Origin of the sequence: Priestia sp. YIM B13551, from assembly GCF_042787905.1 — a bacterium.
Lineage (GTDB): Bacteria > Bacillota > Bacilli > Bacillales > Bacillaceae_H > Priestia.
In genome coordinates, this window is sequence record NZ_JBHZOX010000003.1 from 230686 (window position 1) to 288356 (window position 57671).

Annotated in this window: 59 protein-coding genes and 1 pseudogene (2 of these 60 only partly in view); 40 read left to right on the forward strand and 20 right to left on the reverse strand. The window is 38.1% G+C overall.

Features of this window, described 5'->3' with window-relative positions; genetic code table 11:
* The 3 genes from ACFX4N_RS18190 to gdh form a co-directional block, all read left to right on the forward strand.
* Positions 1-84 carry the 3' end of a response regulator gene (locus tag ACFX4N_RS18190; protein ID WP_013055544.1) on the forward strand. Its footprint begins 603 nt before the window's first position, so only the last 84 of its 687 coding nucleotides appear in the window; the start codon falls outside the window, past its left edge; the stop codon is at positions 82-84.
* 219 nt (positions 85-303) lie between these two features.
* Positions 304-1164 carry a RhaT/GlcU family sugar-proton symporter gene (locus tag ACFX4N_RS18195; protein ID WP_028407570.1) on the forward strand — a complete coding sequence of 287 codons (861 nt, stop codon included), beginning with the start codon at positions 304-306 and terminating at the stop codon, positions 1162-1164.
* A gap of 17 nt (positions 1165-1181) precedes the next feature.
* Positions 1182-1967, forward strand: a complete 786-nt coding sequence (gdh, locus tag ACFX4N_RS18200) for a glucose 1-dehydrogenase (protein ID WP_013055546.1) — start codon at positions 1182-1184, stop codon at positions 1965-1967.
* 32 nt (positions 1968-1999) lie between these two features.
* Here gdh and ACFX4N_RS18205 read toward each other — a convergent pair whose 3' ends face one another.
* From ACFX4N_RS18205 to ACFX4N_RS18230, 6 genes are all read right to left on the reverse strand, one after another.
* Positions 2000-2578, reverse strand: coding sequence for a ferric reductase-like transmembrane domain-containing protein (locus ACFX4N_RS18205; protein ID WP_057274362.1), 579 nt, complete (start codon positions 2576-2578; stop codon positions 2000-2002).
* Positions 2553-3476 (reverse strand): FAD:protein FMN transferase, encoded by a 924-nt coding sequence (locus ACFX4N_RS18210; protein WP_063670599.1) that lies wholly within the window; start codon positions 3474-3476, stop codon positions 2553-2555. Before ACFX4N_RS18210 ends, ACFX4N_RS18205 begins: the two co-directional genes overlap by 26 nt.
* A gap of 12 nt (positions 3477-3488) precedes the next feature.
* Entirely contained in the window at positions 3489-3914 is a 426-nt protein-coding gene (locus ACFX4N_RS18215) for a hypothetical protein (protein ID WP_192100523.1), read from the reverse strand.
* A gap of 213 nt (positions 3915-4127) precedes the next feature.
* Positions 4128-5138 carry a CobW family GTP-binding protein gene (locus ACFX4N_RS18220; RefSeq protein WP_098448932.1) on the reverse strand — a complete coding sequence of 337 codons (1011 nt, stop codon included), beginning with the start codon at positions 5136-5138 and terminating at the stop codon, positions 4128-4130.
* Positions 5135-5473: a hypothetical protein gene (locus ACFX4N_RS18225; protein WP_098448933.1), complete on the reverse strand. Its 339-nt coding sequence runs from the start codon at positions 5471-5473 to the stop codon at positions 5135-5137. The genes ACFX4N_RS18220 and ACFX4N_RS18225 overlap by 4 nt, the downstream gene beginning before the upstream one ends.
* A gap of 55 nt (positions 5474-5528) precedes the next feature.
* Complete coding sequence (locus ACFX4N_RS18230; protein WP_098448934.1) at positions 5529-6434, reverse strand: polysaccharide deacetylase family protein; 906 nt, start codon at positions 6432-6434, stop codon at positions 5529-5531.
* Between the two features lie 236 nt (positions 6435-6670).
* Here ACFX4N_RS18230 and ACFX4N_RS18235 point away from each other — a divergent pair, with 236 nt between their 5' ends.
* The 5 genes from ACFX4N_RS18235 (at position 6671) to ACFX4N_RS18255 (ending at position 12779) form a co-directional block, all read left to right on the forward strand.
* Entirely contained in the window at positions 6671-8368 is a 1698-nt protein-coding gene (locus tag ACFX4N_RS18235; protein ID WP_244659719.1) for a sigma-54 interaction domain-containing protein, read from the forward strand.
* Positions 8369-8583: 215 nt separating this feature from the next.
* Positions 8584-9699 carry a zinc-binding dehydrogenase gene (locus ACFX4N_RS18240; protein ID WP_199866475.1) on the forward strand — a complete coding sequence of 372 codons (1116 nt, stop codon included), beginning with the start codon at positions 8584-8586 and terminating at the stop codon, positions 9697-9699.
* Between the two features lie 19 nt (positions 9700-9718).
* Entirely contained in the window at positions 9719-10519 is an 801-nt protein-coding gene (locus ACFX4N_RS18245) for a carbon-nitrogen hydrolase family protein (RefSeq protein WP_098448935.1), read from the forward strand.
* A gap of 44 nt (positions 10520-10563) precedes the next feature.
* A complete protein-coding gene (locus ACFX4N_RS18250) occupies positions 10564-12030 on the forward strand; it encodes an NCS1 family transporter (protein ID WP_034269556.1) in 1467 nt (488 codons plus the stop codon).
* Positions 12027-12779 carry an SDR family NAD(P)-dependent oxidoreductase gene (locus tag ACFX4N_RS18255; protein WP_098448936.1) on the forward strand — a complete coding sequence of 251 codons (753 nt, stop codon included), beginning with the start codon at positions 12027-12029 and terminating at the stop codon, positions 12777-12779. The genes ACFX4N_RS18250 and ACFX4N_RS18255 overlap by 4 nt, the downstream gene beginning before the upstream one ends.
* Before the next feature lie 39 nt (positions 12780-12818).
* On the opposite strand, the gene ACFX4N_RS18260 is transcribed toward ACFX4N_RS18255, so the two are convergent.
* From ACFX4N_RS18260 to ACFX4N_RS18270, 3 genes are all read right to left on the reverse strand, one after another.
* Positions 12819-13286: a DUF2178 domain-containing protein gene (locus ACFX4N_RS18260; RefSeq protein WP_223268937.1), complete on the reverse strand. Its 468-nt coding sequence runs from the start codon at positions 13284-13286 to the stop codon at positions 12819-12821.
* A complete protein-coding gene (locus ACFX4N_RS18265) occupies positions 13279-13497 on the reverse strand; it encodes a helix-turn-helix transcriptional regulator (protein ID WP_013055551.1) in 219 nt (72 codons plus the stop codon). The genes ACFX4N_RS18260 and ACFX4N_RS18265 overlap by 8 nt, the downstream gene beginning before the upstream one ends.
* A 148-nt stretch (positions 13498-13645) precedes the next feature.
* Positions 13646-13828 carry a YolD-like family protein gene (locus ACFX4N_RS18270; RefSeq protein WP_013081871.1) on the reverse strand — a complete coding sequence of 61 codons (183 nt, stop codon included), beginning with the start codon at positions 13826-13828 and terminating at the stop codon, positions 13646-13648.
* Between the two features lie 394 nt (positions 13829-14222).
* Here ACFX4N_RS18270 and ltaS point away from each other — a divergent pair, with 394 nt between their 5' ends.
* Complete coding sequence (gene ltaS, locus ACFX4N_RS18275) at positions 14223-16151, forward strand: lipoteichoic acid synthase (protein WP_057274364.1); 1929 nt, start codon at positions 14223-14225, stop codon at positions 16149-16151.
* A 76-nt stretch (positions 16152-16227) separates the two neighbouring features.
* On the opposite strand, the gene ACFX4N_RS18280 is transcribed toward ltaS, so the two are convergent.
* Positions 16228-16428: a YolD-like family protein gene (locus tag ACFX4N_RS18280; RefSeq protein ID WP_074893948.1), complete on the reverse strand. Its 201-nt coding sequence runs from the start codon at positions 16426-16428 to the stop codon at positions 16228-16230.
* Positions 16429-16657: 229 nt separating this feature from the next.
* Complete coding sequence (locus ACFX4N_RS18285) at positions 16658-17128, reverse strand: GNAT family N-acetyltransferase (protein WP_013055553.1); 471 nt, start codon at positions 17126-17128, stop codon at positions 16658-16660.
* A 111-nt stretch (positions 17129-17239) separates the two neighbouring features.
* Here ACFX4N_RS18285 and pdxR point away from each other — a divergent pair, with 111 nt between their 5' ends.
* From pdxR to ACFX4N_RS18340, 11 genes are all read left to right on the forward strand, one after another.
* Positions 17240-18637 (forward strand): MocR-like pyridoxine biosynthesis transcription factor PdxR, encoded by a 1398-nt coding sequence (pdxR, locus tag ACFX4N_RS18290; protein ID WP_013055554.1) that lies wholly within the window; start codon positions 17240-17242, stop codon positions 18635-18637.
* 134 nt (positions 18638-18771) lie between these two features.
* Positions 18772-19707, forward strand: a complete 936-nt coding sequence (gene mmuM / locus ACFX4N_RS18295; protein WP_013055555.1) for a homocysteine S-methyltransferase — start codon at positions 18772-18774, stop codon at positions 19705-19707.
* Between the two features lie 134 nt (positions 19708-19841).
* Positions 19842-19997 carry a hypothetical protein gene (locus ACFX4N_RS18300; RefSeq protein ID WP_172966935.1) on the forward strand — a complete coding sequence of 52 codons (156 nt, stop codon included), beginning with the start codon at positions 19842-19844 and terminating at the stop codon, positions 19995-19997.
* A gap of 45 nt (positions 19998-20042) precedes the next feature.
* Positions 20043-20675: a fumarylacetoacetate hydrolase family protein gene (locus ACFX4N_RS18305; protein ID WP_035439371.1), complete on the forward strand. Its 633-nt coding sequence runs from the start codon at positions 20043-20045 to the stop codon at positions 20673-20675.
* Between the two features lie 178 nt (positions 20676-20853).
* Positions 20854-21249 carry a hypothetical protein gene (locus ACFX4N_RS18310; RefSeq protein ID WP_192100736.1) on the forward strand — a complete coding sequence of 132 codons (396 nt, stop codon included), beginning with the start codon at positions 20854-20856 and terminating at the stop codon, positions 21247-21249.
* 402 nt (positions 21250-21651) lie between these two features.
* The gene (locus tag ACFX4N_RS18315) at positions 21652-22215 is read left to right on the forward strand and encodes an ImmA/IrrE family metallo-endopeptidase (RefSeq protein ID WP_013055557.1); all 564 of its coding nucleotides are present in this window, start codon (positions 21652-21654) and stop codon (positions 22213-22215) included.
* Between the two features lie 328 nt (positions 22216-22543).
* Positions 22544-23848: a CitMHS family transporter gene (locus tag ACFX4N_RS18320; protein WP_013055558.1), complete on the forward strand. Its 1305-nt coding sequence runs from the start codon at positions 22544-22546 to the stop codon at positions 23846-23848.
* A gap of 153 nt (positions 23849-24001) precedes the next feature.
* Positions 24002-25591 carry an ATP-binding protein gene (locus ACFX4N_RS18325; RefSeq protein WP_057274368.1) on the forward strand — a complete coding sequence of 530 codons (1590 nt, stop codon included), beginning with the start codon at positions 24002-24004 and terminating at the stop codon, positions 25589-25591.
* Positions 25592-25618: 27 nt separating this feature from the next.
* The gene (locus ACFX4N_RS18330; RefSeq protein WP_063670607.1) at positions 25619-26290 is read left to right on the forward strand and encodes a response regulator; all 672 of its coding nucleotides are present in this window, start codon (positions 25619-25621) and stop codon (positions 26288-26290) included.
* Between the two features lie 24 nt (positions 26291-26314).
* A complete protein-coding gene (locus ACFX4N_RS18335) occupies positions 26315-27283 on the forward strand; it encodes a tripartite tricarboxylate transporter substrate binding protein (protein WP_013055561.1) in 969 nt (322 codons plus the stop codon).
* 134 nt (positions 27284-27417) lie between these two features.
* Positions 27418-27597, forward strand: coding sequence for a hypothetical protein (locus ACFX4N_RS18340; RefSeq protein WP_013055562.1), 180 nt, complete (start codon positions 27418-27420; stop codon positions 27595-27597).
* Between the two features lie 31 nt (positions 27598-27628).
* On the opposite strand, the gene ACFX4N_RS18345 is transcribed toward ACFX4N_RS18340, so the two are convergent.
* Positions 27629-28501: a LysR family transcriptional regulator gene (locus ACFX4N_RS18345; RefSeq protein WP_013055563.1), complete on the reverse strand. Its 873-nt coding sequence runs from the start codon at positions 28499-28501 to the stop codon at positions 27629-27631.
* Between the two features lie 140 nt (positions 28502-28641).
* Here ACFX4N_RS18345 and ACFX4N_RS18350 point away from each other — a divergent pair, with 140 nt between their 5' ends.
* A complete protein-coding gene (locus tag ACFX4N_RS18350) occupies positions 28642-29760 on the forward strand; it encodes an AbrB family transcriptional regulator (protein ID WP_013055564.1) in 1119 nt (372 codons plus the stop codon).
* A gap of 65 nt (positions 29761-29825) precedes the next feature.
* On the forward strand, positions 29826-30599 hold the full coding sequence (locus tag ACFX4N_RS18355) for a class I SAM-dependent methyltransferase (RefSeq protein WP_013055565.1): 774 nt from the start codon (positions 29826-29828) through the stop codon (positions 30597-30599).
* A 37-nt stretch (positions 30600-30636) separates the two neighbouring features.
* Here ACFX4N_RS18355 and ACFX4N_RS18360 read toward each other — a convergent pair whose 3' ends face one another.
* From ACFX4N_RS18360 to ACFX4N_RS18370, 3 genes are read right to left on the reverse strand one after another with little or no spacing between them, the layout of a single operon-like run.
* Positions 30637-31482, reverse strand: a complete 846-nt coding sequence (locus ACFX4N_RS18360) for an ABC transporter permease (protein ID WP_013055566.1) — start codon at positions 31480-31482, stop codon at positions 30637-30639.
* Complete coding sequence (proV, locus tag ACFX4N_RS18365) at positions 31475-32680, reverse strand: glycine betaine/L-proline ABC transporter ATP-binding protein ProV (protein ID WP_013055567.1); 1206 nt, start codon at positions 32678-32680, stop codon at positions 31475-31477. Before proV ends, ACFX4N_RS18360 begins: the two co-directional genes overlap by 8 nt.
* A gap of 35 nt (positions 32681-32715) precedes the next feature.
* The gene (locus ACFX4N_RS18370) at positions 32716-33579 is read right to left on the reverse strand and encodes a glycine betaine ABC transporter substrate-binding protein (RefSeq protein WP_013055568.1); all 864 of its coding nucleotides are present in this window, start codon (positions 33577-33579) and stop codon (positions 32716-32718) included.
* A gap of 596 nt (positions 33580-34175) precedes the next feature.
* Between ACFX4N_RS18370 and ACFX4N_RS18375 the strand changes: the two genes are divergently transcribed.
* The 6 genes from ACFX4N_RS18375 (at position 34176) to ACFX4N_RS18400 (ending at position 41320) form a co-directional block, all read left to right on the forward strand.
* Positions 34176-34763, forward strand: a complete 588-nt coding sequence (locus tag ACFX4N_RS18375) for a TetR/AcrR family transcriptional regulator (RefSeq protein ID WP_013055569.1) — start codon at positions 34176-34178, stop codon at positions 34761-34763.
* Positions 34764-34898: 135 nt separating this feature from the next.
* A complete protein-coding gene (locus ACFX4N_RS18380) occupies positions 34899-36386 on the forward strand; it encodes an aldehyde dehydrogenase family protein (protein WP_013055570.1) in 1488 nt (495 codons plus the stop codon).
* A 25-nt stretch (positions 36387-36411) separates the two neighbouring features.
* Positions 36412-37788 carry a putrescine aminotransferase gene (locus ACFX4N_RS18385; RefSeq protein WP_013055571.1) on the forward strand — a complete coding sequence of 459 codons (1377 nt, stop codon included), beginning with the start codon at positions 36412-36414 and terminating at the stop codon, positions 37786-37788.
* Between the two features lie 122 nt (positions 37789-37910).
* Entirely contained in the window at positions 37911-38867 is a 957-nt protein-coding gene (gene speB, locus ACFX4N_RS18390; protein ID WP_029324846.1) for an agmatinase, read from the forward strand.
* 300 nt (positions 38868-39167) lie between these two features.
* A complete protein-coding gene (locus tag ACFX4N_RS18395) occupies positions 39168-40547 on the forward strand; it encodes an APC family permease (protein ID WP_192100524.1) in 1380 nt (459 codons plus the stop codon).
* A gap of 116 nt (positions 40548-40663) precedes the next feature.
* A complete protein-coding gene (locus ACFX4N_RS18400; protein ID WP_029324848.1) occupies positions 40664-41320 on the forward strand; it encodes an HAD family hydrolase in 657 nt (218 codons plus the stop codon).
* Between the two features lie 44 nt (positions 41321-41364).
* Here the strand turns inward: ACFX4N_RS18400 and ACFX4N_RS18405 are convergent, their stop codons facing one another.
* Genes ACFX4N_RS18405 through ACFX4N_RS18415 form a run of 3 tightly spaced genes read right to left on the reverse strand, consistent with a single transcriptional unit; the run spans position 41365 to position 43968 of the window.
* Positions 41365-42213 carry a MetQ/NlpA family ABC transporter substrate-binding protein gene (locus ACFX4N_RS18405; protein ID WP_192100525.1) on the reverse strand — a complete coding sequence of 283 codons (849 nt, stop codon included), beginning with the start codon at positions 42211-42213 and terminating at the stop codon, positions 41365-41367.
* A 33-nt stretch (positions 42214-42246) separates the two neighbouring features.
* Positions 42247-42897 carry a methionine ABC transporter permease gene (locus ACFX4N_RS18410; protein WP_057274372.1) on the reverse strand — a complete coding sequence of 217 codons (651 nt, stop codon included), beginning with the start codon at positions 42895-42897 and terminating at the stop codon, positions 42247-42249.
* 21 nt (positions 42898-42918) lie between these two features.
* On the reverse strand, positions 42919-43968 hold the full coding sequence (locus ACFX4N_RS18415; RefSeq protein WP_057274373.1) for a methionine ABC transporter ATP-binding protein: 1050 nt from the start codon (positions 43966-43968) through the stop codon (positions 42919-42921).
* A gap of 251 nt (positions 43969-44219) precedes the next feature.
* On the opposite strand from ACFX4N_RS18415, the gene ACFX4N_RS18420 reads away from it, so the two are divergent.
* The 7 genes from ACFX4N_RS18420 (at position 44220) to ACFX4N_RS18450 (ending at position 52655) form a co-directional block, all read left to right on the forward strand.
* On the forward strand, positions 44220-45605 hold the full coding sequence (locus ACFX4N_RS18420) for an LLM class flavin-dependent oxidoreductase (RefSeq protein ID WP_192100526.1): 1386 nt from the start codon (positions 44220-44222) through the stop codon (positions 45603-45605).
* Positions 45602-46783, forward strand: a complete 1182-nt coding sequence (locus ACFX4N_RS18425; protein WP_013055579.1) for an acyl-CoA dehydrogenase family protein — start codon at positions 45602-45604, stop codon at positions 46781-46783. Before ACFX4N_RS18420 ends, ACFX4N_RS18425 begins: the two co-directional genes overlap by 4 nt.
* Before the next feature lie 107 nt (positions 46784-46890).
* Complete coding sequence (gene ssuD, locus ACFX4N_RS18430) at positions 46891-48024, forward strand: FMNH2-dependent alkanesulfonate monooxygenase (protein ID WP_013055580.1); 1134 nt, start codon at positions 46891-46893, stop codon at positions 48022-48024.
* 15 nt (positions 48025-48039) lie between these two features.
* Positions 48040-49230: an acyl-CoA dehydrogenase family protein gene (locus ACFX4N_RS18435; protein ID WP_057274375.1), complete on the forward strand. Its 1191-nt coding sequence runs from the start codon at positions 48040-48042 to the stop codon at positions 49228-49230.
* A 344-nt stretch (positions 49231-49574) separates the two neighbouring features.
* Positions 49575-50519, forward strand: coding sequence for an ABC transporter substrate-binding protein (locus ACFX4N_RS18440; RefSeq protein ID WP_057274376.1), 945 nt, complete (start codon positions 49575-49577; stop codon positions 50517-50519).
* Positions 50520-50598: 79 nt separating this feature from the next.
* Positions 50599-51633: a FecCD family ABC transporter permease gene (locus ACFX4N_RS18445; RefSeq protein WP_057274377.1), complete on the forward strand. Its 1035-nt coding sequence runs from the start codon at positions 50599-50601 to the stop codon at positions 51631-51633.
* 5 nt (positions 51634-51638) lie between these two features.
* The gene (locus ACFX4N_RS18450; protein WP_013055584.1) at positions 51639-52655 is read left to right on the forward strand and encodes a FecCD family ABC transporter permease; all 1017 of its coding nucleotides are present in this window, start codon (positions 51639-51641) and stop codon (positions 52653-52655) included.
* A gap of 176 nt (positions 52656-52831) precedes the next feature.
* Here the strand turns inward: ACFX4N_RS18450 and ACFX4N_RS18455 are convergent, their stop codons facing one another.
* Complete coding sequence (locus ACFX4N_RS18455) at positions 52832-53326, reverse strand: DUF3231 family protein (protein WP_244659721.1); 495 nt, start codon at positions 53324-53326, stop codon at positions 52832-52834.
* Complete coding sequence (locus ACFX4N_RS18460; protein ID WP_244659722.1) at positions 53310-53834, reverse strand: DUF3231 family protein; 525 nt, start codon at positions 53832-53834, stop codon at positions 53310-53312. Before ACFX4N_RS18460 ends, ACFX4N_RS18455 begins: the two co-directional genes overlap by 17 nt.
* 249 nt (positions 53835-54083) lie before the next feature.
* On the opposite strand from ACFX4N_RS18460, the gene nei reads away from it, so the two are divergent.
* The 5 genes and pseudogenes from nei to ACFX4N_RS18485 all read left to right on the forward strand — a co-directional run.
* Positions 54084-54902 (forward strand): endonuclease VIII, encoded by an 819-nt coding sequence (gene nei, locus ACFX4N_RS18465; protein ID WP_057274378.1) that lies wholly within the window; start codon positions 54084-54086, stop codon positions 54900-54902.
* A 104-nt stretch (positions 54903-55006) separates the two neighbouring features.
* Complete coding sequence (locus tag ACFX4N_RS18470) at positions 55007-55384, forward strand: FAS1-like dehydratase domain-containing protein (RefSeq protein WP_013055587.1); 378 nt, start codon at positions 55007-55009, stop codon at positions 55382-55384.
* Positions 55385-55662: 278 nt separating this feature from the next.
* Positions 55663-56064, forward strand: a pseudogene (locus ACFX4N_RS18475) (N-acetylmuramic acid 6-phosphate etherase); the annotation flags it as partial.
* Between the two features lie 12 nt (positions 56065-56076).
* Positions 56077-56931, forward strand: coding sequence for a MurR/RpiR family transcriptional regulator (locus ACFX4N_RS18480; protein WP_192100527.1), 855 nt, complete (start codon positions 56077-56079; stop codon positions 56929-56931).
* 88 nt (positions 56932-57019) lie between these two features.
* Positions 57020-57671 carry the 5' portion of a PTS transporter subunit EIIC gene (locus tag ACFX4N_RS18485; RefSeq protein ID WP_013055590.1) on the forward strand. It continues 710 nt past the right edge of the window, so only the first 652 of its 1362 coding nucleotides appear in the window; the start codon lies at positions 57020-57022; its stop codon lies off the right edge, out of view.

Here is a 57671-nt window from a genome sequence, read left to right on the forward strand (position 1 = left end):
GAACAGGAAAACGAGCTGAAATTATCAGTTGAATACGGCAGAGTAGGGAGACCTATTAATCGCTATATGTTAAAAATAAATTAAATGATACAAAACAGCTTTTATTTGAAAAAGCTGTTTTTTTGCGTTAGAAAGTATATCTTTTTCTCTCCTAGAACAAATTAAGGTATACAGTTTTCGATATCCAAAGAATATTTCGTGCGGTCATTAATTCATAAAATGTCCCTGAAAAAGGATTAATGGCGGAAAATTTGGGGAATATGCACTTTGACATTTAATTTTAGCACAGGAAGGTTTTGAAACATGGACATATTTTTAGCTGTCTTACCAGCCATATTTTGGGGAAGCATTGTGCTTTTCAATGTGAAACTAGGCGGAGGACCTTATAGTCAAACGCTTGGAACCACATTGGGAGCTTTGATTTTCTCCATCGGTATTTATATTTTTGTACACCCTACGCTTACACCTTTAATCTTTGGGGTTGGAGTTGTATCGGGGCTATTTTGGGCAGTTGGACAAAGTAATCAGCTGAAAAGTATTGATTTAATTGGAGTTTCTAAAACGATGCCTATTTCAACTGGGCTTCAGTTAGTTTCCACTTCATTATTTGGAGTAATTGTGTTTCACGAGTGGTCTACAAAAACTTCAATCATTCTTGGTGTGCTCGCTCTTATCTTTATTATTGTAGGGATTGTTTTAGCATCACTTCAAAGCAAAGAAGAGAAAGAGGCTGAAGAAGGAAAAGGAAACTTCAAAAAAGGAATTGTTATTTTATTAATTTCAACCGTTGGTTATTTAGTTTATGTTGTAGTAGCCCGTCTATTTAATGTAGACGGATGGTCGGCTTTATTACCTCAAGCAATTGGTATGGTTATTGGAGGAGTATTGCTGACGTTTAAGCATAAGCCATTTAATAAATATGCAATTCGCAACATTATCCCAGGTCTTATTTGGGCCGCTGGTAATATGTTTTTATTCATCTCACAACCTAAAGTAGGCGTAGCGACAAGCTTTTCGCTTTCTCAAATGGGAATCGTCATTTCAACATTAGGCGGGATCATCATTTTGGGTGAGAAGAAAACGAAGCGTCAGCTAGTTGGGATTATTATCGGGATTATACTGATCATCATAGCAGGAGTCATGTTAGGACTCGCCAAAAGCTAACTAGGAGGTTATTAACAATGTATAAAGATTTAGAAGGAAAAGTAGTTGTCATAACAGGTTCATCTACCGGTTTAGGAAAAGCAATGGCGATTCGTTTTGCGACAGAAAAAGCTAAAGTAGTTGTGAATTATCGTTCGAAAGAAGAAGAAGCTAACAGCGTTTTAGAAGAAATTAAAAAAGTCGGCGGAGAGGCAATTGCGGTTAAAGGTGACGTAACAGTTGAGTCTGACGTGATCAATTTAGTTCAATCTGCTATTAAAGAATTTGGAAAGTTAGACGTTATGATTAATAACGCAGGAATGGAAAATCCGGTTTCATCTCATGAAATGTCTTTAAGCGATTGGAATAAAGTAATTGATACGAACTTAACGGGAGCATTTTTAGGCAGCCGTGAAGCGATTAAATATTTTGTGGAAAATGATATTAAGGGAACAGTTATTAACATGTCGAGTGTTCACGAGAAAATTCCTTGGCCATTATTTGTTCATTACGCAGCAAGTAAAGGCGGAATGAAGCTCATGACCGAAACACTTGCATTAGAATACGCTCCAAAAGGTATTCGTGTAAATAACATTGGACCGGGAGCGATTAATACACCGATTAACGCTGAGAAATTTGCTGATCCTGAGCAGCGTGCAGATGTAGAAAGCATGATTCCAATGGGTTACATTGGAGAGCCGGAAGAAATTGCAGCGGTTGCTGCATGGCTAGCTTCTTCAGAGGCAAGTTATGTAACAGGGATTACGCTCTTTGCTGACGGCGGTATGACACAGTACCCATCATTCCAAGCAGGACGAGGATAAGAAAAAACGCACTCTATAATAGAGTGCGTTTTTTAGTTTTCCTGAGCTTTTTTTTGGTTCTTAGGAGCTGACTGGTGTTGAATTCGTAAAAAAAGCAAAATCAAAACGATGCAGCCAGTGATGCTGTACATCCCAAGAATAAGCGGCTGCTGTGTATCTGTTCCAGAAGTAATGCCGTGATACAGTGCGAGCAAATAGCCTGGAAAAGCAAGAAAATGAATGGCTTTCCAAGTTTTTCTCCCCAGCTGTTTTATAAAATCGGATGTAATAATCAGTACGAATAAAATGTAGAGTGAAATAGTACCAAGACCTGTGCTAATTGGTTTGTAATCGGAAGTGAATGGAATTAAAATATCAGAAAGTGGAAAGTGAATCGATTGATCAAATGATAAAACAAGTCCGTGAATCATGCCAAATAATAACCCGAACCACCCTGATGATTGATGAACCAGCAAGAACTGTTTTTTTCGTTTTGGTTTAAAAAACGAAAAGCTGTGAGAAATGCCAGCGGCAACCGATACAAACATTAGTAAATAAGAAGTTAAGCCGGCTGCCCGAATGGTATTCCAAACGGGAAAGTGGGCACTAAATTGCGCGAGGAGAGTAGCCATAGTGGTATACCTGACCTTTCGCATTTTTTTCGATTAACACCTTGCCTTCTTTTGTAACCGCAATTACCTCTAAAGAAGGGTGATGCATTTTAGCTAATCTTAATCCGGCGTCCCATCCGAGAATAAGCATGCATTTTGCATAGACTTCAGAAACGGTCAAGTCTTCTGAAACAACCGTTGCTTGCAGAAGCTCTGATGAACTAGGCTTGCTGATTCTGCCGTCAATAATATGATGGTGAGTGTGTCCGTTTACTTTCCACAATCGCCTGCCCACACTGCTTGTGGCAATGCCACTGTTGCTCTTTACTTTAATGCTCATGAGATTTTTTGATAAATCAAATGGATGAGAGAGCGCGATAGACCAGTGCTTGCTAGCAGGCCCCCACGTTACAATATCACCGCCTCCGTCGATTGCCCCAAGTGAAGTTCCTTTTTTCTTTAATTGATTCGCCATTTGCTGAATGCTCCAACCTTTTGCGATTCCGCCTAAATCCAGACCGACATTAGAAGCAAGCTGAATACTTCTCATTCCTTTATGAATCATAATAGGGTTAACAGCATCAAAAGCTGCTACTTCTTGAGGAAGCTGATTGTTAGGCAGTTGTTCAAAACTTTGGTCATATCCTAGAGTTTGAATAGAATGATACAGAAATGGGTTGAAAATTCCGTTTGTCTCATTGTAATAGTAAGAGGCTGTTTTTACAGCTTCATACAACATTTTTGACGGTAAAAATAATCTTCCGTTCAGCGAATTAAGCTGTGAAAGCTCGCTTGTTGGAAGAAAGCGGCTTAGCGTTTCTTCTACAAGATAACACCAGCTCTCCACTTTTTGGCTGACAGGTGTTTCAAGCTGGTATACGTTAAATGTAGTATTCATTGCTTTAAATGAGTAGCTCATTACATCACATCCTTAAGAAGGTCTTGACTGCATAGAAGAATCATCGTTATTGCCCCAATTATCCTGACCATTTGTGGAATCATTGTTTGACCACTGATCTTGCTGGCTACTCGAATCGTCGTCATTCCCCCATCGGTCCTCTTGACTGTTTGAATTATCATCCGACCATTGATCGCCCTGTTCATTAGAGTTATCATTTGACCATTGATCTTGCCCGTTGGTTCCGTTTTCTGTATTGGAGTTTGATCCTGAATCTGGAAATAGGTCCGTCTCATCTTCCGTTTGAGTTTGAGATGAATTATTGGCTGATGTATCGTTATTTAGTGCTGTAGCTGTTGAATTTGTTTGATCATATTTTTGAGAAAGCCCTACAAATGTTGTAAATGCAGCAACGCTCGATAAACCAACCATCCATTTTGTCCATTTATTAGCTGCCATTGATATGCTCCTTTTATCTTTCATATTTTGCAACTGAACACTGAAGAAAAATTGCAGTGGAAGGTAACATTCATCGTTCAATTGTTATAGTTCAATATAGACAGAAAAAATGAAAAAATAGTGAAATAGACAGATGTTATTTAGATTTTGGGAAATTTTTATTAGAAGAATAGAAAGAAGCTTTATTCCATATAGGATAAAGCTTCTGAAAAATTAATAAATGGTAGTAAGTTCGCATGTGGTAGCAACGGTATGTAAGAACTGCTGAAATGTTTTTAACGATCGTTCGATTAAAGCTGTATCTATATCTCGCACAATAAAAATTAAGTAAGATTCTCGATTGTGTGATGGCCATTGCTTCAAATGCTGCGGAGGATGAATAATATGTTGAACGCCATTTAACACAACGGGTCCGTCTTCTCCAACGTCCAGCATGCCTTTTACCCTCATTACCTTTTCACCGTTCGCATGAAGTAACATGCTCAGCCATAGCCCGAATGCTGTCCAGTCCAGAGGCTGTGAAAACGAAAACGAAATAGAAGATACATTTGAATTGGGATGTGTAACAGGTGAAGGTAAAGAATGAATAACTTTTAAGCGATCTACATTAGATGCTTCTTGGATAATAAAAGGATCTACTTTTCCATATACAGCAGGTATGATTACACACGATGGATTTAGAGACTGAATATGTGTCAATATAGCATCGTGCTCTTCGGGTGAACAAATGTCTGTTTTGGTTAAAATAATTTTATCAGCAACGGTAATTTGTTTAATTATTTCTGGATTGTTCTGAAGCTGCAGCATACCATTTTTTGCATCTACTGTAGTGATCACACAATCAACTATGTACCGATGCTGTAAAAGAGGGTTGGTTAAAATCGTAAACAAAATAGGAGAAGGATCTGCCATTCCCGTGGTTTCGATCACGACACGCTCAAAAGGAGATTCTCCGCTTTCGTCTGCATACAACAGCTCTTTCAGCTCTTCTTCTAGATCGGCTCGCGAATTGCAGCATATGCAGCCTCCTTTAAGTAAAATAGTTCGTTCCTCAGCCTGACGCAAGAGGTGATGGTCGAGACCAATTTTTCCGTATTCGTTAACAATAACTGCTGTATTGTTATTAATAGAGGGTTCTTTTAAAATATGCTGCAACAAGGTTGTTTTACCGGATCCTAAGCATCCTGTTACAATTGTTATCGCTTTTTTTCCATGAGCTTTCATTGAGCGGAACTCCTTTCTGTTATTTTATCCAATAAACTTCCATCTAGTGGATCAATAGGGTATCCGATCATTGCTTCTACATGATGCCAAATTGTTCCGAGGTCATGAACAATTTCAGCATTGCCTTTTGCATCTCGTAAAATAAACTTGCTGCCGTTCCATTCCTCTAACGTCAGGCGATAATGGCTCAGAAGTTGATTACAAAGGTTAGCGCGGTGAAGGCGGCTGCGCTGTCTAATCCGCTGTTGATTTCCAACTGTTATTTCTGTATCTGTCGAATCTGTGTAATCGGTCCAATGGACTTGCATAATAAATTCGCCGCATAAGATGCACATGTTTATTCCTCCCTGTAAAGTAGGGGATCCGTTCAATATGAACGGATCCGGCTTTTTATAATTGTTTAGCTTCAACCGCTTTTTTGCGAGGGTTTCGTTTTGCGAAATCATCTGCAATTTCATCGAATGTCACCCATCTAACACCTTCATGAGAACTGATATGCTGAATTAAACGTTCATGCATTTTTAGCACCTGAGGACGTCCGCTCACATCAGGGTGGATAGTCATCGTGAAGACTCCATAGTCCATATTCTCATATACCCAATCAAACTGATCTCTCCACATTTCCTCTAAATCGCGCGGATTTACAAAGCCATGGCTGTTAGGTGACTTTTTAATAAACATCATTGGAGGAAGATCGTCTAAATACCAGTTAGCAGGAATCTCTATTAAATCCGTTTCTTCTCCTCTTATTAGCGGTTTCATCCATTCATTTGCTTTTTTTGCATAATCAATTTTTGTCCAGCTGTCACCAATTCTTACATAATAAGGAGAAAAGTCATTATGCATTAAGCTGTGGTCGTACTTAATGCCATGTTTGTCCAGCAGTTCATTTGTTACATTAGAAAATTCCCACCAAGGTGCTACATAGCCTGTCGGCTTTTTACCCGAAAGTTCTTCAATTAGTGTAATCGATTTTAATAAGACTTCTTCTTCTTGTTGAGGAGTCATTGCAATAGGATTTTCATGAGAATAGCCATGTGCTCCTACTTCATGTCCTCGTTTGACAACTTCTTTCATTTGTTCGGGAAACGTTTCGATAGAGTGACCCGGAATGAACCAAGTGGTTTTTAGCTGATACTTATCAAATAAATCCAATAATCGAGGTGCTCCCACTTCTCCTGCAAATAACCCACGAGATATATCATCTGGAGAATCTTCGCCTCCGTATGATCCCAACCAACCAGCGACAGCATCTACATCTACTCCATAAGCTACTAAAATTTCTTTTTTGCCCACAGTGAACCACTCCTTCTTCTTTATGATTTCTTATTAAGAGTTGTTGCAAAAAGTGTGCCAAGTATAAAAAAAGGAACAATCAGCGTTTTAATAAGAAGCTATGGTAGAAAAACAGGAGGAAATATGCGTAAAAGCATAAAAAATATGTTTTTTTGCATAGATTTCAGAAGATTCTTAATGATATGATATTATTTTTAAGAGTAATTGAAAAATCTGATGGTTGGGGTGAGTGTAATTTGTCGAATTCAAATCTTCATATGGTACAGCATACATCTATACGGGCAATAGAAGAGTTAATTGAGGAATTTCCCTTTTCTATTGTTATTTATCAAAAGGATTTACAAATTAGAATTGCAAATAAAAGTGCAGAGTCACTTCCAAATGTTTTCTATCAGAGTGAAGAGATAAAGCAACAAGTTCGAAGGTGCTTCAATCAAGAGAACAACGCCGAAGAACATATTCAAGTAATAGACGGTCACAAATATATACAATTTTTCTATATGAGCGAACTAGAGTTAGTTTCGGTCTTAATAATGGATGACTACATAACTGAATATGAAAAGTACAAATCGGAAAGTATGGACTTAAAAGCTATTTTTGAAACTTCTTATGACGTAATGTACGTGTCAGATGGCGAGGGAAATACGATTAGAGCAAGTTCAGCTTGTTTGGAACTATGGGGAAAAAAAGAGAACGAATTAATAGGAAGAAACGTTATTGATCTGGAGAAAGAAGGAATCTATACACCGTCTATTACACGATTAGTATTAGAACAAAGGAAAAAAGTTTCTGCTATTCAGACTACTAAAGAAGGCAGAAGGCTTATGGTTGTAGGAACGCCTATAAAGAATGAACAAGGAGAAGTTATCCGGGTTATTAATGCCTCAAGAGATATCACTGAAGTGAGTCAAATGCAGTCAGAAATCAGTGAGATGAAGCGGTTAATTGCAGGTTACAAACAAGAACTTATGGAACTGAAAAAAGATAAAACAGAAAAGGTAAAACTGATTTCTTACAGCAAAAAAATGGAGAAGACTCTAGAATTAGCTAGACGAGTTGCCAATGTAGATTCTACTGTGCTTATTCTAGGTGAATCAGGGGTTGGAAAAGAAATGGTCGCCAACCTCATTCATGAAACGAGTGATCGAAAAAACAGTCCATTTATAAAAGTCAACTGTGGAGCTATTCCTGAGAACTTGTTAGAATCAGAGCTTTTTGGCTACGAAGGAGGAGCTTTTACAGGAGCAAAAAAGGAAGGGAAAATGGGACTTTTCGAGTTAGCTAACAAAGGAACGTTATTTTTAGATGAAATTGCGGAGATGCCTCTAGCCCTTCAAGTGAAATTACTAAGAGTTCTTCAAGAACGAGAAGTGATGAGGGTGGGCGGAGTGAAGCCAGTTGCAGTTAATGTGCGAATCATTGCAGCTACCAATCGAAACTTGCATGAAGACGTTCAAAAAGGGAATTTTCGTGAAGATCTATACTACCGACTAAACGTTATACCACTGTCGATTTTACCGCTTCGCGAGCGCAGAGAAGATATTTTGCCTTTAGCCTCTTATTTTATTGAACAGTTTAATCAAAAATATTTAACGAAAAAGACGCTGTCAGCTGAAACGGCCGAAGCGTTTGAACTATATAACTGGCCAGGAAATGTAAGGGAGCTTCAAAATATTGTGGAAAGACTCATTGTGATCTCAGATGGAGATGAAATTCAGCATTTGCATTTGCCAGAAGAAATTACAAACTTATCATCTAATAGAGATAAGGTACAGGTGCTAGACATCCTTCCTCTAAAAGAATGCATGGAAATGGCTGAAAAACAGCTCTTGCGTCTAGCTAAACAAAAATATTCCTCTACAGTAAAAATTGCCGATGCACTGCAAGTAAATCAATCAACCATTAGTCGAAAGCTTCAAAAGTTAAACGAATAGTAAGGGTTCAAAAGAAGTCTATCTTTTCCTTTTAAGGAGGTAGACTTCTTTTTTATTATGCAACGCCGCATATATTGCAGAATTTTATATGTTCATCTGCATACAAAACAAGTTCTTAACGAATATAAAACAGCAACGCCGCTCTTTTTCTAAATTGGCATGCATCTTGCAATTAGGAAAATAAGCTAGCTAATTGATAAAGGAGAGGATAGGATATGGTTGCTATTAAAAAAGAAGTTGAAAAAGGTAAACAAGCTCCTGCTGGTTTTATGAAGGCAGTTGTTTATCAAGGTCATAAACAGGTTGGGCTTCAATACAAAGAAGTTCCAAAGGCAAAAGCGGGAGAAGTAGTCATTAAAACAACGTCTACTACTATTTGCGGAACAGATATTCATATTTTACACGACGAACATAAAGTAGAAAAAAATCGAACGTTAGGACATGAGCATGTAGGAGTTGTTCATGAGGTAGGGGAAGGAGTAACAGGAATAAAAGTAGGAGAACGCGTTATGTGCGGATCTTGTACACCTTGTGGTTCGTGTTATTATTGTCAAAAAAATTTATCTTCTCAGTGCATAGGGCCAGAAGGGGATTTTAAAACTCCAGGAGGATGGCGCTTAGGAAATACGATAGATGGAACGCATGCAGAGTATTTTAAGATGCCTTTTCCACAGTACAACTTAACTAAAATTCCGGATGAATTATCCGATGAAGATGTACTGCTGTTAACGGATATCGCTTCAACTGGAATTGCTGCAGCTGAAAACGCACAAATTCAAATAGGAGATATAGTGGCAGTCTTTGCGTGTGGCCCTGTAGGGCTTTGTGCCATTGCAGGGGCCAGATTAAAAGGAGCTAGCCTCATTATTGGAATAGATGGGAATTCCCAGCGCCTAGGCCTTGCTAAAAAGATGGGAGCAGACGTGACGTTAAACTTTAACGAAGTGAACGTAGTGGAAGAAATAATGAAGCTATCAGGAAATAAAGGAATAGAAGTTGCTATTGAAGCTCTAGGAAAAGAAGAAACGTTTCAACAGTGTTTAAAAGTAATTAGACGCGGAGGCTGTATTTCAAGCGTAGGCGTATATTCGGGGCATGTTGAGATTCCAATTGAACATTTTGCAAGCGGAATGGGAGATCACCGAATTGTAACAACTTTGTGTCCCGGCGGAAGAGAACGTATGCAGCAGCTTATGAGTCTAGTTATTCAAGAGCGTATTGATTTAAAGCCGATGATTACACATCGATTTACTATTGATGAAGCAATTGAAGCTTATAGATTATTTGAACATGCGGAAGATCAAATTATTAAACCGATTATTACGTTTTGAATGTAGGAGGAGTAATAAAATGAAACATCAAACATTTATCGCAGCAGCTGTTCAAATGAATTGTGAGCTTGGAAATGCAGGCATTAATTTAGAAAAAGCATATCATTTAATTGAACAAGCAGTTTTAAAAGGTGCTTCATTTATTGTATTGCCAGAACTATTTAATACAGGATATCGAGTAGAGGAAAAAGACTGGCAATATGCTGAGTATATTCCGGGTTATACGAGTGAATGGCTTGTTCAAACTGCACAGAAGTTCAATGTGACAATAGCCGGGTGCATTTTAGAAAAAGAGAGTGATTGTATATACGATACATGTCTAGTAGTAGACAGAGACGGAATTCAAGGAACATATAGAAAAATTTACTTATGGGATCAAGAAAAACAAAGGTTTCAAAAAGGGGACAGATATGAAGTCACTCAATTAGGTGAAGTAACATTGGGCATGCAAATATGCTATGAAGTAGGATTTCCAGAAGGTGCGCGCGTGCTCACGTTAAAAGGAGCAAACGTGTTGATTTATTCTTCTGCATTTGGCTCCTTAAGAAGGTATGCATGGGATATAGCGACTAAAGCAAGGGCTTTAGAGAACGGCTGCTTTGTTATTGCATCAAACCGTACGGGCACAGAAAAGAATGAAACAGTGTTTGGAGGAGGAAGTCGAATTATAAACCCTCAAGGAAAAGTGTTAACAGAAGCTACAAAAGAAGATGAAGTCATTGTGGCAGAAATTGATTTGGTACAAGTAGAAGAACAGAGGAAAGCAATTCCCTATCTTTTAGATTTACAGAATGACATGTATAAAGAACCGTCAAAGTAATGTCTGTAGAAAACTAACTATTTTATTAATAGGAGGAGTGCTAGTTGAAAAACTCATTGATTTCGAAAGATATTGTACCAACATTAGCAAAACAGCGTGTCATTTCAGGGTTTGGTTTCTTTAATATTTGGGTGGGGATGGCTGTTATTATTGCAACGTTTCAAATTGGTGCAAATGGAATTGACTCTATGTCTTTATGGAAGTTAGCAGGAGCAATCTTACTTGCTAATATTATCATTGCCATTATTGGAAGCTTAAGTGGGGATATTGGAGTAGAGCACGGTCTTTCATTTGCTGCTTATTTACGCGCTCCTTTTGGAATTAAAGGTGTTCATATTCCGGCAGTTAGTAAAGGGATTATCGCGTCAATCTGGTTTGGCATTCAAACCTACTTAGGAGCTACAGCAATCAATTACATTTTTCATAGTTTAACAGGATTTGATTCTTGGTTCTTTTGGTATGTAGCATTTGCTGTTGTACAAATTATTAACACGGCAATGGGAATCAAAGCGATTGATCGTTTTGCAGTTGTTGCTGCACCTTCTATTATTTTAATTTCAGTGTGGATTTTCTTTAAAGTGGCAGGAATGGCAGACGATAAAGGAATTGATGTGTACAGCTATGTCGGGACAAAAGATACCACCACTTGGTTTTTAGTGATGGCTGCTAATATGGGATTTTGGTCAGCACTCGCGGTAGATATTCCCAATATCACAAGGTATGTAAAAGCACCTAAAAATGAACGAAGCTGGCTGAAGCGAAACAAAAATAATTATATTCCGCATCTTACAGCTCTTCCTATCGTACAAACTTTTATGGGTGTAATTGGAGCCGTTAGTTTTCTCGGGACGGGTCTTTGGAATCCCATTGAAGTTATTCAACAAACTTCTACAGGATGGGTAATGGCTGTTGTGCTTATTATGGTGGTGTTAGCTCAGTGGTCTACTAACTCTGCTGCTAATCTTATCCCAGCTTCTTTAACATTTGTTAATGCAGGTTCTCGCTTTAAGGTGTCATACACAGTGGGCATTATTCTAGCTGGAGTGGTAGGAACACTGTTTCAGCCTTGGGCAATTTTAGATCAATTATTCATCTTTTTAGGGTATTACGGGGCTGTTTTATCTGCGCTTGCAGGAATTATGTTATGTGATTATTACATTATCAGAAGGCGCCGTTTGAATGTAGAAGAACTATATGCAGAGGAAGGTCAATATAAATTTGATGGTGGAGTAAACTGGGCGGGTATGATTTCATGGATCATAGCTGGAGGAGCGGCTATCTACTTTTTAGATTATATGTATATTGTTGGTTTTCCACTAGGAATAGCTTGTTACTTTGTGTTAATGAAAGCATGGTATTTAAAACGTCACCCTCAAAAAGAAATTGATAGTCGTTTCTCTGATGACTATTTAGGTACAACAGTAGGAAGAGATTGGCATATTGAAGTGCCGGAAGAAGCGATCCAGCCTTCTTTAAATGAAGTTGGAGTAAAGAAAGGGGATTTAGCATGAAGCTGGAAGGGAAAACAGCAATCATTACGGGAAGCGCAAGAGGAATTGGAAAAGGTATTGCCCTTGCTTATGCCAAAGAAGGAGCAAACTTAGTGTTAAACGTCTATGGCGTAGAGCAACAAGAAATCGAAGAGCTCAGTAGGGACGTAAGTTCTTATGGCGGACAAGTTGTCATTATTGAAGGAGATATTACAAAGAAAGAGATCGTTGAAGAAATGGTTCAAACAGCTCTTTCACGTTTTCAGACCATTGATATTTTAGTAAATAATGCAGGGATTTTAACTCAAAGTCTATTGAAAGATATGGAAGAAGCTCAGTGGGACCAAATGATAAATATTGATTTAAAATCAGTATTTCTAACCACAAGAGCAGTTGTTCCGTATATGATAGCGCAAAAATCAGGAAGAATTATTAATATCGCGTCTCAAATTGGTCAAAAAGGTGGCGTAGAATTAAGCCACTATGCTGCTGCGAAAGCAGGAGTGATTGCTTTTACAAAGTCCATTGCGCTCGAACTTGGAAAATATAATATTACAGCTAATTGTATAGCACCTGGACCAATACAAACACAGCTCGTAGACGATATTAATGAAGAGTGGAAATTGCAAAAGCAAAAGGAATTAGCTGTTCCTCGATTTGGCACAGTGGAAGAAGTGGCGCCAACAGCTGTTTTGTTAGCGAGTTCTCCAGATGGAAATATCTATACAGGACAAACGTTGGGACCAAATAGTGGAGATGTTATGCTGTAATAAAAAAATGGTGCTGTCGCTACAGCACCATTTTTTTAATCAGCGATAAATCTTACTAATTGATACGTAATAAACCGTTAACTGCACAAGAGAAAGAAGCAAAAGAACGGCAATGGGATAGAAGCTAAAAGAATTAGGCAACAGCGGATAAAAAGCTATTAATATAGCACCTATAGGAATAGAAAATAGGAGAAAAACAAAGGCTTTTTTACAAGCTTCTGCTGTTATCATCTTTTCACGTTCATCTTCTTCTGCAAATTCAAAAGGAAATAATAAAGGCGAAACGTTCTTCGTCTTTTTACGCGCGCGGTAGTAAAAAAATGAGACAATTAAAAGGACAATTAAAGAAGCAAAAGAGCCTATAGACATAGTAATTTCCCACGGGGGTTCAGGGTCGGTCATAACTTCACTAAATTGAATATTTAGGCTTAAAAAATCATATAAAAACCACCCTACGCATAACAGAGACACTACATTCAATAAATAAGATTTAATAACATTACTCAATATTTTTCTCCTCCTTTTGAAGTCTAAAAACATCTTCCATTTTTAATTGAAAGACATCACAAATTGTTAAACCAAGTAGTAGGGAGGGAACGTAATTTCCCTTTTCAATAGCTGCAATGGTTTGGCGAGTGGCTCCAACTTTTTCAGCTAAATCTCCTTGTGTATATCCATGTTTAGCTCTAAGCTCTTTTACGTGATTAATAAGAGTCAATATGATCACCCGCTGCCTTTTTAATAAATTTGTTAAGTTGATTTAACATTATGTAAAGTTAATTTAACACCAATGGGATGATTTTTCAATAAGTAATGGATAAAAAATACAAAAAAGATCCTAGAAGAATTCTTCAGGATCTTTTTTGTTAATAAATTTCTTTAATGCCAGACAAACGAATGGAAAAAATGTTTTGTTTTTCATCTCGTAGGGAGAGGGTTTGGTCGGTTAGGTTTAAATTTTGGATTTTTCCTTTGAAGGTTTGAAGCAGGCCATTTTCGTAATAATTCACGGTTACATGTTTGTTTTTCTTTAGCGCTTTTAAAATCATTTATTCATCTCCTTTCATGTGTGCATCTGTTATGAAAAGAAAGCTGTGGCTTAAGCATAGGAATTTGGAGAATGCTCAAGGCAGAATTATTATTATACAGCAAGATGAGAATAGTTTGTAGATAAATTGTGAAAAAATGCACAAGTTTGCAGTACGGGTGTTGCAACAGAATACAGTATATGAGGGGAGAAGGGGTTTTATGATAAAAAAAGGTGATTTTAGTTTATTTATTTGTGGGTATTAGGTAAACTAGTAGATGAATTTAAAGAATCTATCTATAGTTGTGAAGGCTAGGATTTCATTTAATTTTCATTTTCTATGAGTATAATGATAAAGGTTTTCTATATGTTCTTTGTGAATCTACTCATAAACTAATCGAGAAAGGAAAATCAAAATGAAGCGAATCGTTTCTAAGCCGCTGCACTATTTCATATTAGCCGCTGTTTTAATGTGGATAAAGTCGTACGTGGCTTATAAAACTGAATTTAACTTAGGCGTAAGCGGCGTAATGCAGCAAATGCTGCTGTTCATAAACCCTGTGAGTTCAGTGCTGATTTTTTTAGGAATCGGCTTATTTTTTAAAGGAAAGAAAGCAGGAGCTTGGATTCTTGCAGGCAGTTTCATTATGACGCTGCTGTTATACAGCAACATTCTCTATTATCGTTTTTTTAACGATTTTGTAACGCTTCCTACACTATTGCAGACAAGTAATGCGGGAAGTATGGGCGGAAGCATTATGGATTTATTAAAAGCACATGATGTTTTTTATTTTGTTGATTTTATTATTTATTTTTTCTTCTTTTTTAGTAAAAAAATTGACTGGCATAATGAAAAAGTATCGGTTAAGAATGCTGTAACTATTCTTTCTTTAGGATTCATGGTCTTTTCTGTCAACTTAACATTAGCAGAAATTGATCGCCCGCAGCTTCTATCTCGAACTTTTGACCGCAATTATTTAGTAAAGTATCTAGGCGCCTATAATTATACGATGTATGACGGTGTTCAAACTGCTCAAAACTCTAAACAGCGAGCTTTTGCAAGCAGCAATGATTTAACAAACGTCGTTAATTTTAAAAACAGTCATTATGCGGAACCTAATTCCGTTTATTTTGGAAAAGCTAAAGGGAAAAATATTATTAAAATTCATTTGGAATCATTTCAGTCTTTTTTAATTGATTACAAATTAAATGGCCAGGAAGTGACACCTTTCTTAAATTCGTTGGCCCATGGAAATGACTTTACGTATTTTGATAACTTCTTTCATCAAACAGGACAAGGAAAAACATCAGATGCTGAGCTGATGATGGACAACTCTCTATACGGCCTTCCTCAAGGTTCTGCCTTTGTACTGAAAGGAAGCAATACGTATCAGGCAGCACCAGCTATTTTAGATCAAAAAGCTGGCTATACGAGCGCTGTGCTGCACGGAGACTATAAGACGTTTTGGAACCGTAACGAAATTTACAAGCAGTTCGGTGTGGATAAGTTCTTTGATGCAAGTTATTACAATATGACGGGTGAAAATAAAATTAATTATGGCTTAAAAGACAAACCGTTCTTTAAAGAATCTGTTCCAATGCTGCAGTCTTTACCACAGCCGTTCTATGCGCATTTAATTACGTTAACAAATCATTTTCCATTTTTACTTGGAAACAATGAGGCAAGCATACAGCCGGCTAACACGGGCGATGCAACAGTTGACCGTTATTTCCAAACGGCTCGTTATTTAGACGAATCATTGCAATCTTTCTTCCAAGAACTGAAAGCTTCTGGGCTTTATGATAATTCTGTAATTATGATTTATGGAGATCACTACGGTATTTCTGAAAATCATAATGCGGCAATGGAAAAAGTAATGGGAAAAGAAATTACGCCTTATGAAAATGCTCAGCTGCAGCGTGTACCTCTATTCATTCACGTTCCTGGAGTGAAAGGCGGAGTTAATCATACGTACGGTGGAGAAATTGACGTTGTGCCAACTCTTCTTCATTTAGTAGGGATTGACAGCAAAGAGTTTATCCAATTTGGCACAGATTTATTTTCTAAGGATCATGATGATGTAGTGGCATTCCGCAATGGCAACTACGTATCTCCGAAATATACATTAGTGGATGGAACGTATTATGATTCTAAAACGGGCCAAGCGCTTAAAGAAAATAATCAAATGAAAGCTTATAAACAGAAGGTAGCGAAAGAACTGGAATTATCTGATCAAGTGCTTTATGGAGACTTACTTCGTTTCCACAAGCTGAAGGATTTCCAAACAGTCGACCCTTCGAAATATATGTACGGGAAAGAAGAAACAGAAACATCAGCTAAATAAAGCTAAAATCAAAAGAACATGATGACTTCTGCAAAGCAGAATGAACATCATGTTCTTTTTTACTGTAAACTATTCATCAATAAATTTCTTTAATTCCCGATAAGCGAATAGAGAAAGTATTTTGCTGTTCATCTTTTAATGAAAGCGTTTGGTCTGTTAAATCTAGGCGCTGTACTTTTCCTTTAAACGTTTGAAGCAAACCGTTTTTATAATAGTTAATTGTAACGGCCCCGTTTTTTCTTAATGCTTTTAAAATCATTTTCAAAACTCCTTCCATATTTAAAATGTGTATGATTAACGAGCTGTAACATTCATTTTCATTTGCATATTTTTATTATACACAAAAATAGAAAGCGTTTTCACTTAAAGTTTGAACACTTTGTGAAAACTTTAACAGAGAATGTGACAAATACATACAGAAACTGATTTATTTGTCGTATTCATCATAAAACACATTTATGAAAGGAGTGTTAAGAACGTGTTAAAACTTTATGGATGGAAGAATATTATAAAATATCGTTTGAAATGTCGTAATGAATCCATTCATCGTTCGTTACATTTCCGCCCATTTTTCTGTAAAGCATTTGGGCTCTTGTATTATCATAAGCCGTTTCCCAAGACATAGCTGCATACTGATGTTCTTTTGTATACTGATGACTGGCCGAAAATAACTTTTCTCCAATTTTTTGTCCTCTTGCTTTTTCAGTAACGTACAAGTCATTTAAGATCGCTACAGGCTTTACACGCGTGGTGCTAAATGTAAAATAAAGCGTCGAAAACCCTACTGACTCGTCATTTTGAGTCGCGATAAACTGAACGCCAGCATCCGGATGGTGAAACAAGTGATTAATTAAATTTCTCAGCTGCTTTTTGGTAGGCTGAGGGCGCTTGTAAAAATCAACAATGTATTCGTTCATTAATGAAATAAGTGCTTCCATGTCAGCGGCATTAGCTTGACGAATTGTAATAGTAGTCATTAAATCTTCTCCTTTTTAATCAGATGATCTACACTTATAGTAAAAGAAATGTATCCCCTCTAAAAGAGCCAGATTTGAAAAATAAAATAGGGACAGATGAAAGGAGCTAGCGTGAAGTTCACACCTTTATTAAACCGCAAAGATGATATGCCTTTGTATCACCAGCTATATGAATATATAAAAAAAGAAATTGTATCCAGCAGGGTTGAAGTAAATGACAAACTGCCTTCTATCCGGTCTCTTGCTGATTACTTGAATGTAAGTCGAAATACTGTAGATATGGCCTATCAGCAGCTTTTAGCTGAAGGATATGTAGAAAGCAGGCCCAAAAGTGGACTGTACGTAACGAATACACAGTTTGATTTACTGCAAACAGATAAAAAGCCGACTGTATTTTTACACCCTCACTCAGAAACAAAGTTGTGTACCTATGATTTTCGGTATGGAAAAGTTGATAGCCGTTTGTTTCCCTTGAATGAGTGGAAAAAACGATACAATGAAAGTCTTCAAACTTATAGAGAAGCGCTGTTCACGTACCAAGAAAGTCAAGGAGAAGAATCACTGCGAGAAGAAATTGCGACGTACCTTTATCAGTCAAGAGGAGTGGTTTGTTCAAAACATCAAATTATTATTGGAGCAGGTACGCAGCAATCACTCAGTTTATTAGCGCAGATGTTAAAGCAAAGCATCAGAGATATTGCCTTTGAAAATCCTTGTTATGACGGGGCTAGCTTTGTATTTAAGCAGCATGGATTTTCCTTAAAACCCGTGTCGCTTAATAACAAAGGTATAAACATCCAAGAGCTTTATGATAGCCTAGCACGAGCTGTTTATGTTACACCATCTCATCAGTTTCCATACGGAATGATCATGCCTGTTTCAAGAAGAATAGAGCTTCTTAAATGGGCGAATGACCGCAACGGGTTTATTATTGAAGATGATTATGACGGAGAATTTCGTTATAAAGGCTCCCCCATCCCTTCATTGCAAAGCTTAGACACTAAGGGGCGCGTCATTTATACGGGTACATTTTCAAAATCTTTTATGCCTTCTTTAAGAATCAGCTACCTTGTACTACCTGAAGTTCTTCTAAAAGAATATCATGAACGTTTCTCTTTATACGAGCAAGCTGTTCCAACTCTCCATCAACAGACGCTCGGGCTGATAATGAAAAATGGAGAGTGGAGTAAGCATTTAAGAAGAGTGAGAACTGCTTATCAACTGAAACACGGTACTCTTTTAGCAGCTTTACAGAAGGGGCTTAACAAAAACATCACGGTGTCAGGAGAATCTGCAGGTTTGCATATACTTGTACGCGTGCACAACGATATGAACGAACAGCAATTAATTAACGCAGCTCGAAAGCAAGATGTCTCCGTCTACGGTACCTCTCGTTATTGGCTTACGGAAGTACCTAAACAAAAGCCTCATATTTTGTTAGGCTTCGGAAGTTTGGGGAGAGAAGAAATAGAAGAAGGAATAAAACGATTAAAAAAAGCTTGGTTATAAATCCATGCTCGTTTTTTCGGTTTCTTGACAAAAGTTGCCTAGTCCTTTAGACTTTTTTGCATATATTTTAAATTATCTGAAAGGAGGATAGGGTAATCGAAGCTAACTGCTAGTGGACAACCCTAGATTAAACAATGAATCCTATCCAACAAATTTTACATACATTCCCTGTGATTGTACTAGATGGTGCAATGGCAACTGAACTTGAAAGATATGGCTGTGATTTAAACGACAGCTTATGGTCTGCAAAAGTGTTGATGGAGCAGCCGGAACTGATTAAGAGAGTGCACCAAGATTACTTTGCAGCGGGAGCTGACTGTGCAATTACAGCAAGTTATCAAAGTACATTTGAAGGTTTTGCTAAACGTGGTTTGAGTGAAGCAGAGGCTCGCGAGTTAATTCAAGCATCTGTAAAAATTGCGGCTGAAGCAAGAGATGAATTTTGGCAGCAAGAAGAGAATCGTCGTAATCGTCCAAAACCAATTGTCGCCGCTTCGGTAGGGCCTTACGGAGCATTTTTAGCAAACGGATCGGAATATACTGGACAGTATGACGTAACAGAAGAAGAGTTAATGGAATTTCATCGTCCTCGTATGAAAGCATTAATTGAAGCAGGAGCGGACGTGTTAGCTTGTGAAACCATTCCTAATGTAATGGAAGCAAGAGCCATTGCGAGGCTGCTAGAAGAGTTTGAAGGAGCGTACGCATGGATTACGTTCAGCGCAAAAGATGATCTGCACATTAGCAGCGGAACATTAATCTCGGAGTGTGCACGCTACCTGGATTCCTATGAGCAAGTAGCGGCCCTTGGAGTTAACTGTACGCCGCCTCAATATATTTCTTCACTTATTAAAGAAATTAAATCTCAAACGGATAAGCCGGTCATTGTGTATCCAAATTCAGGGGAGCATTATGATGCTGAATCTAAAACATGGAACGGGACATCTGCGGGCGAAACGTATGGCTGCAGCGCTCACAGCTGGTATGAAGCAGGTGCTCAGTTAATCGGAGGGTGCTGTCGTACAACTCCAGATGATATCAAAGGCATTACAAAATGGGCTAGAAAATAACAGATTGAAAGAAAGAGAATGTGAGAAAAGTGTTTCGCTAACGTTAAACACGAACGATCTATCAAAAATAGATAGTTCGTGTTTTTTATGGTCATGGTGAACGTAGGTTTCGTGTGCGCATGTCCTTCTAGCTGTTGGTTGGAGGGCAAGGCGAAGACTCCCGCGGAAAGCGGAGCCTTGCACGGAAATCAACAGCGGTGTCACAAGCAGTTCAGCTCATTTATTCCCATTTTCCGTCTGTAGATTGGATTCATTTTATTATGTCCCAACCTTTTTTTTCTGTAAAATAAAAGAATACAAGTTGAAAAATCTTTATTTGAACGAAAGAAGGGATGATGAAAGTGAAAGATATTAAAAATATTTATTGTGTAGGCCGGAACTACGCACTGCATGCAAAAGAATTACATAATGATATTCCAACATCACCTTTTTTATTTTCCAAACCTACTCACGCTCTCGTTGAAGCAGCTGGACAATCAATTACTCTTCCTAGCGACCAAGGAGAGGTGCACTTTGAAACTGAACTGATTCTTCATATTGGACAATCTTACAAAGAAGGCATAACAGTGGATGAACTTGTTGACGAGATGACGATTGGATTAGACTTGACGCTTCGAGACGTGCAGAGCGAATTAAAACAAAAAAAGCACCCTTGGCTGCTTGCAAAAGGATTCAAACATTCAGCGGTCGTGGGAAACTTTATTCCATTTGAAGGAGTAGAAGCATCTAAGAAGAAAGACTTTTCGCTAGTGAAAAACAATGAACGCGTGCAGCTGGGGAATATTAAAAATTTGATTTTTGACTTACAAACGATTATTGATTTTACAGGAAAACATTTTGGTCTTGATAAAGGAGATCTTATTTTTACAGGGACACCTGAGGGAGTAGGTCCGCTTTCTCATCATGATGAGCTTTCACTTAAATGGGGACAGCAAGAGCTTGGTTCCTGCATCATTTCCTTTCGTTAACAAAAAGAGGCTGGGACAAAAGTAGTTTAGTTGAAGGAAGATCCGAACGATGAATCGAGATTCTTGATAGAGAATCCAACTCGTTCGGATTTTTTATTGTGATGGTGAACGTAGATTATATATTTGCTTCTAGCTGTCGATTAGAGGGCAAAGCGAAGACTCCTGCGGGGGAAGTGGAATGGATGAGACCCTGCAGGAGCGTAAGCGACGAGGATGCTCAGCGGCCGCCCTCGGAAAGCGAAGTCTTGCACGGAAATCAACAGCGGCGTACCACGCAGTCCAAATCATTTATCCCATTTGTTCGTATTTAGATTGTCTTGATTTCGTTATGCCTCAATCTCTTTTTTTGCGAAGTCTTAATTTTTTAGCCTTCAGAATGAATTTAATATCCAATGGGAAAGCTGTTTCTATCTCCTGTAGAAAACGAGGTCCTCAGCATGGTGCTCTTAATCCTTACAACGGTGATTTCTATTTTGAGCGTACTAGTTATGCCAAAACGTATCAGCTGGATAGAAATGTACACAACTTCTTTGTTTGTAATGTTTTTAGGATCAGTAGCAGATGTATATCTTGATGTTAAATATAATCCTTATGGATTCTTTACAAAAGGAGTACCCAAACAGAAGTGTTTTATTATAACGAATGGAAGACGCTATACTCATTTTTTTGCTATCCTTTTCTTTATATAGCAATGGTTTTAAATTTGAAAATGATACGCAGGCTTCAGATTATCGATAAACAAAAATAGAAATAAAAAAAAGTAATGATAAATCATAAAAAAATGATATTTTATTAATGGCTACATATGTAATATAGTAAAAATAGAAAATAAACGAAGCAGCATATAAGCAGGGTTAAAAAACATCAAAACGGGAATCTTGACATTAACTTCATGTTTTTAACCATGTATTGTGAATGAATATACTTATTGCTAAATAATATGTTGTAGAAGGAATTTAGCAAAGGAGGCAAGAAGATGTTTAAGCGTAGTGAAAAAATCCAAATTCATGGCGTAACATTTCATGGAGTCATGAGTGCGAAGCAAAAAGCCGTCCTGCAGGAAATTGCTAATGTAACAGACGAAAAAGACTGGGATGGGCTAAAAGGTGTATATTGCTTAGGCAGTGTAAAGGTGCAAGGAAAAGATGTGCTAGGTGTGTACTATGGCCAATTTAATGATAACCTTCCAAAAGAGAAGCGCAAACTTCAGTTTGAAATTGACTATATTAAATATACAGTAACGGAATGTCCTATTGTCTTTATCGATACAACAAAAAATAAAAAGCCTCATCAATTTGCTTTTATCATTCTGCATGAATTAGGCCATCATGTGGATCGTATGACAAATGGAACGCTTTTAAAAGAAGGAAATAGAACGCAAGAAATGTTTGCTAATACGTATGCTTTAGAGAAATATTCAAAAATAGAAAAGTTCCAAACAAAGAAGTTGAAAAACATTCCATTTTTAGAGGAGTCTCTTACTCAATGGAATAAAACTCCTCATCCTGGAGCTTATTCTCTTAGAGTTCAAATTGAATAATTCACGAGAATAGTTCCTCTCTCTCCGTTTTTTATTTTCCTATCTTTTTTCCTCTTCCTTTCTTTTATCCTTCCAATGAACAAAAAGGATTTAATTACCCATAAAGTTTTAAAAGTTTTTATAGTACGAATTATTTACACTATACCCTCCTGTAAATTATGATTATTTTAAGAAAAAACAGAAAATTTTAAAGTTTTAAGGTACAACTTAATAGTGAACAAGCGATGTTGTAATCGTATAGACGAACTGGCATACATATGCGAGTCATACATACAAACGAATCGCTTCCACTGTTATGAAAGCGGATTCAAAAATAGGAGGGGTAATAATGTTAGCTATTCTTGGGTTTTTGATGGTTTGTACATTTATGTTTCTAATTATGACAAAACGATTAACGCCGCTTATTGCTTTAATGGTTATTCCAGTATTGTTTGCAATCATAGGGGGATTCACAAGTGATATTGGAGAAATGGCTTTAAATGGTGTAAAAGAATTAGCACCTACAGGCGTTATGTTAATGTTTGCTATTTTATATTTTGGAATTATGATTGATGCTGGTTTGTTTGATCCAGTTGTAGGAAGAATTTTAAAAATCGTAAAAGGTGATCCACTAAAAATCACAATTGGTACAGCTATTTTAGTTCTTATTATCTCATTAGACGGAGACGGAACAACAACATATATGATTACGCTTTCAGCGATGCTTCCGCTTTATAAAAAGCTAAACATGAAGCCGATGATTTTAGCCTGTATCGCTATTATGGGTAGTGGAGTTATGAACTTAACGCCTTGGGGCGGACCTACTGCTCGTGTGATGAGCGCATTGAAGTTAGATGCTTCACAGGTGTTTACACCACTTATTCCAGCCATGATTGGTGGAGCTGGTTGGTTATTATTCACGGCTTACTATTTCGGAAAAAAAGAGCGCCAGCGCTTAGGTGTTATTGATATTCAAGACGTCACAAATGCTCAAGTAGCTTTTGCAGAAGCAGCCGCTGCTGAAGGAATCGAGTACAAGCGTCCGAAGCTTTTATGGGTAAACTTTGCTTTAACAGCTCTATTATTAGTAGGACTTATCACAGCAGTTATGCCGCTTCAAATTCTATTTATGATTGGATTTGCAATCGCTATCATGATTAACTATCCAAATTTAGAAGTTCAAAAAGAGCGTATTACAGCACATGCTGGTAATGTACTTGCTGTTGTATCTCTTGTATTCGCAGCAGGCGTATTCACAGGCATTTTATCTGGTACAAAAATGGTAGATGCAATGGGTAATAGTTTAGTAGGATTAATTCCAGATGCGTTAGGGCCTTACATGTCTGTGATTACAGCCATCACAAGTATGCCATTTACGTTCTTTATGTCAAATGATGCTTACTACTATGGGATTTTACCAATTATTGCTCAAGCAGCTTCAGCATACGGTATTGATGCTGCAGAAATTGGCCGTGCTTCATTGATTGGTCAACCTGTTCACTTACTAAGTCCTTTAGTTGCTTCTACGTATCTATTGGTCGGTATGGCAAAAGTCGAGCTTGGTGAATTCCAGCGCTTTACTTTAAAGTGGACGATTGGAACAGCGATGGTGATGCTTTTAGTAGCTATTATTACAGGAGTTATTACGCTGTAAAGATCATGAACCTAAAAACTTATCAATTCCGCTTTTGGGATTGATAAGTTTTTTTGTCTAAAAAGCTTTTGGAATAAGGAGCGGATATACAAAAAAATTTGATAAAATAAAAGAGGAATAGAACTATAAGGTAAAGGCTAAAGGTGCGATGAAATGAAAAAATGGTTTCAAGTATCGCTGCAAACAAAAATCGTAGGTTTATCCGCAGCATTAATCATAACTGTTATTGTTCTTTTAGCGAGTATTTTCTCTTACATGCAGTTTGTAGAATCTAAAAGGCAAGCCGAGCAGCTGGCTCTACAAGCAGCCAAATCAATATCATTTATGCCCGAAGTCAAAGCTGCTTTTCAAAAAAAACAGCCGAGTCGCTATATTCAGCCGCTTGCCGAGCAAGTGAGGGAACAAATCGGAGCAGCAAGTATTGTGGTTCAAAACCGTGAGCAAATCATCTATTCTCATTCTAATCAAAAATGGATAGGAAAGAAAAACAAAGAGCCGGTTAACGATAGAGCACTATTATTCGGCGGATATTATACGCTTGACGGAGAGGGAACCACAGGTCCTGCTATTATGGGGAAAGCGCCTATTGTCATCAGTCACGGAAAGTATACGGAGGTCGTAGGAGTAGTGACGGTTGAGTTTTTAAAGTCTCATGTTCATGCTCAGCTTATTACGCGTATTCAGCAAATTATCATATTTTCACTAGCTGTTTTATTACTTGGTATGATCGGAGGTATTTTTTTAGCTAAAAGTATTAAAAAAGATACTCTCGGTCTTGAGCCCCATGAAATCGCTTCTTTATACCGTGAACGAAATGCGATTTTACTTTCGATAAAAGAAGGAATTATTGCTATTGATCATCAAGGCTTTATTACGATGATGAATACATCAGCTAAAAATATGCTAGGGCTACAGGCGGAATATTTACATCATCATATCATTGAAGTATTTCCTTATACGAATATGATTGAAGTGCTAGATACAGGAATAGCCCGAAGCGACCAAGAGATTTTTCTAAATGAAAAAACGTTTATCTTAAACTTAACACCTATTATTGAACATCAACGAATTGTAGGAGTGGTCGCTAGTTTTCGTGATAAGACAGAATTAAAAAGCTTAATCAATACGATTTCAGAAGTACGAAGGTATTCAGAGGATTTACGAGCTCAAACGCATGAGTTTACGAATAAGCTGTATGTTTTGTCGGGTTTGCTGCAGTTAGGGCAGTACAAAGATGCATTTGAGTTTATTCAAAAAGAATCAGCCGTACACCAAACACAAAATCGTATTCTATTTGATCAGATATTAGATTCTAAAGTCCAAGCAATATTGCTTGGGAAGATTGGAAAAGCATCTGAAAAGAAAATTCACTTTTCGGTTGATTCGGAGAGTACACTCGATACGCTCCCAGAACATATTGAAATTTCTCATCTCATTATCATTATTGGGAACTTAATTGATAATGCATTTGAAGCGGTGAGTCAGCAGTCTAAAAAAGAAGTGTCGTTTTTTATTACCGATATTGGTCATGATTTAATTATTGAAGTGATGGATAACGGACCAGGTATATCAGAAGAAGTACTAAATCAAATTTTCACAAAAGGTTTTTCAACCAAAGGTACAGATAGAGGATACGGACTGGCAAATATAAAGAAAATGGTAGATGAACTTGGAGGATCTATTGAAGTGTATAATCAGCCAGAAGGAGGAGCCATTTTTTCAGTTTACCTTCCAAAAAACTGAACCATGAGAAGTAAGGGGAGAGTCGAAATGTTACGAGTCGCAATTGCAGAAGACGATTTTCGAATTGCTCAAGTTCAAGAGCGATTTTTATTAGAAGTAGATGGTGTAGAAGTTGTAGGCAAAGCGTTGAATGCAAAAGAGACGCTTGAAATGCTAAAGGAGAAGAAAGTTGATTTACTTCTTTTAGACATCTATATGCCAGATGAAATGGGAACGGATTTACTGCCAAAAATTAGAGCGCAGTTTCCACAAGTTGACGTTATCGTGGTAACGGCTGCAACAGAAAAAAACATTGTAGAAATCTGTTTGAGAAACGGCGTCGTTAATTATTTGATTAAGCCCGTTATGATGGAATCCTTCATTAATGCTATTAAACAGTATCAAGAGAAAAAGGAACTGTTTAGTACGCATAAAGAAGTTGATCAATCATTTATTGATGCGTACTTTGGACATGTCAGAACAAAGCCAAAAGCGGATAAATCTCTTCCTTCAGGTATTGATGGTATCACATTACAAAAGTCAAAAGACATTTTAAAAAGCATCAAAGGAATTACAATCGAAGAGATGGGGCAACAAATGGGAGTATCTAGAACGACAGCTAGACGATATTTAGAGTATCTAGTATCAACTGGTGAATGTCACGTTGAATATGATTATGGGATTATTGGACGGCCGGAGCGCAAGTACTATTTAGCGTAGCATTAGCCTTGAAGGATGGGATATATGATCAAAAAGCTCATGATAGTGTTTATAAGTGTATTGCTTGTTAGCTGTTCTTCTCCCACTAAAAAAGAACGTATTGATATGAAAAAAATTGAAATTGTGGCAGCCGGTGCAAAAGGCGGAGGAGCAGATGCAACAGTAAGAGCCATTCAACAAGTGCTAACGGAAAAGAAGATTGTGAAGGTACCCGTTTCTGTTAGTAATAAAATAGGTGGGCAAGGTGAAGAAGGATGGAAATATATTAAACAGAGAAAAGAAGGGAATATTGTTTCCGGAAATTCCAGTTTGCTGATTACAAATAATTTGCTAGGGCAAAGTCAATTAACCTATAAAGACTTTACTCCGCTCGCTATTTTAACATCTGAATGGGAGGTCATCGTGGTCCCTGCTAACTCTCCTATATATAATTTAAAACAGCTCATACGCACGTTAAATCAAAGTGAATCCAGTATGAAAGTGGGAATATCACCTCGCTTAGGAAACGACGATCATTTATCGTTCATGCAGCTAAATAAAAAAGCAGGCGTAGACTCTTCCAAGCTTGAGTTCTTCGTTTACAACAGCAGTCATAAAGTGATCGATGCGCTCGTTCATCATCAGCTAGATGTAGCACCTATGTCATTATCAGAAGTAAAAAAGCAGTACGAACAAGGGCAGGTAAGAATACTCGCCGTTTCTTCTCCCAGCAGGCTAGAAGAGCTAAAAGAGATCCCCACGTGGAAAGAAGCGGGAATTGACGTAACATTTAGCCATTGGAGAGGTCTAATGGGACCGCCTAATATGACCAAAGAGCAGGTAGCATATTGGAATAAGACAGTGTATGAAATGGTTCATACAAAAGAATGGGAACAACTGCTTAAAGATAACGATTTAACCTCTTTTTATAAAAATAGCAGCGGTGCTAAAGTCTTTCTTGAGCAGCAAAGCAAGCTGTATTCTGACTTAATGGGTGGAACAAACGATGAATAAATACAATAGAAAGACGTTGGGACAAAAGAATTTTAGGCGAAGTGAAAAACGAACCATTGATCAAGATGTTTGATTCGTGGTTCGTTTTTTTGTTGTGGTAAGCATAGTTTCATCTGTTTCGTTCCTTCTAGCAGTTGATTGGAGGGCAAGACGAAGACTCCTGCGGGAAAAGCGGAACAGGTGAGACACCACAGGAGCGTAAGCGACGAGGAGGCTCATCGGCCGCCCGCGGAAAGCGAAGTCTTGCACGGAAATCAACTGCGGTGTCAAAAGCAGTTCAGCTCATATATCCCATTTGTTCGTCTTTAGATTGAATTCATTTCGGTATGTCTCAACCTCTTTCTATCAGTGTACATCCTTTAAATCCAAGTTTTGAATGAACTCAATAAAAGCTTTTACGATGTTAATTTTTAATGAATCCTCATGATAAAACATCCATGTACTGCGTGTTAAAGGCTGCTGGTCTTTTGTTTTTAACGTGTATCTGTAAATCTCTGCTGCGTCATCAAGCAGCATACTCGGCAAAATCGCATAACCGAGTCCGTTTACAACCATCTTTTTGCATGTTTCTGCTTTATCCACTTCAATACTGACAAGGGGAGGCTGAGAGTAATTTTCAGCCCACCAGTTATCAACAGATGTTTTTAAAAAACGATCTTGGTGATAGTCAATTCGAGGTATATTGGGAAGGTTGTTTATGTCAACAGGCTGTGCAGACGCAATGCAAATCGTTTCTTTAAAAAGCAACTCTTTCTGATCCTGCCAGTTATAATCACCTTTTACAAACGCAATATGAACATCGTGCTTATAAAGTAAGTGGGCCATGTCACTGCTCCATCCGGTCGTGACTTTGAATTCAACGTCAGGAAATCGCTCTTTAAATAACCGTAATAGTCCAGGGAGCTTGTAGTCAGTGAAAAAGTTAGACACTCCTAGACGTAAAGTACCGGTTAATTGATCATCCATGTTTAACACATTTTCTTTTATTTTTTGAAGCGTGAGCAGCATTTCTTCTGCGCACTTCACTAAATATTCTCCCTGCGGTGTAAACTGAACTCCGCGGCGTCCTCTGTTCACAATCTGAACATGAAATTCCTTCTCCATCTGCTGCAGTCTATGCGTAAGCGCAGGCTGAGAGATAAACAGCTCCTTGGCTGCTTTTGTAATGTTTTTTTCTCGATACAACACTTGTAGAATAAGCCAATCTCGATCGTCCATACTACCCCTCCAGGAATAAAAAAAATGAATGGTTTATAATAAAATTTCGATATTTTAATTATCTCTAAAATTATACTATAGTTAAGAAGAGGAATGTTCGGTGTAAGAAAGAAAAGCCTTGTAGAAGGAAGGAAGTAGATATGAACGCAAGAATTATTTTTTTACAATCTATATTTTTTATTTTATTAACAAGCGTGGGAGGATTTCTTTTATCGTTAACAGGCTTATCCATTGGCTGGATGCTTGGGACCCTCATTTTAGCTGCTATTCTAGCTTTCCGAAAGCCGGGTTTTTTATCTCAAACAAGCAAAAAAGGTATTCCAAAATATTGGCTGTACGCAGGACAGTGTATTTTAGGAATTGAATTAGGTCAAAAGATTAACTTGTCTGTATTAACTACGTTTCAATCTCACTGGTCCACCATTACGATCATGCTTTTGCTGTCCGTTGTTTTTTCTCTTTTATCCGGTTATTTGCTATGGAAGTTCAGTTCCACAGACTTATTAACAAGCTTTTTCGGCACGACTCCTGGAGGAATGAGCGCAATGCCAGGCATGGCTGAAGAGGTAGGGGCCAATACGGCAGTTGTAAGCATCATTCAAACGATGCGCGTGTTTTTAGTTGTGCTTGCTGTTCCTTTATTTGTGGTCTATTGGGGAAGTAATACAGGTCGGCATGCAGTGTCAGCTACTCCAAGTATTTTTGGGTGGGAATCACTGCTATGGACAGGCGTTTTAATCGTTACAGCAGTAGTAGGCTATTATATAGGAAAAAAACTAAAATTTCCTGCTCCTTGGTTAGTAGGGGGAATGCTTACTGTTGCGATTGTTCAAACAGCTGCTTCATCGTACGCGGGCTATAATCTTCAAGCATACTGGCCTCATTCTGTGATGATTTTATCGCAAATTTTTATCGCGTCAAGCATTGGTTCTCGCTTCCATAAAGAAATGTTTATTGGCGTAAAAAAAATTATAGTTGTTGCGCTTATTAATACAATCGGCTTAATTGCTGCTATGTTTGTTTGTGCACTATTCGTCTCCAAAATAACTGGAATTGAGCTTATTACGTCTATTTTAGCTTTTGCTCCTGGAGGCATTGCAGAAATGGCGACTACATCCATTGTATTGCAAGCCGATTCGACGTTGGTAGTAGCGGTCCAAGTGCTTCGAATTTTAACCATTTGGCTGCTTCTTCCTCCGCTGTTTCGCATGTTTCATCAATGGGGAGAAAGAAAAAGAATACATTCACACGTTTCATAATAAATATGTGAATGCACTAGGCAAAGTAAGAGAGAGTTTTAAAGAGGGAAATGGGGGGAGAATAGATGAGTAATAAAGAAATGGTGGTCAGTCAGTTCGGGGGGAATGCTGGAAAGTACGTCAAAAGTAAAGGTCATGCGAAAGGCAAAGATTTAGCTGTTTTAGCGGAAATTGCTGAAGAAAATAGAGGAGGAAAGCTGCTTGATGTAGCAACAGGAGGAGGACACGTGGCAAATAAGCTAGCACCTGTCTTTCAAGAAGTAACGGCTTTTGACTTAACTCCTCAAATGTTGCAAAGTGCTGAAGGCTTCATTACAGGAAATGGTCATGAAAACGTATCTTTTGTCCAAGGAGATGCTGAAGATATGCCATTTCAAGATGACGAGTTTGATACTGTAACGTGCAGAATTGCACCGCACCATTTTCCAAACATTAAACAGTTCATCAAAGAGGTATATCGAGTGTTAAAGCCAGGCGGACAATTCTTGCTCATTGACAATGTAGCCCCGGAAGTGAATGCTTATGACGAGTTTTATAATCGAGTTGAAAAGACAAGAGATCCAAGCCATTATCGTGCTTATAAAAAAACAGAGTGGCTTTCTATGCTTGAAATGCAAGGATTCCGTATAGAAGTGCTGACAACTTTTCCAAAGCGCTTTTTATTTGATGACTGGTGTGGGATGATGAATGTTCCGGAAGAGACAAAGCGTGATCTTACTCAATATATGCTGAATATACCAAGCGGATTTAAGCAGTTTTTCGAAATCAAAACGAATCAACAAAGAATTGAATCGTTTCAAGGAGAAGCAATCTTTGTAGCTTGTTACAAGAATAAATAAAAAGAAGCCAACTCACCGGAGTTGGCTTCTTTTTTACTTATGCTCGTTGTTTTGAACGATTTCCAAAATATTGAGTAATACGGTCTAAAATAATCGCTAAAATAACGATTGAAATTCCGGCTTCAAAGCCCGTGCCAACTTCAAGTCGAGAAACTGCACGATATACTTCCGCACCAAGTCCCGGAGCACCTACAAGAGAGGCGATAACAACCATTGAGAGAGATAGCATGATGCTTTGGTTAATTCCTGCCATGATTGTTTTTGTAGCTAATGGAAGCTGTACTTTAAATAATTTTTGTTTTGTTGTTGAACCGTAGGCATTTGCTGCTTCTACTAAGTCAGCGGGTACTTCACGGATACCTAAGTTCGTTAAGCGAATCGTTGGAGGCATTGCAAAGATAACAGATGAGATAACACCTGGTACCACACCGATTCCAAAGAAGAAAAGTGCTGGAATCAAATAAACAAATGCGGGCATTGTTTGCATAAAGTCTAAGATTGGCGTAATAATTCGAGCCGTCTTTTCGCTTTGAGATGCCCAAATGCCTAGCGGGATTCCTACTATAATCGAAATAAATACGCTTGTTAAAACGAGGGCGAGTGTGTCCATTGTTTCTTGCCAGTAGCCAAGGTTAAGAATAAATAACAGGCCAATCATCGATAAAATAGTAAACGACCATTTTTTACTTGAAAACCAAGCAATGATTCCGACAATTAAGATTAAAATTAATGCTGGGGGAAAGGTTAGCACTAGTACAATAAAACTTACAATACCATCGACAATAGCTGAAATAACATCAAAGAATCCTTTGATATTGTCATTTAAAAACGTGACAAAATGGTCAATCCAATTGCCAACGGGAATTTTAGGGATACTATTCATTTACGTTCACCTCATTACTATCAGTACCGGCGAGTGCTTCAATCACTCGTTCTTTTTTTATGATGCCGCGCAGACGATGGTTTTCATCTACAACTGGTAGCGGAAAGCGACTGATAACCATTTTGTCGTACAAGTTTTCTAGTAGCGTATCTGTTGTAACAGTCGGAATATCCGTATCTAATACGTCTGCTGTCAGTTTATCTTGTTTAATGGCGCGGCTAATATCATCTGCAGTTACAACTCCTAGAAGAGTTTTTTTCTTGTCTACTACATAGATGCTTGAATAACCAGCTTCTTGCATAATTTTAAGCGCCACGCGCGGACCTCGGTCTACGGTAATGGATTCGGCACGATTCATCACGCTTTCAGCTGTGTATACTTTAGCTACATTAACGTCTTCGACAAAGCGCTCGACATAATCATTAGCGGGATTTGTCATAATTTCTTCGGGTGTTCCTACTTGAACAACACTGCCGTCTTTCATTAATACGATTCGATCTCCGATTCGAAGGGCTTCATCAAGATCATGGGTAATAAAAATGATTGTTCGTTCCATTTTTTCTTGAAGCTCTAGTAAGAAATCTTGCATATCTTTACGAATAAGCGGATCTAATGCACTGAATGCTTCATCCATTAGTAAAATGTCAGGGTCATTGGCAAGCGCTCGAGCGAGTCCGACACGCTGCTGCATACCGCCGCTCAGTTCACCAGGATATTGATTTTCGTATCCTTTTAAACCTACTAGTTCAAGCGCTTCTTTTGCTTTTTTTTCACGTTCGGCCTTTGGTGTACCTTGAACTTCTAATCCGTATTCTGTGTTATCAAGAACTGTACGGTGAGGGAATAAGGCAAAGTTTTGGAAGACCATGCTCATTTTTTTTCGGCGCATGTCGCGAAGTTCCTCTTTGTTCATTTTTACTACATCGGCACCGTCTAAAATAAGGGATCCAGATGTTGGTTCAACAAGGCGATTAAACATACGAACTAAAGTGGATTTACCACTTCCAGACAGTCCCATAATAACGAAGATTTCACCGGATTTGATTTCGAAGTTTGCTTGATTAACTCCGATTGTCATTCCTGTTTCTTCTAGAATTTCTTTTTTTGTTTTTCCTTTTTGAAGTAAATCAATCGCTTTTGACGGATTCTTACCAAACACTTTGGTTATATTTTTTACTTTTAATTTTACGTGTTCCATATGTCCACCTCAATTGTTGTTTTCTTTTACGTTCATTAATCTTTTGTCCAACTGTCGACTAGCTTTTTATGCTTTTTTACCCATTCTTGCGCTGCTTCTTCAGGATTGGAAGATTTTTCGACTTGTGACAGAAGAGGACTGATTAATTTATCATTCATCTGTGCATTATTCATCCATTTTATGACTTGAGGATTTGTCTTTTTAAATTCCTTGCTTGTCATTGTGTATATGTTGTCAGGGTCTCCAAACGAATTTTTAGGATCTTTTAAGTATTTGATATCAAAGTCTGCAAAAGCCCAGTGCGGATTCCACATAGTAACAACAATTGGTTTTTTGGCATCATAAGCTTTGCGCAGTTCACTGAGCATAGCTGCTTCAGACGATTTTACAAGCGTATAGCTTTTTAGGTTATAATCTTTTAACGCTTGTTCGGCTAATCCGTTAATACTGGAGCCTGGGTCAATTCCAATGACTTTGTTATCGACATCGGAAGCAACTTTAGCAAGGTCTTCCGTTGTGTTCACGTCTTTCATGTAGGCGGGAACTGCGAATCCTAAGCGTGCGTTTTTAAGCCAAGGGTCTTCAATGTTCACTTGATCTTTATATTTTTTGTAAAAAGGCGCATCTGTTGTAGGGAGCCATGGTGCAAATGAAATATCAATGTCGTCATTAGCTGTTCCTACCCAAACACCAGCTTTCTCTAAGAAAACAGTTCTAACCTTGTAGCCTCGATCTTCTAAAATGTGTTTCCAGACGTACGTGTAGGCGATGTTTTCAGTATAGTTATTCATGCCGATGGTAATGGTTTTTTTATCTTTAAATGCTCCATTACCGTTACCGCAAGCTGAAGTAATAACTAGAAGAAAACAAGTCATGCTGATTAACAATAGTTTCTTCATGCAATGTAACTCCTTTATAAAGTTTTAAATCAAACTGATTAATATGTAAAACGGCTACTAAACACAACGAAATGTATACCCGCTTTTTCAAATGATAAACCTAGAAAATTTAAAATGTGAAATAAACATAGTGGATGATTTTAGATGATGTAAAGTTATTTTTAACTAAAAATGTACATCGTAGTTAAGAGAAATTATGGGAAATAAATGGATGGAATAAGTGACTGTTGAATCAGTTTTACATGTTACCACTCTTTTTTTTACTCCGTCAACTTCAAGTCAAGAGTAATTAGACGATCAAGCTGTATAAATAAACGCGAAAAAGTATCTTTCTAATATAGTTATTTTTTCGGAAGAATAGGTGCTTAAAGAGCGTTGTATCAGCTTTTGCCTTGAATTATAAAAGGAAGGGAAATAACAGTGAGATATATAAGAACCCTGAAGGGAAATTGATAAAATAAAAAATATTTTGGAAGCCGGCATACGACCAATTTTTTAATTAAATTTAAAGATTCAGAAAATTTTATCTTGCGTAATTCTGGTTGCTTATAGTAAAATGAATGAAAGTCATTCATTTTATAGGTGGAGGGAAAGAGTTGGTTACAAGCACAAGTGAAAAATACGATAAAATCTTACAGGCAGCGATTGAAGTTATATCTGAAAAGGGGCTTGATAAAACGTCAATTTCAGACATTGTAAAGCGTGCAGGCGTAGCTCAAGGAACTTTTTATCTTTATTTTAGATCCAAAAATGCCCTTGTTCCTGCTATTGCAGAAAACTTACTTTCTTTGTCGCTTGAAAAAATTAAAGAAAGAGCTAAAGCAGCAACAAATTTTTTAAGTACATTAGAGGTAATGATTGACGAAACGTATAAAACAACAGATGAATATAGAGATGTTCTTGTTTTATGCTATTCGGGGCTTGCTTTTGACTATTCATTAGAAACATGGGAAGCTATTTATTTACCTTATTACAACTGGTTTGAAGAGGTATTAAATGAGGCTGTAAAAAAAGAAGAAGTCATCAAGCAGCTTAACGTTAAATGGACAGCTAAAACGATGATCAATTTGATTGAAAATGCTGCTGAACTTTTTTATATCGGGCGAGAGAAAGATGTCACACTTGAGCAATCGAAGGAAGAACTTTTTCAATTCTTAAAGCGTTCTCTTGTGCCATCCGTGTAATATTAGCGCTGCTGGTATTACACCTATCAAAATGACTGACATTCATTCAAAATATATAATCAATTATCAGAATTATAAGTTTTTAAAAGTTTAAAATGACTGACAATCAGTCGTTATTTAATAAGGAGGTATCTTATGGATCGTACAGCCGTTAAAACGTTAACTTTGAATATGTACATAAACGGAGAGTGGAAAAAAGCAGAGAAGCAGCGTCCTACTGTTAATCCAGCTACAGGTGAAGTGATTGGATATGCTGCAGAAGGCAGCATAGAAGATATGAAAACAGCGATTGGAGCAGCACGAGAAGCTTTTGACAGCGGAATTTGGTCTGAGACTTCTGCATCTGAAAGAGCAGCTATCTTATTTAAAATTGCCGATAAGCTTGAAGAAGCGAAAGAAGAATTAGCAGCGCTAGAAACAATGGATAACGGAAAGCCCTATCGCGAAGCTGAGGCTGATGTGGAAGATGCAGCTGCTTGTTTTAGGTATTACGCTGGATTAATTACAAAGCCAGACGGTCAAACGTACAGTGTTCCGGCACCTATGCAAGCAATGGTTATAAAAGAACCAATTGGGGTGTGCGGACTGATTGTACCTTGGAATTATCCGCTGTTGATGAGCGTGTGGAAAATTGCACCTGCTTTAGCTGCAGGAAATACGATTGTATTTAAACCTTCTGAAGTGACACCGGTTACTCCTACAAAACTTTTTGAGATTTTAGAAAGCGTAGGATTGCCAAAAGGAGTAGCAAACCTTGTTATGGGAGCCGGAGATACTGTGGGAAATACGCTTATTCAAGATAAGCGTGTTGATAAGATTTCCTTTACAGGAGGAACGGTAACTGGAAAACACATTATGCGTCAAGCAGCAGAGAATGTAACGAAAGTCTCTTTAGAACTTGGAGGAAAGTCACCGAACATTATATTTGCTGACGCTGATTTTGAAACAGCTGTAGATTATGCCTTATTTGGAATTTTTGCAGGGAGCGGCCAAATTTGCGCTGCAGGTTCTCGTATTTTAGTAGAAGAAAGCATCGCTGAGAGATTTATCGAACGTTTTGCAGAGCGTGCTCAAAAAATTAAAGTAGGAAATGGAATGGATCAAGAGATTGAAATGGGCCCTCTTGTAAGTGAAGAACATATGAAAAAAGTATTAAAGTACATCGAAATCGGAAAGCAAGAAGGCGCCCGCCTTGTATGCGGAGGCAATCGAATCACTAGCAGTGGATTGGAAAAAGGATTCTTTGTAGAACCTACGGTTTTTAGTAACGTTACGTCAAATATGAAAATTGTGCAAGATGAAATCTTTGGACCCGTTGTCGTTATTCAAACGTTTAAAGACGAAAAAGAAGCTATTAAGCTTGCAAATGATACGGAATATGGTTTGGCAGGCAGTGTGTTTACAAACGACGGCGCAAAAGCTCTTCGGGTGATTAAAAAGCTGCGTGCGGGCATCACTTGGGTAAACACATATCATTTTACATTTAACGAAGCGCCTTGGGGCGGATATAAGCAGAGCGGAATTGGTCGAGGACTGGGCACGTTTGGATTGGAAGAATTTCAAGAAGTAAAACAAATTAATATTAATTTACAAGTAGAGCCAATCGGCTGGTTTAAAAATTAAAAAGTAGAGAAGGAGCGATATAAAAATGAATACAGTGACGAAAAATCAAGAGGTAAACAAAGCATATGGTGAAGTAAACGAATATATCAACAAAGTATTGGGGCTTATTGAAAAAAGCCAAGTGTCAGCTGAAGAAGCACAGTGGATTACGAAAGAAACAGTAGACGGATTTCGTGAGCATGTCAACCCAGGCTTTTTAGAATATCGCAAAACAGTAACGGTGGATACGCAGTTTGCAGCTGTTGAATGGTCAGATGAAGGCTCTTGTTTTACGGATGTAAACGGTAAAAAATACATTGATTGTTTGGGCGGATTTGGAATTTATAACGTGGGGCACCGCCATCCTAAAGTAGTCAAAGCTGTTCAAGATCAGCTTCAGCGTCAAGCGCTCCATAGCCAAGACTTATTAGATCCACTTCGTGCGATGCTTGCGAAAATTTTAGCGGATATTACACCGGGTGATTTGAAGTATTCCTTTTTCACAAACAGCGGAACAGAAAGTGTAGAAGCCGCTTTAAAATTAGCGAAAATGTATAGTGATCGAACAACGTTTATTTCCACAACACGTTCTTTTCACGGAAAAAGTCTAGGTTCTTTATCAGGTACGGCAAAAGGAATGTTCCGTAAACCATTTCTGCCGTTAATTCCAGGTTTCCGTCACGTGCCGTTTGGTGATATTGACATGATGCGTAAAACATTTGAAACGTGCGCGCTTGTAGGGGAAGATGTGGCAGCTGTTTTATTAGAACCGATCCAAGGAGAAGGTGGCATTATTCTTCCTCCTGAAAATTATTTAAAAGAAGTGCGTGCACTATGTGATGAGTACGACGCTATCTTAATTTTTGATGAAGTTCAAACAGGTATGGGACGTACCGGTGAAATGTTTGCATCAGAACTATATGATGTTGTACCCGATATTTTATGTCTTGCTAAAGCGTTTGGAGGAGGAGTTATGCCTGCTGGGGCAGTCGTAGCAAAAGAAAAAGTGTTTTCAAGCTTCTTTGATAATCCTTTTATGCACACAACAACGTTTGGAGGCAACCCGCTTGCCTGCGCAGCCGCTATTGCAACCATTAACGTGTTGATTGAAGAACAGCTGCCAAACCGTGCAAAAGAGCTGGGAGAATATTTCCTTGCTGGTTTAAAGAAAGCCGCTGAAAAACATGGAGATAAAGTACTTGAAATCAGAGGGCAAGGTTTAATGATTGGAATTGAGTTTCACCAAGATGAAATTGGCTACGCGCTTTCTAAAGGTATGTTTGATGAAGGGATTCTAGTAGCCGGGACGCTTGTAAACTCTAAAACAATTCGTATTGAGCCGCCGTTGACTATTTCAGCGGAAGAAGTAGATCAAGTCATTTCTACATTTGAAAAAGTATTAAATGAGCTGAACCACCAATAAATGTAACAAGGAGCAATGAATATGAGTCGGCAAACGTTTCTTATTCCCGTATTGCTTTCAATGATTTTAGTAGTGGAAATGCCTAGCGACTAACTGAAATCATTGAAACGGAGGAGTAAATTATGAAATATCCATTGTCCCCAGATGTCAAACCAGAATTTTGTACAACGGGCTCATTTATGAGGCTGCCAGCGGAAAGAGAAAATGCAAAAGTAGGGCTAGTAGGGATGCCGTTTGATACGGCAGCATCTTTTAGAGTAGGTGCGCGCTTTGCACCTCAGGCAATTCGGCAAGCTTCCATGACGCTGTTTCCTTATCACCCGGTACACGACGTATATCCATTCGATGATACAAATGCTATCGATATTGGTGATGTGCCCGTTATTCCGCATAATATTCACAGAAGCTATGAATTAATGGAGGAAGCAGTAGGCACTCTTATGGATAGAGGAATTGTTCCAATTGGAATTGGAGGAGATCATTCGATTACCTTAGCAAGCCTTCGTGCTGCTGCTAAAAGATATGGTCCAGTGGCTATGATTCATTTTGATTCTCATACAGACACGTGGGATACGTATTACGATGAAAAATATTGGCACGGATCTCCTTTTATACGCGCATATGAAGAAGGGCTAGTAGATCCAAAGAAGGTCTTTCAAATTGGTATCAGAGGAACATTAAATCATCCGGGAGATGTTCAAGAAAGCAAAGACCTTGGTTATCATGTAGTAACGGCAGGGGAGCTTGAACATCAAGGATTTTCAGTGATTTTAGAGCAAATGAAGACAGCGATTGGAGATACGCCGTGCTTTTTAACGTTTGATATTGATTTTGTTGATCCTTCTTGTGCACCAGGAACAGGAACACTTGAAGTAGGCGGATTCAGCAGCAGAGAAACGCTAAAAATGATCCGTTCTCTGACGGAATTTAACTATGTTGGATTTGACCTGGTGGAAGTGCTGCCTTCTTATGATCCAACTCAGATAACCTCGTTGCTTGCAGCTACAATCATTCATGATTTTGCTAGTTTAGTTGCAGTGAAAACGAAAAGAGAGTCATTAGATACGATGATTGAATAACGGCTTGTAAGCAGAAATCCCTCTTATTCAGAGGGTATTTCTGCGTTGATATAGCAGGAGATTAGGAACATATAGCTATTTAAAATAAAGCGCTTTCATAATATGATAAAAGAAAAAGATAGTTTGTTAGCAACCCTTACCAACTTAAAGAAATAAATCATATATTTGTTATAGTAAATGTAACTACTCTTTATATAAAAAATGAATGAAAGTCATTCATTTTTATATAAAGAAATTAAATACAGGCATTTATGGATTTAATTGTCAGAATGTTCTTAATAAATAGAAGGGGGAAGATAAATGAAACATGAAACAGTAACATTAAAAAGGTCGTTGAAATTATGGCAGATTGTATTAATGGGGATCGGATATATGACTCCGATGGTAGTGTTTGATACGTTTGGGATTGCGTCTGATATGACGAATGGACACGTTCCCACGTCTTATATAATAGCCCTTGTCGGGATGCTTCTCACGGCAGTAAGCTACAAAAAGATGATTCAAGTGTTTCCAAATGCAGGGTCAGCTTATACATATACGCAAAAGACAATCAATCCGCATTTAGGGTTCTTAGTTGGCTGGTCTGCACTAATGGATTATCTCTTTTTACCGATGGTTAACGCACTTATTTTTCAAATTTATTTATCATCTATTTTTCCTTCGGTACCATCGTGGATTTGGGTTGTCAGCTTCGTCATTATCGTTACGCTGCTAAATTTACGAAGCGTTAATTTCACCGCCAATTTCAATACGTTTCTTGTTATATTTCAAATGACGATTTTAGTATTGTTTGTTGCTGTTTCAATCAAAGCCTTGCTAGGAGGAATGGGAGAAGGTACTCTTTTTTCTATGAAGCCTTTCTTTAATCAGAACATGACGTCATCAGGGCTAATAGCGGGAGCCACACTTATGTGTTTTTCCTATTTAGGATTTGATGCAGTGGCTATGTTATCAGAAGAAACGCCCAATCCTAAAAAAACGATTCCGCAAGCTATTTTTTTAGTTGCATTAATCGGAGGAGTCATGTTTACCGTGACATCTTATTTTATTCAAGCGGTTTTTCCAACGTTAGAAGGATTTAAGCATCCAGACTCTGCGGCTCCTGAAATTGCTATGTATGTGAGCGGTACGCTGTTTCAAATTGTCTTTTTAGCTGGAGGAATTGCAGGAACATTATCATCAGGCATGTCATCGCATGCAAGCGTTTCGCGTTTATTATACGTAATGGGACGCGATCGAATTTTACCTCAGTCATTTTTTGGTTATGTTCATCCTAAGCTGCGCACTCCCTCTCGAAATATTGTATTAGTCGGATTTGTATCAGCAACTGCCATTTTCTTCAGTCTGGCAACGGCTACGTCATTTATTAATTTTGGAGCACTCATTGCGTTTTCTTTTGTTAATATTTCGGTTATTGCGCACTATGCTGTTCATCAAAAGCAGCACCGGTCGGCTAAGGGTTTTTGGTCATACATTATTATGCCACTATTAGGAGCAGCGGCGATTGGCGTTTTATGGCTTAACTTGGAGCGCAATTCATTTTTACTTGGTATTGGCTGGGCGATTGCTGGTTTAGTTTATTTAGTGTATGCAACGAAAGGTTTTAGAAGGCAGCTGTCTTCCATTGAGTTTAAGGAAACAGAAGAAATGTCACCTTTGATGAAAGTCGGAGAAAAGTAAGGATAGAAACTACCTGTTTAAGCCTATCTTATTAAGGAAGCCACATTTATGGATTACGTATTTTGAACGTGTTACTATGTAAGAACGATAAGATAGAAAAAGGTAGGTAAATTATGATTAAAGCAGTTGTGTTTGATTTTGATGGATTAATTATTGATACAGAATCAGTGTGGTATGAGGTATACCGCGAAATGTTAGAAGACAGGGGAGTAGATCTACCGATTGCAACGTTTGCTTCTTATGTAGGAACGGATGCTACAGCACTTTACGATTACTTGCTTCAGCAGTTTAACAATGAGTTCACAAAAGAGGAACTAGCTCAAGAATCGTTAAGACGTCATCAAGAAAAAATGAAATCATTAGTAGCCCGAGAAGGTGTAGCGGAGTACTTGGCAGAAGCAAAAGAACTTGGATTAAAAATTGGTTTAGCAAGCAGCTCATATCGAGACTGGGTAACAGCATTTTTAAAAGAGCTAGATTTGCTGCACTATTTTGAAGTCATTCAAACGCGCGATGATGTAGAAAAAGTGAAGCCAGATCCGGCTCTTTACCGAAATGCAATTGAAAAGCTAGGAGTAGAGCCCTCTGAAGCTTTAGCATTTGAAGATTCTTCTAATGGTGCGAAAGCTGCTATGGCAGCAGGCTTACGCTGTGTGATTGTACCAAATCCGTTAACTAAACATCTGTCATTCGAGAGATATCACTTACACATCGAATCGATGAAAGAGAAAACTTTAAAAGAAGTGATTCAGTATCTTTGTATTGAAGACTAACGCTAAAAGCGCCACATTTTTCAAAAGAAAATGTGGCGCTTTTTTTATTGTTTTACTGCTTCTTCAGTCAAATCAAAAGGATTATCTACAGGGTTATAGACGCCGTCGTAACGCTTTTTAATATATGCTTTCATTTCTTTTGAGCCATATAATTCAACTAGTTTTTTAATCTGTTTATTGTCTTTGTTTTTGGGAGTGACTGCCGCAAATGTTGCAAACTTATCACTGTCTTCTAGGAACAATGCGTCTTTTTTAGGATTATATCCATTTTGCAATGCATAGTTGCTAGGTATGATAGCAGCATCCAAGTTTTTTAAAGTAGGTGCTAACATTCCTGCTTCGAGTTCTTTAAACTTTAGGTTTTTAGGATTTTCTTCAATGTCTTTTATGGTTGCTTTGCTGTTTGTACCGGGTTTTAATGTAATAAGACCGGCGCTTTGATAGATAAGTAAGCCTCTCCAAAGATTAATTGGGTCATTTGGGATGCCTACTGTGGCGTTTTTTGGAATATCTTTAATATCATTGTATTTTTCAGAATAAATAGCTTGAGAGCTAGTATATGCTTTAGCGATTGCGGTGATATTTGTTTTGTGATCCTTATTATATTGTTCTAAAAATTGACTTGTTTGATAAACATTTACGTCGATTTTACCTTGTACTAGAGCTTGATTAGGTAAAATATAATCATTAAACGTAGTGACTTTAACAGTAATACCTCTATTTTTTGCTACTTCTTTTAGTTTATTTGCAATTTTTTCAAAAGGACCAGATGTAACTCCAATATTAATGATTTGCGTTTTCTCAGAAGTCGCAACAGAATCCGGTTTGCTACATCCTGCAACTGCAAAAATGATTAAAATAACAATTAATAACCTTACTAGTTTGTTATTCACTTTGATTTTCCTCCTTATTAGTAATAATTAACTTTATTTTCGCTGCAATTTTTTAGAAAAATAATTACCGCTAGATTGAACGAGTTGAACAATTGCGATTAAGATAATAACAGTAATAAACATTATCTTTAAATCCCACTGTTGATATCCATATCTTAACGCCAAATCACCAAGTCCCCCGGCTCCAACCGCACCTGCCATAGCAGAAGCCCCAATTAAACCAATAGTTGCAATAGTAAGACATAAGATAATACCGGATCTAGATTCGCGTAACATGATTCGAAAAACAATTTGTACTTTAGAAGCTCCCATTCCTCTATAAGCTTCGATGACTCCCCAATCTACCTCTAATAAAGTAGTTTCCATCAAACGTGCAATATAGGGGGCAGTATATACAATTAGCGGTACAACAGCTCCTCTTATACCAATAGGAGTACCAACTATAAAAGTGGTAAATGGAATAATAGCTACGAGTAAAACGATAAAAGGTACCGATCTTAAAATATTTATAATCGTGTTGAGTATTGTGAAGATATATGTATTAGATAATAAGTGGTTTTGTCTAGTGATAACCAGAAGAATTCCTAAGGGTATTCCTATAAGAGTAGAAAGAATGAGTGAAATCAAAACCATAACAGTGGTATCAATGATACCTTGAGAAAATAATGAGTATAATTCTTGCATTAGATATTCTCCTTTAAATGATTATGAAGTAATAGACATTCCTTGGTTTTTTAGTTGAGGTTTTGAAATTATTTCTGTGTAAAAAACATGATTTTGTATATAGTTCGTAGCATTCGCTATATCTAGGTGTGGGCCGTTGATTCGAAGAAGTAAAATGCTTAATGGATTGCCTTTAACGGCAGTGATGGTACCAGATAAAATAAACGTAGATACATTAAACTGTTGTTTTAATTCTTCTAACAATGTAGCGGTATTATGTTCTTCTCTCATGATAATTTTTATTATTAGCGAATCTTTAAAGCTTTTATTAACAGTTGAAAAAGAAAGTTCCTCATTAAAAATGGTCTTTACAAAACTTTTCGTAATAGAGTGTTGAGGATTACTAAATACGTTAATGATGTTTCCTGATTCTACAATTTTTCCTTTATCCATAACAGCAACCTTGTCGCAAACTCTCTTTATTACTTCCATTTCATGCGTAATAAGTACTATGGTTAAGTTGAACTTTTTATTGATATCTACTAAAAGTTGTAGAATAGATTCTGTTGTTTGAGGATCTAATGCTGAAGTTGCTTCATCACACAAAAGTATCTCCGAATTAATAGCAAGCGCTCGTGCAATACCAACACGTTGTTTCTGTCCCCCAGAAAGATTTGCCGGATAGGCGTAAACCTTATCTTCTAAGCCAACAAGCTTGAGGAGTTCCATTACGCGTGAGTTGATTTCTTTTTTAGGGTAGTGATGAATTTTTAGCAGTTCTGCGATATTCCCGTAAACATTAAGTGAAGATAATAAGTTGAAGTTTTGAAAGATAATTCCTATTTTCTTTCTGGCCTTTAATAATTGCTTTTCAGTTAAGGTAGTTAAGTCAAGGTTATTAACAAAAACATGTCCATTATCCGGACGTTCTAGTAAATTTATTGTTCTTAACAAGGTACTTTTACCAGCTCCGCTTAACCCAATAATCCCGTAAATCTCTCCTTTATCCACCTTTAAATTAATCTCGTTTAAAGCTTGAACAGGTTTGTTTTTTATAAAAAAATCCTTATTTACATTTTTGAGTTCAATCATGTTATCAACTCCTTTAATTATTGTATAAACCAACTAAATTTATTGGTATAGTTAGTTAATTTACAGTTATTAGAATCATAAGTCAATAACCTTTAAAGAAATCCTAATTCAGCATTAGTAATGGCTTCATTTATTTTTCATTATAAAGAGAGAAGTTTCATTGACACTCTGGAAGAATATGTTTTAAGATTACTTCCAAACAGATTTAATTCTTAGTTAATTTATGTATTTAATTAGTTTTGGAGGTTTCTATGGGGAAACATATTTATTTAAATGCGTTTGATATGAATTGTGTTGTACATCAGACACCTGGTTTGTGGACGTACCCAAGTGATCAGGCGGCCGAATATAAAACGTTAGATTACTGGGTGAAGTTAGCTAAGCTATTGGAAAAAGGAAAGTTTGACGGTTTGTTTTTAGCCGATGTATTAGGTGTTTATGACGTTTACAGGAAAAGTAACGAAGGAGCTCTTAAGCAAGCTGCTCAGCTTCCAGTGAATGAACCAACTGCGCTTATTTCCGCTATGGCCTATGCCACAAAGCATTTAGGGTTTGGGGTAACGGTTTCTACTACTTATGAGAAGCCTTATGCGTTTGCGCGAAAATTTTCGACGTTGGACCATTTAACAAATGGACGTATTGCATGGAATATTGTGACTTCATATCTTGAAAGCGGGTCAATTAATCTAGGATTAGAAGAACATTTTACGCATGAAACCCGCTATGATATTGCCGATGAATTTTTAGAAGTTTGCTATAAATTATGGGAAGGAAGTTGGGAGGAAGGAGCTGTTGTAAAAGATAAAGAAAAAGGGATCTTTACACTTCCAGACCGGGTTCATCCGATTAATCATAAAGGGAAGTGGTTTAGTGTTCCTGGTGTACATTTATCAGAACCTTCCCCGCAGCGAACTCCAGTTTTATTTCAAGCAGGGGCTTCTGCCCCAGGAAGAGCATTTGCCGCCAAACATGCTGAGTGTATCTTTACAAGTTTTCCTACTAAAAAAGTAGCCGCAGATTATGTGAAAAAAATGCGCGCTCAAATCGCTGCAGAAGGCAGAGACCCACAGAGCGTATTAATTTTTAATTTATTTACACCAATTGTTGGACGAACTGAAAAAGAGGCTGAGGAGAAGCTTGCTCAGTTTGAGAGCTATGTCAATTTCGAAGGAGCAGCTACGCTGTTTAGCGGCTGGACGGGAATCGATGTTTCTGCCTATGAACCAGAACAGCCTATTGAATTTATTGCGACGAATTCAGTTCGTTCCGCTTTAGAGAAATTTACAATAAGTGATCCCGATAGAAAGTGGACGGTAGAAGAAGTAGTGAAATTTGTCAGTATCGGAGGAATGGGACCGGTTACTGTGGGAAGTCCAGAACAAGTAGCTGATTTTATGGAAGAGTGGATAGACGATACAGGCATGGATGGATTTAATATGGCTTATGTGACCACGCCGGGAACGTTTGCTGACTTTATTGATTTAGTGATTCCTGTTTTGCAGGAAAGAGATTTATTCAAAACAGATTACAGTGAAGGAACTTATAGAGAAAAGCTATTTAAAAAATCACATTTCTTGCCTGATGAACACTATGGCGCTCAGTATCGAAAGACGAGCCAAAAGGAGAGTTTAACATGACTGCAACAACTGTAAAGGAAGAAATTTATCTTGATCAAGCAAAAAAGCTGTCCGTTTTTTTTGCAAAGGATGCAGCACAAAGAGATAAAGAAGGCGGAACACCTAAACAGCAAAAAGATGCTATTCGCCAAAGTGGGCTGTTAAATTTATTAATTCCTCAAAAATATGGCGGAGAAGGCGGGAGATGGTCAACGGCTTTAGCTATTGTTCGAGAGTTGGCGAAAGGCGATGCAGCATTGGGTCATCTATACGGCTATCACTCCTTGTTTGTCTCAGATATTCGAATCAAAGGCACAGAAGAACAGCAGGCCTATTTTTATCCTTTATCTGTTCAGCAGCAAGCTTTTTGGGGAAATGCCTCTAATCCTTTAGTAGAAAGCCTAAAAGGTGACAAGCAATTACAAGGTTATCTGTTAAATGGAACGAAAGCGTTCGGTTCTGGTTCACCTGATTCTCAGTACTTATGGCTATCATTTAATGACAGAGAAACAGGGCAATATTTAAACGGCGTCGTGCCTACTGACAGAACAGGCATTACCGTCAAAGATGATTGGAATGCGATGGGACAAAGACAGACGGGAAGTGGAAATGTAGATTTTAAAAATGTACGAATAGAAGAACATGAAGTGATTCGAGATTTTGTTGAAAATCCTACTCCTTTTTCAACTATTGGAGCCTCGCTGTCGCAAATTATTTTAACGAATGTCTTTATAGGAAGCGCTTTTGGAGCAATTGAAGAAGCACAAAACTACACGGCTTCTAAAACAAGGCCTTGGTTAACATCAGGAGTAGAAAAAGCTTCTGATGATCCAGGTATACTGCGAAAATACGGTGAACTCTGGATTCAAGCAAAAGCAGCCAGTGCACTTGCAGATGAAGCAGCTCTCATATTGGATGAAGCGTGGGAAAAAGGCAAAAAATTAACGGAAGAAGAACGTGGAAACCTAGCAGTTCACGTAGCGGCTGCCAATGTTTTTGCTGGTAATGCTGCACTGGATATCACAAGTAAGATATTTGAAGTTATGGGAGCGCGTTCGGTTCATGCTGAATACGGATACGACCGATTCTGGCGTAATGTAAGAACTCATACTCTTCATAATCCAGCTGAATACAAGCTTCGAACGGTTGGGAACTGGGTGTTGAATCAGCAGTACCCTATACCTAATCCATATGCTTGATTTAAAAATAGTAAAAAATGAAGCTATCAGACAACTGAGGCTCCTTATTGCAGTTTATTTGTAATAACGGAGTTTTTTTATGTAGCTTTAAAAAGGGGCGAATACAAGTGGAGTTATTTTGGTTTATTCCAACGTATGGAGATGGACGTTATTTAGGAAGCCATGAGGGAGCCAGGGCTGCAAGCTATTCTTATTGCAAACAAGTTGCACAAGCTGCGGATGAGCTAGGCTATAGCGGAGTTTTGCTTCCGACGGGAAAATCATGTGAAGATGCATGGATTGCTGCCTCTACTTTAGTGCCAGTCACTGAAAATCTGAAGTTTTTAGTAGCGGTACGCCCGGGTTTAATGTCGCCTACACAAGCCGCAAGAATGGCTGCAACGTTTGACCGCTTTTCTAAAGGAAGGCTTCTTATTAATGTCGTAGCAGGAGGAGATCCCGTTGAGTTAGAAGGAGACGGAGTGTTTTTAAACCATCACGATCGCTATGAGCTGACAGATGAATTTTTGACAATATGGAGAAGGGTATTAAATGAATCCGATGTTCACTTCGACGGAGACTACTTGAGTGTTAAAGGTGGCGACGTGCTTTATCCGCCGATCCAAAAACCGTATCCTCCCCTTTATTTTGGAGGTTCTTCTCCTGTAGCGATGGACGTTGCTTCAAGGCATATAGACGTCTATTTGACTTGGGGAGAGCCTCCTGCACAAGTCAAAGAAAAAATTGAACGAATGAAAGAAAAAGCAAAGCAGACAGGAAGAGAAATTCGATTTGGCATCAGGCTTCATGTCATTGTTCGTGAAACTGAAGAAGAAGCCTGGAAAGCTGCAGATGAACTGATTCAACATGTAGATGAAGAAGCTGTTAAATCAGCCCAAAAAGTATTTTCTCGAATGGATTCAGAAGGTCAAAAACGTATGAGCGCCTTGCATCAAGGTGACCGTTCAAACTTAGAGGTAAGTCCTAACCTATGGGCTGGTGTAGGGTTAGTTCGAGGAGGAGCAGGGACTGCTTTAGTAGGAGATGCTGATACGGTGGCACAACGAATCAAAGAATATGCAGAGTTAGGTATCGAAACATTTATTTTATCTGGATATCCTCATTTAGAAGAAGCATATCGAACAGCAGAGCTTTTGTTTCCAAGGCTTCCAGTTAAGTGTAAGCACGATGAGAACGAGCGCACATTTATCAGTCCATTTGGTGAAGTGAAAGTGAATGATAAAGCACCCGCTAAAAGGTGAGAAAGGAGGGTAATCATGAACAACACCCAAACGATTGCAGCGTCTCAAGAGAAGATCCTTGAATTGGCTAACCAGTTGGCTAAAGAGTTTTCCAAAACTGCTGTAAAAAGAGATAGAGAAGGTGGAACGCCTCTACATGAGCGTAATCTGCTTAGAAAAAGCGGTCTTTTAGCCCTCCCAATTCCTAAGGAATACGGAGGTTATGGAGCCGGCTGGCCGATTGTTTTTAAAGTCGTGAATATCATTGCGAAAGCAGATAGTTCACTTGCACACTTGTTGGGGTATCATTATTTGACGGTTTGTTCAACGTTTCTGTTTGGAAGTACTAAGCAGTACAAAACTTTTTACAAAGAAACAGCAGCTCAGCAGCTATTTTGGGGCAATGCCTTTAATCCTAGAGATTCAGGACTAAAAGCAGTTCGAGAAAATGGACGATTAATGCTCAGCGGAAGCAAGAGTTTTTGTTCCGGGGCAACGGATTCAGACCGTTTGTTAGTATCGGCTCAAGAAGAAGGAAGCGGTGAGGTATTGCTATGTGTACTTCCTACTCATAGAGCCGGAATCGTTACTGAAGATAATTGGGACGGATTTGGACAGCGCCAAACGAATAGCGGAAGTGTAAAGTTTGAAGATGTTATCGTTTATGAAGAAGAAATATTGTATAAAGCAGCCGAAGAGCAAAAGGTTTTTCCTACGGTACGAACGCATTTGGCTCAGCTTATGCTCACTCACTTATTGTACGGAATTGCTCAAGGAGCTTTGGAGGAATCAAAAGCTTATGTGAAGGCTCATACAAAGCCGTGGATAAGTTCGGATGTTGAAGCAGCGGAGCAAGATCCTTACATTATTCAGCAATACGGTGAAATGAGTTTAAATCTTCATGCTTGTTCAGCACTTATAGAAAAAGCTGTTGCAGAATTTGATCATGCATGGAAAAAAGAAGATGCGCTAACGAAACAGCAGCGGGGCGAGTCCGGAGTTGCGATTGCGTTGGCCAAAACATTTACTGTCAAAACGGTCTTACATATTACCTCTACTATATTTGATGGGATGGGAGCGAGAGCAACGTCTGATCAGTATAAATTTGATCGATACTGGCGCAACGCCCGGACAATTAGCTTACACGATCCTATTGCTTATAAGCTGCGTGACATAGGTAAATGGTGTCTTAGCAGTGAACTGCCGCCTATTACACCATATTCATAGAAAGTCTGCTAAAAAGAGGCTGGGAGAAAAATAGTTTAGTTGAAGGAAGATCCGAACGATGAATCGTTCGGTTTTTTTCATGGGTAGGGTGAACGTAGGTTTCATATATTGAGTTGCTTCTAGCGGTGTCTCAAGCAGTTCAGCTCATATATCCCATTTGTTCGTCTTTAGATTGGAATGATGTAGCTATGTCTCAATCTCTTTTTTTGTAGAATAGATATAATTTTTTTAATTAAAAAATAACGAATCAGCTTGTTTAAATAGATAAAACTGATATAATGATAACGATTATCAGTTTCAAGAGTCGATTATCTACATAAAGATACAAGCAGGAGGAATGACATTTGAATAAGAAAAAAATAGGACTGCTGGCTTTTATTACAATGCTGGCAATCGGAATGCTTATCGGCTGCAGCAGCACGAATAAGGAAAATTCAGCTGATGAAAAAAGTGAAAAAACAAGAGTGGTCAAGCATGAGCTTGGAGAGACAAAGGTAAAAGAGAATCCAAAGCGAGTAGTCGTATTAGAGTTAGGCTTTATTGATGCATTGTTAGATGCTGGTATCAAACCTGTAGGAGTAGCTGATGATGATAAAGCAGAACAGCTTATTGATAAAGATGTACTAAAAGAAATCAAAGGATACAAATCAGTTGGCACGCGAGCGCAGCCAAGCTTGGAATCGATTAAACTGCTGAAGCCCGATTTGATTATCGCCGATTCAGAACGTCATAAAAATGTATACAAAGAATTATCGAAAATTGCGCCAACGATTGAGTTAAAAAACTTAAATGCTAATTACGATGATTTACTAAATACAGAGTTAAAAGTAGGAGAAGCGGTTGGCAAGAAAGCAAAAGTTGAAAAAGTGGTAGAAGAGCATAAGAAAAAAATGAAGGATTTAAAAGCAAAAGCACCAAAAAATCCGGGCAATGTACTTGTTATCGCTGATGCAAATGGTAATATTAATGCTAGAACTTCAAATTTCTTTACAACGGGTGTTCTTGAGCAATTAGGCTTCAAAAATGCATTAACAGATCCTACAAAAGAGTACAGTGTAAAAATGACAATGGAACAGCTCGTAAAAGCAGATCCGGACAAACTCATTGTTATGCGAAATGAAAAAGGTCATACGCCTTTAGCAAAACAGCCATTATGGAAAGAGCTAAAAGCGGTTAAAAATAATCAAGTGTATGAAGTTGATGTATTTAAATGGTCTCTTCGCCGAAGTGTACAAGGTGCAAATGGTATTGCAGATGAAGCAGAAAAGTTATTATTTGAAGGCAAATAATAACGAAGAAAAGAACAATCCAGCGGGATTGTTCTTTTCTTTTTATTGAACTTTCAAATGAAAGGAGGCGCAGTCTACTATGAAAGCTGTTCACGGCTTATCCAAAAGAAACAAATCTCCGCTTCGTATAATAGCTATTTTTCTTGCGGTTATTATTCTTTTACTGATTTCAATGTTTTTATCTATTTCCATCGGTTCTATACATATTTCTTTTGGAACGATTAAGCAAGCTATACTAAATTTTGACGGATCAAAAGAACAGTCTATTATTCAAACTGTCCGTCTGCCTCGCTTACTGGTAACCACATTTGTTGGCGCTAATTTGGCTGTCGCTGGAGCGTTGATGCAAGCATTAACTAGAAATCCATTAGCTTCTCCTGGTATTTTTGGTATTAATGCCGGCGCATCAGCGGCAATGGTATTTTTAACGGTTTTAGTGCCTAGTGTAAGCATGATTGGCGGGGTATTCGGTGCATTTTTAGGAGGCGCATTTGCTGCTGTTATTGTTTATGTCATGAGTTCGTTGATTAAAGGAGGCGACAGTGATGTAAAGCTTGCTTTAACAGGTGTTGCTATACAAGGTATGCTTATGTCTCTCACGCAAACACTGCTGATTTTTAATGAAAGCAAAACAGAAGGCGTTATGTTCTGGCTCACCGGTTCAGTTATTGGGCGAGATTGGGGACATGTTCATGTATTGGTTCCTTTTAGCATCGCGGGCCTGCTTATTGCGTTTGGTCTGGGAAGAGCGTCTTCTTTATTGTCTTTAGGAGATGACGTAGCTAGAGGACTCGGGCAGCGAGTCTTTGCCATTAGAGCGTTCACTGCAGTTGTTGTGATTGTATTAGCAGGTGTTTCGGTGGCAATTGCGGGTCCCATTGGCTTTGTAGGGCTTGTTGTTCCTCATATGGTACGCTATTTAATAGGTGTAGATTACCGGGTCGTTTTGCCAATGAGCGCGCTGCTTGGTGCATCTTTATTGCTATTAGCAGACGTATTATCACGATTTATTACATACCCGTATGAGACTCCTGTAGGTGCAGTAACAGCATTGCTCGGAACGCCGTACTTTATTTACTTAGCGAGACGCAAAAAAACAGAAAGGAAGGCATGAGTTATATGCAGACTGTCAATAAAACAAAAAAGCAGCCATCTCGATTCAAGTCTGTCGGCCTGTTTATCATTCTTTCTGTCTTAATTATAGCGCTGAGTGTCATAAGCCTTAGCTTAGGAGACATTAACATACCTCCTCTAGACATTATTACGTCTTTTATTGGTATTGGCGATCCTGACTTGACGTCCATTTTAGTAGAATTTCGTCTACCTCGTATTTTGCTGGCTATTTTAACAGGAGTCGGCCTAGCTGTGTCCGGAGTCGTCGTACAGTCCATTATGAGAAATCCGCTCGCTAGTCCAGATACATTAGGTCTATCAAGCGGATCAGGATTAGCAGCTGTTGCAGTCACTATTTTACTGCCTTTAGCAAGCCCATCTGTTTTATCCGCCGCTGCGTTTGCAGGAGGATCGCTTGTCTTTGTCATCGTCTATTTGCTTGCTTATAAAAAAGGAGTAGAACCTATTCGATTTGCATTAATAGGTGTAGCAGTCAGCGCTTTTTGTTCATCCGGTATTCACTTGTTAATTTCAAAAGCAAATCCAAACGTAAATGCGGCACTGATTTGGCTGAGCGGCAGCTTATGGGGAAGGACATGGGATCAATTAATTGGTTTACTTCCCTGGGTCGTTATATTAGTACCGCTGATTTGGCTGTTAGCTGCCCGATTAGATTTAATTCATTTAGGTGATGAAGTGGCTCGAGGACTAGGGGCTAGAGTAGAGTTAATTCGTTTAGTATTGCTAGCAAGCGCGGTGGCAATGACGGCTGCGGTTGTATCGGTTGTTGGCACCATTGGCTTTGTAGGGCTTATTATTCCTCATGTGGCCAAACGGTTAGTGGGACCGAGACACAAAAAATTGATTCCTATAGCCGCTTTGCTTGGCGCTTTGTTTGTACTAGGAGCAGATTTAATTGGGAGAGGAATTGCTCCTCCGATTGAAATTCCGGCCGGATTAATCATTGGCATTATCGGCGCTCCGTATTTTCTTTATTTACTGTGGAGAGAATCTAAAAAATGAGGCTGTGACAAAAGTAGTGTAGTTAAAGTTAAACACGAACTATCCATCAAAAATGGATGAATAGTTCGTGTTGTTTTGTAATCATGGTGAACGTAGGTTTTACAAGCAGTCCAACTTATATATCCCTATTGCTCGTTTTTAGATTGGGTTCATTTCGTTATGTCCCAATCTCATTTTTATTCCAAATGAATTTTTGGGAATGGAATATGCGGAGGCTCTTCTAGCCATCCTTGTTCAATACTTATTCTTGATACTTCTTTGGCGTATTCCAAAATTTCATTCGTGAAGTTTGTATAGTTTAAAGCGAGATCTAAACGCGGGCTCGTTGACATCGCAAGCCCGTATCCACGTACATTTTCAGTAATCATCGCGGCTAGGTGAAACATCATGAGTTTTTCTGAAAATGGAGGAACGGAAGACTTTTCTACTCCGTAATCCCACTTCATTGTGACCGGTATGTTTTCTACCATTAGCGGTTGTGACAGGGATTCAATGTGCTGCTGTACCTGCTCTCTACCTTTTAACAAAAAAGCTTGAATTTCCTGAGAAGGAGCTGTTTGAGCAAACCCTAAAATTAAATCCTTTGCAATTAAGTTCGTCTGTATGCTTGACACGATATGAGAAATTTCAATGACGGTTAACGGCCGCTTTTCATCAAAATAGCTTCCCAAGAAGAGTTCTTTTATCGTTCATATCAGACGCATCTGCAATAGGAATAGGAGGAAGCTCTATAAAAATTTGTTTTTCTAACAGCAAATCTGTAATCGTTTGGTTAAGCTTTTCTGCTTTTAATAGCAAGCTGCGAAAAAAAGATCGTACATCATTTCTTGCGGCAACATCGACACCCGTAGTTGCTGATAGCAGAAGGACATTTGAAATATGCTTCAAATAAAGCAAATAAAAAGAATCCGAAAATAATTTTGGAGCTTCAACATCAAGGTCTTCTTCGCCGAAACCGAGCGGGATTGGCATATTTTCTTTTAAAAAGATAGCAGTGAGCGCATCACTGTTTTTTGTTGTGATGTGCAGTGTACCTTGAATCGCTTTTTGAATATCTAAATCGTCTACATGACACAGAAAATGTTTAAGCATACAAGAAATTGCTTTATCGTTCATATATTGCTTCCAAATAACAGCCATCTCGGCGGCTGATAGTGGAGAAAATGATTGATTATTCATAATAAACTCCTCATATATAGATAATTAACAAGTTTCTAAAAGGTTATCAGCTAGTATAAGTCAAAGGAAGTAAGATAAACACTATAGAAAGTAAAAAAAGGTATCAACATTTTACTATAAGAGTAACCGTCATGCATAATTTAAAGGTTCTTTTAGGAAAAAAAGAGTTCAACCGCTTCTTTCTTGCAAAGCAGAAATAAAACCGAAATAATAAATGAAGAAAGTCAGGCAAGAAAGGAGTTTCATTATATGCCAGAAGGTCCAGAAATTAGACGAGCAGCCGATGAAGTGGAAAAAGCGATTATCAGTCTTCCCGTTAGAGAGATATGGTTTGCTTTTCCATCTTTACAGCATTACGAAGAAGTATTAACGGGTGCTCGTATTAAAAGGGTAGATACAAAAGGGAAGGCTATGCTTATTCGTTTTGACAACGGCTATACCATTTATTCACATAATCAGCTTTATGGAAAATGGTATGTACGTTCGTCTTACAATTATCCATCTACAAACAGACAGCTGCGTCTTGCTATTCATAATGAAAAGAAATCAGCGCTGCTCTATAGCGCTTCTGATATTGAAGTATTACGTGATGAAGAAGTTTCTGCTCATCCTTTTGTATCAAGAGTAGGTCCGGATACTTTAAGTGAAGAAGTAACGGCAGATGAGCTTTTAGATCGCTTTTACTCTAAGCCATTTTACCGCAGAAAATGGGCGTCGCTGCTGCTAGACCAAAGCTTTATAGCGGGGATTGGAAATTATTTGCGCAGTGAAATCCTATTTGTAACGGGAATTAATCCTGCAGCTCGTCCAGTAGACTGCACGGAAGAACAGCTTAAAAAGGCAGCTGAAGCAACCATTTCTCTTGTAAAACAGTCCTATGAAACAGGTGGCATTACAAATGATGTAAAGCTTGCTGAAACGTTAAAAAAGAAAGGCCAAAAGCGCTCTCAATACCGCCACTGGGTTTTTAACCGTGAAGGAGAAGCTTGCCGAATTGACGGCACGCCTATCTTAAAAGTGCAAGCTGCTTCTAGAAGGCTTTATTACTGTCCTACTTGTCAAAAATAGCAGGATATATTTATTCTGCTATTTTTTTGATGTGTAAATGAATGACTGTTCATTTTTGTGATATAGTTAAAAAGTAAAGTCATAATCTTAAGGGGAGGGATAAGATGGAATGTAAAGCAGGAGATACATTTACGTGGCAAAGAACGTTTCAAGAGGAAGAAATCATGCAGTTTGCGGAGATGACTGGAGACCGGGGCAAACATCATATAGAACGTGACGAAAAAGGGCGGCTAATGGTGCATGGACTTATGACTGCTAGTATTGGGACAAAAATAGGAGGAGACTTAAACTACATTGCAAGAGAAATGGTGAGTGAATTTCTTCGTCCAGTTTTTGCGGGAGATACAGTTACCTGTGAATGCATATTAACTGAAGTAGAAAAAGCAGATGGTTTTCAAAAAGTGAAAATCAAATCAGTGTATCGAAATCAACAAGGTAAAGAAGTACTGATAGGAACAAGTAATGGAATTATTAGAGATTAAAATGAAAACGCTAACAAGAAATAAGTTATGAATGTTGTTAGAAAAGTCACGGGTTCGTGACTTTTTTATGTTGTTTTTTAAAACGAAATTTTAAAAAGAAAGAAAATTATCGAAATTATATTTTAAAGAGATTATAATAACCATAACTTTACTACAAGATTAAAAAGGAGCTAAAAAGATGAATGAACAGCTTACATTGTTAACCACAGAGTCTCAAAACGAGTAGGCAATGAAGGTAGATGCGGCTAGTAAAAAAGAAATTTTAAACGTAATAAATAAATGGTAATTCTCTTATTGGAAAAGAAGCGGACCATAGTATTGAGGTAGTAGTAGGTCCGGAAGTGCTAACAGGTTCCACAAGGTTAAAAGCAGCAAGCGCTCATAAAATGATTCTCAACATGATTTCTACAGCGGCTATGATTAAAGTAGGAAAAGCGTATGAAAACTTAATGATAGATGTTCATGTGAGTAATGAAAAGCTTAAAGAACGAGCGATAGGTATTATTTGTAAAATTACAGGTGTTTCTTATGAACAAGCAAATCAAACGCTTGAAGAAGCAAATAATGAGGTGAAAACAGCAGTGGTTATGATCAAAACAAATGAAAATTACGACACCGCGAAGATGTTACTGAATGATGCGGGCGGTTATGTGAGAAAAGCGATTGAACATTACGTATAAAGGAGAGAAACGATGTCAACAGGCGGATTAACAATGATTAAAAACACGGTGGCAAAGCTTCCTGATTCGGAGAGGAAAATTGCTGAATATATTTTAAATAATCCGCATACTGTGGTAAACAGTACGGCTGGGGAATTAGGTAGACTAGCGAATGCTAGCAGTGCTGCTGTTATTCGTTTGTGTAAATCTATCGGGGTTAGCGGGTTTCAAGAATTAAAGGTAAGAGTAGCCGGAGATTTAGCTAGAGATACGGAGCAAGGATACCGCGATATTGAAACAAATGAAACGATTCAATCTATTGTCAAAAAAACGGCAAGCAACAGCATTCAAAGTCTAAGTGATACGGCCGAGCTTGTGAATTATAAAGAAGCAGAGCGGGCTGTTTTGGCACTGATTGAAGCCAAAAATATTCATTTTTTTGGAATCGGTGCTTCACATATTATTGCTATAGATGCGCAGCAAAAATTTCTTCGAATTAATAAAAATGCTACGGCTTTTGCAGATAGCCATCTAGCAGCTACACTCATCGCAAATGCAAGTAAAGACGATGTAGTTGTGGGCATCTCTTTTTCAGGGGAGACTCCTGAAGTAAGCAACGTCTTATCTTTAGCTAAAAATCGCGGAGTAAAGACGATTAGCTTAACCAAATACGGACAGTCTACCGTTTCGTCTTTAGCTGATATTTGTTTGTATACGTCTTATTCTCAAGAAGCGCCGTTTCGAAGCGCAGCTACATCGTCTCGTTTAGCCCAGCTTTATGTGATTGATGTGTTGTTTTTAAGTATTGCAGCGCAGCAGTATGACCAGACGGTTGAGTATATTGATAAAACAAGGGATGCCATTCAGTTTTTGAAAACTAAGAAATAAAAAAGAAAGCGATTACAAAAAGGGGATTTTGTGGTCTGTTTCCTCAGTACCGTATCCATCTAAGAGGAAAATACAAAGGGGGATTAACATGTCTTTAGATAATCATCAATTAGCAAAGGTTATTTTGGAGATGCTTGGGGGAGCATCGAATATTGAAGCGTATACGCATTGTATGACTCGGCTGCGGGTGACTGTAAAAGATGATTCAATTGTAAAAAAGGCAGATATACGAAAGCTTGAAGGCGTGCTCGGATTAGTTGAAGAAGAAACGCTGCAAATCATTATTGGTCCTGGAAAAGTAAACAAAGTAACAGAGGAATTTGGAAAGTTAATTGATGAATCCGGCGGTATTAATTTAGAAAATCGTGCGGCTCAGCGGAAATCGGAGCTGAAAGAAAAAAATGCAACTCCGTTTAAGCTCTTGCTTCGCCGAATTGCGAGTATTTTTATTCCGTTAATACCTGCTCTTGTAGCATCCGGACTTATCACCGGAGTGACAAAAGCAGCTGTTCAAGCGAAGTGGCTTCCGGCAGATTCACAGATTGCTATTCTTTTAACCGTTATCGGGAGCGGTTTATTTGCCTATCTTGGTATTTTAGTAGGTATTAATGCCGCAAAAGAATTTGGTGGTTCGCCGGCTCTAGGAGGCTTAGCAGGCATTTTAGTCATTAATCCTGCCGTAGCTGATATTAAACTTTTTGGTGAAGCTCTTTTGCCGGGGCGTGGCGGCTTAATAGGCG

Bases quoted from the DNA above. Each gene is read 5' to 3' on its own strand.
- ACFX4N_RS18445 (WP_057274377.1), top strand. From the start codon at position 50,599: ATGAAAGCTGTTCACGGCTTATCCAAAAGAAACAAATCTCCGCTTCGT.
- ACFX4N_RS18470 (WP_013055587.1), top strand. From the start codon at position 55,007: ATGGAATGTAAAGCAGGAGATACATTTACGTGGCAAAGAACGTTTCAA.
- ACFX4N_RS18325 (WP_057274368.1), top strand. From the start codon at position 24,002: ATGAAAAAATGGTTTCAAGTATCGCTGCAAACAAAAATCGTAGGTTTA.
- ACFX4N_RS18460 (WP_244659722.1), bottom strand. From the start codon at position 53,834: ATGAATAATCAATCATTTTCTCCACTATCAGCCGCCGAGATGGCTGTT.
- ACFX4N_RS18385 (WP_013055571.1), top strand. From the start codon at position 36,412: ATGAATACAGTGACGAAAAATCAAGAGGTAAACAAAGCATATGGTGAA.
- ACFX4N_RS18310 (WP_192100736.1), top strand. From the start codon at position 20,854: ATGGATGAGACCCTGCAGGAGCGTAAGCGACGAGGATGCTCAGCGGCC.
- ACFX4N_RS18415 (WP_057274373.1), bottom strand. From the start codon at position 43,968: ATGATTGAACTCAAAAATGTAAATAAGGATTTTTTTATAAAAAACAAA.
- ACFX4N_RS18480 (WP_192100527.1), top strand. From the start codon at position 56,077: ATGTCAACAGGCGGATTAACAATGATTAAAAACACGGTGGCAAAGCTT.
- gdh (WP_013055546.1), top strand. From the start codon at position 1,182: ATGTATAAAGATTTAGAAGGAAAAGTAGTTGTCATAACAGGTTCATCT.
- ACFX4N_RS18240 (WP_199866475.1), top strand. From the start codon at position 8,584: ATGGTTGCTATTAAAAAAGAAGTTGAAAAAGGTAAACAAGCTCCTGCT.
- ACFX4N_RS18195 (WP_028407570.1), top strand. From the start codon at position 304: ATGGACATATTTTTAGCTGTCTTACCAGCCATATTTTGGGGAAGCATT.
- ACFX4N_RS18225 (WP_098448933.1), bottom strand. From the start codon at position 5,473: ATGTGCATCTTATGCGGCGAATTTATTATGCAAGTCCATTGGACCGAT.
- proV (WP_013055567.1), bottom strand. From the start codon at position 32,680: ATGGAACACGTAAAATTAAAAGTAAAAAATATAACCAAAGTGTTTGGT.
- ACFX4N_RS18450 (WP_013055584.1), top strand. From the start codon at position 51,639: ATGCAGACTGTCAATAAAACAAAAAAGCAGCCATCTCGATTCAAGTCT.
- ACFX4N_RS18210 (WP_063670599.1), bottom strand. From the start codon at position 3,476: ATGAGCTACTCATTTAAAGCAATGAATACTACATTTAACGTATACCAG.
- mmuM (WP_013055555.1), top strand. From the start codon at position 18,772: ATGAATCCTATCCAACAAATTTTACATACATTCCCTGTGATTGTACTA.
- ACFX4N_RS18270 (WP_013081871.1), bottom strand. From the start codon at position 13,828: ATGATTTTAAAAGCGCTAAAGAAAAACAAACATGTAACCGTGAATTAT.
- ACFX4N_RS18370 (WP_013055568.1), bottom strand. From the start codon at position 33,579: ATGAAGAAACTATTGTTAATCAGCATGACTTGTTTTCTTCTAGTTATT.
- ACFX4N_RS18350 (WP_013055564.1), top strand. From the start codon at position 28,642: ATGAACGCAAGAATTATTTTTTTACAATCTATATTTTTTATTTTATTA.
- nei (WP_057274378.1), top strand. From the start codon at position 54,084: ATGCCAGAAGGTCCAGAAATTAGACGAGCAGCCGATGAAGTGGAAAAA.
- ACFX4N_RS18245 (WP_098448935.1), top strand. From the start codon at position 9,719: ATGAAACATCAAACATTTATCGCAGCAGCTGTTCAAATGAATTGTGAG.
- ACFX4N_RS18280 (WP_074893948.1), bottom strand. From the start codon at position 16,428: ATGGAAGGAGTTTTGAAAATGATTTTAAAAGCATTAAGAAAAAACGGG.
- ACFX4N_RS18285 (WP_013055553.1), bottom strand. From the start codon at position 17,128: ATGACTACTATTACAATTCGTCAAGCTAATGCCGCTGACATGGAAGCA.
- ACFX4N_RS18410 (WP_057274372.1), bottom strand. From the start codon at position 42,897: ATGCAAGAATTATACTCATTATTTTCTCAAGGTATCATTGATACCACT.
- ACFX4N_RS18320 (WP_013055558.1), top strand. From the start codon at position 22,544: ATGTTAGCTATTCTTGGGTTTTTGATGGTTTGTACATTTATGTTTCTA.
- ACFX4N_RS18435 (WP_057274375.1), top strand. From the start codon at position 48,040: ATGAACAACACCCAAACGATTGCAGCGTCTCAAGAGAAGATCCTTGAA.
- ACFX4N_RS18220 (WP_098448932.1), bottom strand. From the start codon at position 5,138: ATGAAAGCTCATGGAAAAAAAGCGATAACAATTGTAACAGGATGCTTA.
- ACFX4N_RS18215 (WP_192100523.1), bottom strand. From the start codon at position 3,914: ATGGCAGCTAATAAATGGACAAAATGGATGGTTGGTTTATCGAGCGTT.
- ACFX4N_RS18305 (WP_035439371.1), top strand. From the start codon at position 20,043: ATGAAAGTGAAAGATATTAAAAATATTTATTGTGTAGGCCGGAACTAC.
- ACFX4N_RS18395 (WP_192100524.1), top strand. From the start codon at position 39,168: ATGAAACATGAAACAGTAACATTAAAAAGGTCGTTGAAATTATGGCAG.
- speB (WP_029324846.1), top strand. From the start codon at position 37,911: ATGAAATATCCATTGTCCCCAGATGTCAAACCAGAATTTTGTACAACG.
- ACFX4N_RS18380 (WP_013055570.1), top strand. From the start codon at position 34,899: ATGGATCGTACAGCCGTTAAAACGTTAACTTTGAATATGTACATAAAC.
- ACFX4N_RS18345 (WP_013055563.1), bottom strand. From the start codon at position 28,501: ATGGACGATCGAGATTGGCTTATTCTACAAGTGTTGTATCGAGAAAAA.
- ACFX4N_RS18360 (WP_013055566.1), bottom strand. From the start codon at position 31,482: ATGAATAGTATCCCTAAAATTCCCGTTGGCAATTGGATTGACCATTTT.
- ACFX4N_RS18335 (WP_013055561.1), top strand. From the start codon at position 26,315: ATGATCAAAAAGCTCATGATAGTGTTTATAAGTGTATTGCTTGTTAGC.
- ACFX4N_RS18420 (WP_192100526.1), top strand. From the start codon at position 44,220: ATGGGGAAACATATTTATTTAAATGCGTTTGATATGAATTGTGTTGTA.
- ACFX4N_RS18355 (WP_013055565.1), top strand. From the start codon at position 29,826: ATGAGTAATAAAGAAATGGTGGTCAGTCAGTTCGGGGGGAATGCTGGA.
- ACFX4N_RS18315 (WP_013055557.1), top strand. From the start codon at position 21,652: ATGTTTAAGCGTAGTGAAAAAATCCAAATTCATGGCGTAACATTTCAT.
- ACFX4N_RS18330 (WP_063670607.1), top strand. From the start codon at position 25,619: ATGTTACGAGTCGCAATTGCAGAAGACGATTTTCGAATTGCTCAAGTT.
- ACFX4N_RS18205 (WP_057274362.1), bottom strand. From the start codon at position 2,578: ATGGCTACTCTCCTCGCGCAATTTAGTGCCCACTTTCCCGTTTGGAAT.
- ACFX4N_RS18425 (WP_013055579.1), top strand. From the start codon at position 45,602: ATGACTGCAACAACTGTAAAGGAAGAAATTTATCTTGATCAAGCAAAA.
- ACFX4N_RS18255 (WP_098448936.1), top strand. From the start codon at position 12,027: ATGAAGCTGGAAGGGAAAACAGCAATCATTACGGGAAGCGCAAGAGGA.
- ltaS (WP_057274364.1), top strand. From the start codon at position 14,223: ATGAAGCGAATCGTTTCTAAGCCGCTGCACTATTTCATATTAGCCGCT.